General features: G+C 37.0%; 61 protein-coding genes and 1 riboswitch (1 of these 62 running past the window's edge). Of the genes, 18 read left to right on the forward strand and 43 right to left on the reverse strand.

Annotated elements, in window-relative coordinates; translation table 11 throughout:
- Window positions 1-413 precede the first annotated feature (413 nt).
- Both AC6F8J_RS05760 and AC6F8J_RS05765 read left to right on the forward strand, forming a co-directional pair.
- The gene (locus AC6F8J_RS05760) at window positions 414-1,784 is read left to right on the forward strand and encodes an anti-sigma-I factor RsgI family protein (RefSeq protein WP_500721697.1); all 1,371 of its coding nucleotides are present in this window, start codon (window positions 414-416) and stop codon (window positions 1,782-1,784) included.
- Between the two features lie 184 nt (window positions 1,785-1,968).
- Entirely contained in the window at window positions 1,969-4,794 is a 2,826-nt protein-coding gene (locus AC6F8J_RS05765; protein ID WP_500721699.1) for an EAL domain-containing protein, read from the forward strand.
- A gap of 30 nt (window positions 4,795-4,824) precedes the next feature.
- Here AC6F8J_RS05765 and AC6F8J_RS05770 read toward each other — a convergent pair whose 3' ends face one another.
- Window positions 4,825-6,396: a diguanylate cyclase domain-containing protein gene (locus AC6F8J_RS05770; RefSeq protein WP_500721700.1), complete on the reverse strand. Its 1,572-nt coding sequence runs from the start codon at window positions 6,394-6,396 to the stop codon at window positions 4,825-4,827.
- 361 nt (window positions 6,397-6,757) lie between these two features.
- Between AC6F8J_RS05770 and AC6F8J_RS05775 the strand changes: the two genes are divergently transcribed.
- From AC6F8J_RS05775 to AC6F8J_RS05800, 6 genes are read left to right on the forward strand one after another with little or no spacing between them, the layout of a single operon-like run.
- Window positions 6,758-6,916 (forward strand): chemotaxis protein CheB, encoded by a 159-nt coding sequence (locus tag AC6F8J_RS05775; protein ID WP_500721702.1) that lies wholly within the window; start codon window positions 6,758-6,760, stop codon window positions 6,914-6,916.
- Window positions 6,864-7,901 (forward strand): CheR family methyltransferase, encoded by a 1,038-nt coding sequence (locus AC6F8J_RS05780; protein WP_500721704.1) that lies wholly within the window; start codon window positions 6,864-6,866, stop codon window positions 7,899-7,901. Before AC6F8J_RS05775 ends, AC6F8J_RS05780 begins: the two co-directional genes overlap by 53 nt.
- Window positions 7,902-7,943: 42 nt before the next feature.
- Window positions 7,944-8,162, forward strand: a complete 219-nt coding sequence (locus AC6F8J_RS05785; RefSeq protein WP_500721705.1) for a hypothetical protein — start codon at window positions 7,944-7,946, stop codon at window positions 8,160-8,162.
- A gap of 44 nt (window positions 8,163-8,206) precedes the next feature.
- A complete protein-coding gene (locus tag AC6F8J_RS05790) occupies window positions 8,207-8,377 on the forward strand; it encodes a hypothetical protein (RefSeq protein WP_500721706.1) in 171 nt (56 codons plus the stop codon).
- Between the two features lie 46 nt (window positions 8,378-8,423).
- Window positions 8,424-8,642, forward strand: a complete 219-nt coding sequence (locus tag AC6F8J_RS05795; RefSeq protein WP_500721708.1) for a hypothetical protein — start codon at window positions 8,424-8,426, stop codon at window positions 8,640-8,642.
- Window positions 8,626-8,883, forward strand: coding sequence for an HD domain-containing phosphohydrolase (locus tag AC6F8J_RS05800; protein ID WP_500721710.1), 258 nt, complete (start codon window positions 8,626-8,628; stop codon window positions 8,881-8,883). Before AC6F8J_RS05795 ends, AC6F8J_RS05800 begins: the two co-directional genes overlap by 17 nt.
- On the opposite strand, the gene AC6F8J_RS05805 is transcribed toward AC6F8J_RS05800, so the two are convergent.
- The 9 genes from AC6F8J_RS05805 to AC6F8J_RS05845 all read right to left on the reverse strand — a co-directional run bounded on the left by AC6F8J_RS05805 (window position 8,770) and on the right by AC6F8J_RS05845 (window position 17,111).
- The gene (locus AC6F8J_RS05805; RefSeq protein ID WP_500721711.1) at window positions 8,770-9,357 is read right to left on the reverse strand and encodes a VTT domain-containing protein; all 588 of its coding nucleotides are present in this window, start codon (window positions 9,355-9,357) and stop codon (window positions 8,770-8,772) included. The two genes, AC6F8J_RS05800 and AC6F8J_RS05805, sit on opposite strands and share 114 nt — an antisense overlap.
- Before the next feature lie 199 nt (window positions 9,358-9,556).
- On the reverse strand, window positions 9,557-9,691 hold the full coding sequence (locus tag AC6F8J_RS05810) for an LDCC motif putative metal-binding protein (RefSeq protein ID WP_500721712.1): 135 nt from the start codon (window positions 9,689-9,691) through the stop codon (window positions 9,557-9,559).
- 55 nt (window positions 9,692-9,746) lie between these two features.
- Window positions 9,747-10,580 carry a hypothetical protein gene (locus AC6F8J_RS05815; RefSeq protein ID WP_500721714.1) on the reverse strand — a complete coding sequence of 278 codons (834 nt, stop codon included), beginning with the start codon at window positions 10,578-10,580 and terminating at the stop codon, window positions 9,747-9,749.
- Between the two features lie 6 nt (window positions 10,581-10,586).
- On the reverse strand, window positions 10,587-10,835 hold the full coding sequence (locus tag AC6F8J_RS05820) for an SHOCT domain-containing protein (RefSeq protein ID WP_500721715.1): 249 nt from the start codon (window positions 10,833-10,835) through the stop codon (window positions 10,587-10,589).
- A 164-nt stretch (window positions 10,836-10,999) separates the two neighbouring features.
- A complete protein-coding gene (locus AC6F8J_RS05825; protein WP_500721717.1) occupies window positions 11,000-11,473 on the reverse strand; it encodes a hypothetical protein in 474 nt (157 codons plus the stop codon).
- 121 nt (window positions 11,474-11,594) lie between these two features.
- Window positions 11,595-13,301: an MCP four helix bundle domain-containing protein gene (locus AC6F8J_RS05830; RefSeq protein WP_500721718.1), complete on the reverse strand. Its 1,707-nt coding sequence runs from the start codon at window positions 13,299-13,301 to the stop codon at window positions 11,595-11,597.
- Between the two features lie 22 nt (window positions 13,302-13,323).
- Complete coding sequence (locus AC6F8J_RS05835) at window positions 13,324-14,244, reverse strand: HD domain-containing phosphohydrolase (protein ID WP_500721720.1); 921 nt, start codon at window positions 14,242-14,244, stop codon at window positions 13,324-13,326.
- Between the two features lie 35 nt (window positions 14,245-14,279).
- Complete coding sequence (locus AC6F8J_RS05840; RefSeq protein WP_500721722.1) at window positions 14,280-16,754, reverse strand: heavy metal translocating P-type ATPase; 2,475 nt, start codon at window positions 16,752-16,754, stop codon at window positions 14,280-14,282.
- 54 nt (window positions 16,755-16,808) lie between these two features.
- Window positions 16,809-17,111 (reverse strand): metal-sensing transcriptional repressor, encoded by a 303-nt coding sequence (locus tag AC6F8J_RS05845; RefSeq protein ID WP_500721724.1) that lies wholly within the window; start codon window positions 17,109-17,111, stop codon window positions 16,809-16,811.
- Window positions 17,112-17,268: 157 nt separating this feature from the next.
- Between AC6F8J_RS05845 and AC6F8J_RS05850 the strand changes: the two genes are divergently transcribed.
- From AC6F8J_RS05850 to AC6F8J_RS05865, 4 genes are read left to right on the forward strand one after another with little or no spacing between them, the layout of a single operon-like run.
- The gene (locus tag AC6F8J_RS05850) at window positions 17,269-17,772 is read left to right on the forward strand and encodes a Fe-S-containing protein (protein WP_500721725.1); all 504 of its coding nucleotides are present in this window, start codon (window positions 17,269-17,271) and stop codon (window positions 17,770-17,772) included.
- Between the two features lie 2 nt (window positions 17,773-17,774).
- Window positions 17,775-19,052 (forward strand): urease accessory protein UreH domain-containing protein, encoded by a 1,278-nt coding sequence (locus tag AC6F8J_RS05855; protein WP_500721727.1) that lies wholly within the window; start codon window positions 17,775-17,777, stop codon window positions 19,050-19,052.
- A 37-nt stretch (window positions 19,053-19,089) separates the two neighbouring features.
- Window positions 19,090-19,782, forward strand: a complete 693-nt coding sequence (locus AC6F8J_RS05860; protein ID WP_500721729.1) for a response regulator — start codon at window positions 19,090-19,092, stop codon at window positions 19,780-19,782.
- The gene (locus AC6F8J_RS05865) at window positions 19,783-21,222 is read left to right on the forward strand and encodes an ATP-binding protein (protein WP_500721731.1); all 1,440 of its coding nucleotides are present in this window, start codon (window positions 19,783-19,785) and stop codon (window positions 21,220-21,222) included. It abuts the gene before it with no gap.
- Window positions 21,223-21,338: 116 nt separating this feature from the next.
- Here AC6F8J_RS05865 and AC6F8J_RS05870 read toward each other — a convergent pair whose 3' ends face one another.
- Window positions 21,339-22,313, reverse strand: a complete 975-nt coding sequence (locus AC6F8J_RS05870) for an AEC family transporter (RefSeq protein WP_500721732.1) — start codon at window positions 22,311-22,313, stop codon at window positions 21,339-21,341.
- Window positions 22,314-22,464: 151 nt separating this feature from the next.
- Between AC6F8J_RS05870 and AC6F8J_RS05875 the strand changes: the two genes are divergently transcribed.
- From AC6F8J_RS05875 to AC6F8J_RS05895, 5 genes are all read left to right on the forward strand, one after another.
- On the forward strand, window positions 22,465-22,911 hold the full coding sequence (locus AC6F8J_RS05875; protein WP_500721733.1) for a MarR family transcriptional regulator: 447 nt from the start codon (window positions 22,465-22,467) through the stop codon (window positions 22,909-22,911).
- Window positions 22,911-23,666, forward strand: a complete 756-nt coding sequence (locus AC6F8J_RS05880) for an EFR1 family ferrodoxin (protein WP_500721735.1) — start codon at window positions 22,911-22,913, stop codon at window positions 23,664-23,666. The genes AC6F8J_RS05875 and AC6F8J_RS05880 overlap by 1 nt, the downstream gene beginning before the upstream one ends.
- Before the next feature lie 17 nt (window positions 23,667-23,683).
- Window positions 23,684-24,022, forward strand: coding sequence for a hypothetical protein (locus AC6F8J_RS05885; protein WP_500721736.1), 339 nt, complete (start codon window positions 23,684-23,686; stop codon window positions 24,020-24,022).
- 225 nt (window positions 24,023-24,247) lie between these two features.
- Complete coding sequence (locus tag AC6F8J_RS05890) at window positions 24,248-24,685, forward strand: MarR family transcriptional regulator (RefSeq protein ID WP_500721738.1); 438 nt, start codon at window positions 24,248-24,250, stop codon at window positions 24,683-24,685.
- A gap of 22 nt (window positions 24,686-24,707) precedes the next feature.
- On the forward strand, window positions 24,708-26,054 hold the full coding sequence (locus AC6F8J_RS05895; protein ID WP_500721739.1) for an MATE family efflux transporter: 1,347 nt from the start codon (window positions 24,708-24,710) through the stop codon (window positions 26,052-26,054).
- On the opposite strand, the gene AC6F8J_RS05900 is transcribed toward AC6F8J_RS05895, so the two are convergent.
- The 3 genes from AC6F8J_RS05900 to AC6F8J_RS05910 form a co-directional block, all read right to left on the reverse strand.
- Entirely contained in the window at window positions 26,029-26,151 is a 123-nt protein-coding gene (locus AC6F8J_RS05900; protein WP_500721741.1) for a hypothetical protein, read from the reverse strand. The two genes, AC6F8J_RS05895 and AC6F8J_RS05900, sit on opposite strands and share 26 nt — an antisense overlap.
- A gap of 117 nt (window positions 26,152-26,268) precedes the next feature.
- On the reverse strand, window positions 26,269-26,397 hold the full coding sequence (locus tag AC6F8J_RS05905; RefSeq protein WP_500721742.1) for a hypothetical protein: 129 nt from the start codon (window positions 26,395-26,397) through the stop codon (window positions 26,269-26,271).
- Window positions 26,388-26,516 (reverse strand): MerR family transcriptional regulator, encoded by a 129-nt coding sequence (locus AC6F8J_RS05910; RefSeq protein WP_500721744.1) that lies wholly within the window; start codon window positions 26,514-26,516, stop codon window positions 26,388-26,390. Before AC6F8J_RS05910 ends, AC6F8J_RS05905 begins: the two co-directional genes overlap by 10 nt.
- A 34-nt stretch (window positions 26,517-26,550) precedes the next feature.
- On the opposite strand from AC6F8J_RS05910, the gene AC6F8J_RS05915 reads away from it, so the two are divergent.
- Entirely contained in the window at window positions 26,551-28,194 is a 1,644-nt protein-coding gene (locus AC6F8J_RS05915; protein ID WP_500721745.1) for an EAL domain-containing protein, read from the forward strand.
- A gap of 216 nt (window positions 28,195-28,410) precedes the next feature.
- Here the strand turns inward: AC6F8J_RS05915 and AC6F8J_RS05920 are convergent, their stop codons facing one another.
- The 29 genes from AC6F8J_RS05920 to rhaB form a co-directional block, all read right to left on the reverse strand.
- Complete coding sequence (locus AC6F8J_RS05920; protein ID WP_500721747.1) at window positions 28,411-29,382, reverse strand: stalk domain-containing protein; 972 nt, start codon at window positions 29,380-29,382, stop codon at window positions 28,411-28,413.
- Window positions 29,383-29,488: 106 nt separating this feature from the next.
- A riboswitch (cyclic di-GMP riboswitch) is annotated at window positions 29,489-29,575 on the reverse strand.
- A gap of 85 nt (window positions 29,576-29,660) precedes the next feature.
- On the reverse strand, window positions 29,661-31,052 hold the full coding sequence (locus AC6F8J_RS05925) for an FGGY family carbohydrate kinase (protein WP_500721749.1): 1,392 nt from the start codon (window positions 31,050-31,052) through the stop codon (window positions 29,661-29,663).
- 18 nt (window positions 31,053-31,070) lie between these two features.
- Window positions 31,071-32,858 carry an L-fucose isomerase gene (locus AC6F8J_RS05930; protein ID WP_500721751.1) on the reverse strand — a complete coding sequence of 596 codons (1,788 nt, stop codon included), beginning with the start codon at window positions 32,856-32,858 and terminating at the stop codon, window positions 31,071-31,073.
- An 89-nt stretch (window positions 32,859-32,947) separates the two neighbouring features.
- Window positions 32,948-33,979: a substrate-binding domain-containing protein gene (locus AC6F8J_RS05935; RefSeq protein WP_500721752.1), complete on the reverse strand. Its 1,032-nt coding sequence runs from the start codon at window positions 33,977-33,979 to the stop codon at window positions 32,948-32,950.
- 68 nt (window positions 33,980-34,047) lie between these two features.
- A complete protein-coding gene (locus tag AC6F8J_RS05940; RefSeq protein WP_500721754.1) occupies window positions 34,048-35,037 on the reverse strand; it encodes an ABC transporter permease subunit in 990 nt (329 codons plus the stop codon).
- Window positions 35,038-35,050: 13 nt separating this feature from the next.
- The gene (locus AC6F8J_RS05945; protein ID WP_500721755.1) at window positions 35,051-36,553 is read right to left on the reverse strand and encodes an ATP-binding cassette domain-containing protein; all 1,503 of its coding nucleotides are present in this window, start codon (window positions 36,551-36,553) and stop codon (window positions 35,051-35,053) included.
- A gap of 141 nt (window positions 36,554-36,694) precedes the next feature.
- The gene (locus AC6F8J_RS05950) at window positions 36,695-37,684 is read right to left on the reverse strand and encodes a substrate-binding domain-containing protein (protein ID WP_500721756.1); all 990 of its coding nucleotides are present in this window, start codon (window positions 37,682-37,684) and stop codon (window positions 36,695-36,697) included.
- Window positions 37,665-39,458 (reverse strand): histidine kinase, encoded by a 1,794-nt coding sequence (locus AC6F8J_RS05955; protein ID WP_500721758.1) that lies wholly within the window; start codon window positions 39,456-39,458, stop codon window positions 37,665-37,667. Before AC6F8J_RS05955 ends, AC6F8J_RS05950 begins: the two co-directional genes overlap by 20 nt.
- Before the next feature lie 2 nt (window positions 39,459-39,460).
- Window positions 39,461-41,065, reverse strand: a complete 1,605-nt coding sequence (locus tag AC6F8J_RS05960) for a response regulator (protein WP_500721759.1) — start codon at window positions 41,063-41,065, stop codon at window positions 39,461-39,463.
- A 165-nt stretch (window positions 41,066-41,230) separates the two neighbouring features.
- Window positions 41,231-41,659 carry an L-fucose mutarotase gene (gene fucU, locus AC6F8J_RS05965; protein WP_500721761.1) on the reverse strand — a complete coding sequence of 143 codons (429 nt, stop codon included), beginning with the start codon at window positions 41,657-41,659 and terminating at the stop codon, window positions 41,231-41,233.
- A 30-nt stretch (window positions 41,660-41,689) separates the two neighbouring features.
- Entirely contained in the window at window positions 41,690-42,250 is a 561-nt protein-coding gene (locus tag AC6F8J_RS05970; RefSeq protein WP_500721762.1) for a BMC domain-containing protein, read from the reverse strand.
- Window positions 42,251-42,252: 2 nt separating this feature from the next.
- Window positions 42,253-43,575, reverse strand: coding sequence for a 4Fe-4S dicluster domain-containing protein (locus AC6F8J_RS05975; protein WP_500721763.1), 1,323 nt, complete (start codon window positions 43,573-43,575; stop codon window positions 42,253-42,255).
- 16 nt (window positions 43,576-43,591) lie between these two features.
- A complete protein-coding gene (locus AC6F8J_RS05980) occupies window positions 43,592-43,861 on the reverse strand; it encodes a EutN/CcmL family microcompartment protein (protein ID WP_500721765.1) in 270 nt (89 codons plus the stop codon).
- Between the two features lie 82 nt (window positions 43,862-43,943).
- Window positions 43,944-44,624, reverse strand: a complete 681-nt coding sequence (gene pduL / locus AC6F8J_RS05985) for a phosphate propanoyltransferase (RefSeq protein WP_500721766.1) — start codon at window positions 44,622-44,624, stop codon at window positions 43,944-43,946.
- A gap of 20 nt (window positions 44,625-44,644) precedes the next feature.
- Window positions 44,645-44,920, reverse strand: a complete 276-nt coding sequence (locus tag AC6F8J_RS05990; protein ID WP_500721829.1) for a BMC domain-containing protein — start codon at window positions 44,918-44,920, stop codon at window positions 44,645-44,647.
- A gap of 112 nt (window positions 44,921-45,032) precedes the next feature.
- The gene (locus AC6F8J_RS05995) at window positions 45,033-45,329 is read right to left on the reverse strand and encodes a BMC domain-containing protein (protein WP_500721767.1); all 297 of its coding nucleotides are present in this window, start codon (window positions 45,327-45,329) and stop codon (window positions 45,033-45,035) included.
- A gap of 21 nt (window positions 45,330-45,350) precedes the next feature.
- Window positions 45,351-45,629 (reverse strand): BMC domain-containing protein, encoded by a 279-nt coding sequence (locus tag AC6F8J_RS06000; protein ID WP_500721832.1) that lies wholly within the window; start codon window positions 45,627-45,629, stop codon window positions 45,351-45,353.
- A 32-nt stretch (window positions 45,630-45,661) separates the two neighbouring features.
- Entirely contained in the window at window positions 45,662-45,967 is a 306-nt protein-coding gene (locus AC6F8J_RS06005) for a BMC domain-containing protein (RefSeq protein WP_500721769.1), read from the reverse strand.
- Between the two features lie 22 nt (window positions 45,968-45,989).
- On the reverse strand, window positions 45,990-47,186 hold the full coding sequence (locus AC6F8J_RS06010; protein WP_500721770.1) for a zinc-binding dehydrogenase: 1,197 nt from the start codon (window positions 47,184-47,186) through the stop codon (window positions 45,990-45,992).
- Window positions 47,187-47,199: 13 nt separating this feature from the next.
- Complete coding sequence (locus AC6F8J_RS06015) at window positions 47,200-48,648, reverse strand: aldehyde dehydrogenase (RefSeq protein WP_500721772.1); 1,449 nt, start codon at window positions 48,646-48,648, stop codon at window positions 47,200-47,202.
- Window positions 48,645-49,601: a cob(I)yrinic acid a,c-diamide adenosyltransferase gene (locus AC6F8J_RS06020; RefSeq protein ID WP_500721774.1), complete on the reverse strand. Its 957-nt coding sequence runs from the start codon at window positions 49,599-49,601 to the stop codon at window positions 48,645-48,647. Before AC6F8J_RS06020 ends, AC6F8J_RS06015 begins: the two co-directional genes overlap by 4 nt.
- Before the next feature lie 12 nt (window positions 49,602-49,613).
- On the reverse strand, window positions 49,614-49,934 hold the full coding sequence (locus AC6F8J_RS06025) for a glycerol dehydratase reactivase beta/small subunit family protein (RefSeq protein ID WP_500721776.1): 321 nt from the start codon (window positions 49,932-49,934) through the stop codon (window positions 49,614-49,616).
- Entirely contained in the window at window positions 49,934-51,748 is a 1,815-nt protein-coding gene (locus AC6F8J_RS06030; protein ID WP_500721778.1) for a diol dehydratase reactivase subunit alpha, read from the reverse strand. Before AC6F8J_RS06030 ends, AC6F8J_RS06025 begins: the two co-directional genes overlap by 1 nt.
- Before the next feature lie 4 nt (window positions 51,749-51,752).
- Complete coding sequence (locus AC6F8J_RS06035) at window positions 51,753-52,163, reverse strand: diol dehydratase small subunit (RefSeq protein WP_500721780.1); 411 nt, start codon at window positions 52,161-52,163, stop codon at window positions 51,753-51,755.
- 9 nt (window positions 52,164-52,172) lie between these two features.
- Window positions 52,173-52,820, reverse strand: a complete 648-nt coding sequence (locus AC6F8J_RS06040) for a propanediol/glycerol family dehydratase medium subunit (RefSeq protein ID WP_500721781.1) — start codon at window positions 52,818-52,820, stop codon at window positions 52,173-52,175.
- A gap of 13 nt (window positions 52,821-52,833) precedes the next feature.
- Window positions 52,834-54,498, reverse strand: coding sequence for a propanediol/glycerol family dehydratase large subunit (locus tag AC6F8J_RS06045; RefSeq protein ID WP_500721783.1), 1,665 nt, complete (start codon window positions 54,496-54,498; stop codon window positions 52,834-52,836).
- A 10-nt stretch (window positions 54,499-54,508) separates the two neighbouring features.
- A complete protein-coding gene (locus tag AC6F8J_RS06050) occupies window positions 54,509-55,282 on the reverse strand; it encodes a class II aldolase/adducin family protein (protein ID WP_500721785.1) in 774 nt (257 codons plus the stop codon).
- A gap of 378 nt (window positions 55,283-55,660) precedes the next feature.
- Window positions 55,661-56,929 (reverse strand): L-rhamnose isomerase, encoded by a 1,269-nt coding sequence (rhaA, locus tag AC6F8J_RS06055; RefSeq protein WP_500721787.1) that lies wholly within the window; start codon window positions 56,927-56,929, stop codon window positions 55,661-55,663.
- Window positions 56,919-57,671, reverse strand: the 3' portion of a protein-coding gene (gene rhaB, locus AC6F8J_RS06060) for a rhamnulokinase (protein WP_500721788.1). 714 nt of this gene lie beyond the right edge of the window; the window shows 753 of its 1,467 coding nt (coding positions 715-1,467); its start codon lies off the right edge, out of view; it ends in the stop codon at window positions 56,919-56,921. The genes rhaA and rhaB overlap by 11 nt, the downstream gene beginning before the upstream one ends.

Genomic DNA, 57,671 nt, shown 5'->3' on the forward strand with positions numbered 1-57,671 from the left:
AAATCAGCAATACCATACCCTTTCAAAGGGATGTTATTACCACTGGTGAAAATTGTTTTATGTAATTGTTATCATTTATTGGATTCATTTTGAATCCCCTCTGTTCATACACATTCATATAGGTTCATGAATGTTTTCCCTACTGACATATTACCCTTAATCCTATTATATTACAAGGAAATTCTTTACAATTATGGGGATTATTGGCATTTTATTGATACAACTTAAGAAAAATACCTCTAACTGTCACACAATATTCCATTTAAAGCATAATATCTAACATTCGTCCAAAAACAAGTTTTTGTTCACGATTCATTCATAACTCTGGTGTATAAACGTGATATAATAAAATTAAATAGTTCAATAGCAGTATATCATAGGTATTTATACTTATGTAGAGAGTGGGTATTATAATGGCGCATGGATTAATTACAAGGATTGAAGACAACTTCATGATTGTTATGACCGATCAAATGACAATCGACAAGCTCAAACCTAGGACTAATGTAAAAGTAGGCCAGCGTATAGAATTCACTAAACGAGATATCTATCGAGGCTTCCTATTGTTTAATTATAAAAGAGCCAGCTCCATGCTTGCTCTTATTCTTGTGCTTATACTTACCAGCATTGTGGCCTTGGGCCAAAATAACACGCGTGAGATCTATGCCGTTGTCTCTATTGATATTAATCCAAGTATAGAGCTTAATCTTGACCAATCCGGTATTGTTATTGGTTATAAGTCTTATAATGAAGATGGTCGGCAAATCCTTAACCGTTCTCTGCTTAATAAAGACTTAGAGGACGCATTGTCACAAATTATACTTTTGGCACAAGACAAAGCCTATTTGGTTGACCGTGATATGATTCTCCTATCTTCAACTGTTCTAAAACGTAGTGATACCAAACTTAATACAACTCAAGATCTTGTACTCGAAGAACAGATTGAATCTTATATGGTTGCAAATAGGGCAAAATACCAATTTGTCTATATCGAAGGTGTTGAACGTGCTGAAGATACAAAGTCTACTCGCTCTCTAGGTCGAGAAACACTAGATCCTCAGGCAAAAGACCATAATGACATTAACTTAAGTCGTGTTGAAGCTATTGTTGGTGATGCATTACCAAATGCAGATATGAACAATGAAAACCCTGTTAAAATCATCCTTCGTGATGATTCGACGACATATGACATCCTAACCCAGACAAGACCTCTTATAGTGTCCACAAGGCCAACGCCCAATGATATCCTTACTTTAGCACAAGGTTCTTTGATTTTTACCCGTTCAAATCATGATAATTTTTTCCTTGAAGAAATCAATTATATGAAGCGTTTGCCGCCTCAAGCCTCCAATAGAGCTTATGAAAACATCAATATGGAATCAGATTCAGATTCTGATTCAGAGGATAAAGCCGCTCCTAAACAAGAACAAGACAATAATGATCCTACTTCTTTACCAAGTCATGCAAATGATCAAGTTCAAGTTTCAAAGCCCGAGAGCACTGAACCTCCAGAGCAGGCAACTGAAAATGATCAATCTGCCTTACCACGTCAAGCAATTGACCAAGCTCAAGTCACAAGGCCTGAAAGCACCGAGCCTCCAGAGCAGGCGCCTGAAAAAGACCAATCTGCCTTGCCAAGTCAAGCAAGTGATGAAGCTCAAGTCGTAAGGCCCGAAAACAATAATGTTTCAAAGTCGGCACTGCCTGCTAGCAATACCTCCTCACCGCCAACACCACCAACTAATAAGCCTTCAACATCACCAAATCCAAATTCTAAGAGATAATAAGAACAACCATCATGTTTTTACGATAAGAGGATAAGGCTGTCTGCTTTATCCTTTTTCCTTCACAATATTATGACTTCTTAGTCTTGTTTTGTTTATTTTCTATGTTACAATAAGTTTATCGTTACGGCGTCAAGATAATTTTGACCCTATAACCCATTTTTCTTAAGATGGAGGCAAGCGGATGAATACAAAACAAAAGTACTTTCTAGGCATCACTGGTTCTATCGCGATTATCCTCTATATTCTTATATTGGTTCTTCATCAACCGCCTTTACTGGATCTTAGTGATGCTGAGATTCAATGGATTGAAGACCATTTGGCGGATGAACTCTACTTCTATGTGGATGACATCCGAAGTTTTGATGACAAAAAATTTATACAATCGTTTTCTAACCTTACAGATTTAAATTTGCTTTATTCAAAAGCCGATGTGGATTTTGTTATATCAGATAAGCCTTCTACCCTCTATTTCAAAGACCAAACCCAACTTGTTTTATCAAAACAACGTTTTTCCTACTATGCCAAAGAAAAGTCTTATCACCGCTTAGATGAGCTATCTCGTAAAAACATTGGTCTTATTTCTTCTGATTTACCTGTATTTTCATATGACCTAGAAGCCATGGGTCATATTGTAAGCATCTATGACGACTTAGAAAGTCTTCATGCTGCCTTAAATGATGGTCTCATTGATGGTTTTTTCCTTCAGTCCGACCATCCTCTACTGCTACTAGATAATCAGATTCATGCTGTTAATAACTTCATCTTAAAGCAAGCCATTGAAGATATTTTTATAGCAATCCCCAGTGAAGAGACGCCTCTTCCTAATATTCTTAGGAAAGCAATTCACCATCTAGAACGTACAGGTGATCTTGATGCCATTCTTAAAAATGATCTTTACGCTACTAGAAAATCACTCTTTAAGGCCATACTAAAAAAAGATGAGCTCGACTTTCTCTCAAGTAACCCTTCTATCTCCATTGGCATTAGCCTTGATAAGCCTTATGCCCTTCAAAAGGATGATAAACTATATGGTTCAACTGTTGGTATCATACAAGAGATTGAGCGCATTACAGGTCTAGAACTTCATCTTGTACTTGGTGAAAAAGATACTCTTGCAAAAGACTATTCAGTGCATGATGTTACTATGTTAACTTTTACCCACAAAGACATAGAAGATTTTTTTCCTTCACTGGCCTATATGGAGACGCCTTATGTCGTCGTAGGCTTGCCTGGTCGTTTAGACATTGATGATCTATATGGCCTAAGAGCCTATACCCTTGGTTTGTTGTTCGATAATGAATTGGATAGCGCATTGATGAAGGCTCTTAATAAAGGCCATATTAAATATGAAACAAGCTATGATAACTTGATCCAGCGTTTGCAAAATAGTAATGTTGATTACATCCTTCTTCCAAAGCATGTCCTTGATTATTATAGGCTCACAGAAAGTGAAGAAGCCTTATCGGCGATACATACCCTTGATGAGATGGCAACCCAGCATCTATATATCAACAATGCCTCTCCCCTACTTATGTCCATCATCAACAAAGCTATTCTCATCACTGATATAGATCATATTAATCGAATAAGCCTTCATTCTATCCCTAAAAAAGCGCAAAAGAATTATTATGGCTTGATGCTCTTAAGCGGGTTTATTATCCTTAATCTCATCTTTTTTGGAGGTTATTACATTCGCTATCTCATCAATAAATCAGAAAATGAAAGACTTACTTTCCTTTTTGCCAATGATCAACTCACCTACTTACCTAACAAATATGGCCTCACTTCCAAAACGGACAGTCTGATTGCTAAAGGTTATGAAGGCCAAATGTATTATATCAATATTGACAACTTCAAAGACATCAACGACCGACTAGGACAACAAATGGGTGATCAGGTAATTCTTGAATATGCTCAAGAATTGATGGCTATTCTTGACGAACATTTAATACTAGGCCGTATGACTGGCGCATCCTTTGTCTTAATTGCTTATGATAAAGCCTCTACGTCTGTGGAAGAACGTATTCGTCAGATTCGAAATATCACTGAAACTTATTGTGATTCCAACGTTGTCTTGCAACATTTCACAGCAAGTATTGCCGTCACAAAGTTTCCGGACCACGGCAATAGCTTTGAAGAACTCTATAAATATGCTGAACATACCATGGATTACATCCACAACTTCTTAAGTATCGATCAATTTTTAGTTTTTGAATTTGACATTTACAATGCTTATGTCAGAGAAAGAGAGTTGATAGAAGAGATTAAAAGAGGCTTGGTAAATGAAGAATTCATAGTATACGTACAACCTCAACTCATCCTCCCTGAAGAAAAGGTGGTTGGTGGTGAGGTCTTAGTAAGATGGCAACACCCTACAAGAGGGCTTGTCTTACCCAATGATTTTCTACCGGTTGCTGAAAGAAATGGTTTGATGAAGGAACTTGACCTCTTCATGATAAAGCGTACCTGTTCTGAGATTAAAAAATGGCAGGCACTTTACACCCATTTGGAAATATCTGTCAACATGACTTCCACAACTTTTACTGACAAAGCCATGATTCCGGCTCTACAACATATTCTAGAACGCTCAGGGATTGATCCCACATGGTTAACCATTGAAGTCACTGAGGATATGGGCTTTGAAAATCTGGAGCGCGCAAACGAAATCTTCCAAAGCCTTAAGGCACTTCAAGTAAAAATAGCACTTGATGATTTTGGTAAAGGCTATTCTTCTCTTGCTTACCTTGATAAGTTATCCTTCGATATTCTTAAGATTGATAAGACATTTATTGACAACATCCATATTCAAAAGAAATCCTATGAAATCTATAAGTTGATCACTCATTTAGCCGATGTCATGGGTATTAGTATCATAGCAGAAGGTGTTGAACACAAAGAACAAGCCGACTTATTAAACCAAACTGCTGGCACCATTGCCCAAGGGTATTATTTCAGTCGCCCCATTGATTTACAAGCCTTTAATCAATACCTTCTAGATTATAGTTAGTGCCTTATATCTTTACATGTAGTATAAAAGTCACTCTGGACTTTCTTCCATAGTGGCTCTTAACTTCTTCTTAAGTGACTCTAAGATACCTCTATAGGTACTTTCGCTTTCTTGCATCTTGTTATCATACATTTGGTCTTCTGCTTTTTTAAACACAGATTGCAAACTCTGATCTAAGTCAACTCTTTCTGAATGCCCAAGTGCCACTGACAGCTTAATCGGGTCCATCTCTGCTTCTTCACAAGCGATTTTTATCTTTTTACAAAGAGATTGTGCCATTTGTTCTGTACGATCTGGCATCAAGACAACAAACTCGTCCCCACCTATGCGGGCAACAATATCTTTCTCATCACAACTTGCTTTTAGTATTTCAGCTATTTTAATGAGCAGTCGATCCCCCATCTCGTGACCCAAGGTATCATTTGTAATTTTTAACCCATTTAGATCGGCTAATACCATAGATAATGGTATTTTTTTGATTTTTTCAAGATGAGCTAACTGCTCATTATAATATGCACGGTTAAACAAACCCGTCAACTCATCATGATAGGATTTGAATTTGATACGGGCTTCTGATTTTTTTCGTTCTTCTATTTCTTCTAAAAGTTGCTTTTTCGTTCTATATAGCTGCTCGTTTTTATTAATGAGTTCTTCAGTTTTTTCAAGAACGGCCTTTTTTAGTAGACGATTCCAGATTACAACTGTAATGATGATTATACCCAGTCCAATCAAGATGGTCCCAAGGACAATCCAAAAATATGGATTTTCTACAATGCTTTTTCTTTGAAGAGGCACCCATTTATTTAAGATGTCTTGTTTTTCATTTTCTGTGATTTGTGCAAGCCCTTTATTTAATATAGCGCTGAGCATGGGCCAATCGTTTCGCGTTGCAATGGATAGATTAGAGTCATAAGGGATTTCTGTATTGATTATTAGATTGGTCATCTTATCTTGTTCAATGCCTGCTGATGCGCTCATAACTTCTACAATAAATGCATCTGCTTCTCCAAATGCTACGAGCCTTAATCCATCTGATGTATTTGCCACCGTACGAAATTCAAGCTTAGGATGGTTCTTTTCTAGGTCTTCAACAATTGAGTATTCTTCGATGACCAATACATCCATACTTGAATTCGAAAGCTTTTCAAAAGTTAACTTTTCTGAGAAATTTTTACGCGTGATAATCACGTTTGGGTTCATAATATAAGGCACTGTAAAGTCTAAATACTTGCTCCGTTCAGGGGTTTTTGTAGCCGCTGTTATACCTGACACTTCTTTTAACCGTGCCGCTTCAATCAAGTCGCTCCACTGATCAAATTCAACCATTTCAAATTTTGTATTTAGCTTTACTTCTAATAGCTTGAAATAATCTGCTGAGATACCGACATAATCACTTGCTATCAAAAACTCAACTGGCGGATAATCCGTCGTATACCCTATACTGATCTGGCCTTCATGCTGGTCCAACCAAGCTTGTTCTTCTTCTGTCAAAAAAATAATGTCACTTTCTTTTTGACATGCAGACAATACCCCCATTAATCCTACTAAAAAAAATAGGAAAATTATTTTTTTCTGTTTTTTAATACGCCATTCCCCCTTCATAACTTCTTATCTATTCATCAAAGCCAAACCACTAAAGGCACTACTATTATATCAAGAACTTTATATACCTGAATATTCTATCATTTAAAACCGCATCTTTCAACGAAATCCATCACTTTCCTAAATTTATCTTTTTCATAATGTTTATTCTATCAATAATCTATGCTTCCTATTTTTTAGATTTTTATGCCAATAAGGATTAAAAGTCTGTGAATCGGCTTATTTTTAGTGCATTCTGTGGTAAAATAATTTTATAGATAAGCCTGTAATGATTATTATAAAATAGTTTGTGTTGTTGAGTCAGGTGCAAAATGTATACCGTTTTTATACTCTTAATTTAACGAAAGCCCTAGGTGAGCTTATGGTAGATGGTCGTCTCCTGTTAAAGCCCCAAGTTTTTGAGAAACATCAGTTAATTCTGCCTATTGACATTTTTTTCAAATCCTTAGCAAAAGACCAAGAAAAACATGCCATTGCTATCGTATTGTCCGGAACCGCTCGTCCTTGCCAAATACTTTAACCGTACCGAAGAAGGTTGTCAGATTAATGAGAAAATAAGAAAGCTTGTTATTTTTGCTAAGCATAACATTCTTAAGGACCCACCTTTTAGCAAACTAGATCTACTTGTTTGTCGGAACCTTTTCATCTACATAAAAAGTGAATATCAACAAAAAATCCTTAATAATTTCTATTATGCGTTTAATCGAGGTGGCTATCTTTTTCTTGGTAGCAATGAATCCTTAGGTGACATGAACGATGCTTTTGAGAAAATTGATACAAAATGGAAAATCTATCGTTTTCGAGATAGCTATCGTCCACAACTCGGCCTTGAAATGAATACCCATATTGAAACCAACTTATCATTACGTGGCAGTGATCAAGACAGTTACTCCATAAAAAGCCGGAAAAATCTATGGTTTGAACAGATGTTGGTTGAAGTCCTACGCCTAAATCTCCCGCCCTCTGTCATCGTAGATAACAAAGTGAATATACTCCATATCATTGAGGATGTTTCAGCCTTTTTCAGCTTACAAACCGGACGCTTCTCCAACAAGCTGTTGACCCTTATCAATAAGGAGCTAAGTCTCTATATCAATGATTTGCTTAGAAGATTGAAAAACGACCGTAAAACTGTCCGAATAGACAATATTCAATATGGTCAAAACGAAAAAAAACTAACTATTCAGGGTTTTCTTATCGAAATGCATGAAGAGGATTATTTGTTGATTAGTTTTAAATATGCGCAAGTCGAAAAAAACATCAAGTCAGTCACCATCAATATGAATCAGGAGAGTCAGGAACGGGTCAAGCAGTTGGAGCTAGAACGAGAAATTCATGATGACAAAGGCAATACTTATATCGCAAAGATGCGTCCTTTTCGAACAAGCAATTATGCCATAGATGGTATTATCCTGACGTTGGTTGATATCACGCAGCTTAAGCAGAGCCAAAATAAATTAGCTGCCTTTCAGGAGCGTCACAACAAGACCCAAACTATAAAATAGCTTAAGTCAATAACCAAAGTATTACGAATGTGAGGTGATTTTATGGACAGAATGAGAGAAAGGATTCTTGAGTATAATCATCTGTGCAAGAAATACATGCCTACCATAAACAAAGGCAGTAAGCTTCAAGATATGATTCACCACGAAAGTCAAGATACCCTCTATTTTCATATGCGAAAGTTAGAGAAAAAAGATTCTGAATTGGTGGACCAGATTATCTACCAGTTGGTGGACACAAGCGCTATTATCAGTGTACCTTAGCAGATATTACCGATGAAATCATTCAGAAAAAACGCATTGAATATATGAGTTTCCATGATACATTGACCGGACTTTATAAGCGACGTTATTTCAACGAGGAATTAAACCGAGTGGATCATAAAAAGCATCTTCCTGTGGCCAGATATGGCGGGGATGAATTCGCGGTCATCTTGAACAAGGTCGATAAAACCACGGTAGAAAGAGCCGATTCTTGATGTGTTAAAGCTGTCAGAAGACCGAATGTATCAGAAAAATTTACTTATGAATAAGAATCATCATCAGAATATAATTAAAGGGATCTTGTCTACTTTACATGAAAAACATACAAGGGAAGAACAACACGTTAAACGGGTTCGAGAACATATTATTGGTTTCACTTCTTTTCTGGATTATGACCACAGTCAACGGATTGCTTATGAAACAGCCGGACTTGTTCATGATATTGGGGAAATAGCCATCGAATATGCTATATTGGAATGAGCGTTATGACGGATTGGGTTACCCCCGTGGCATCGTCGGTGAAGCCATTCCTCTAGGGGCCCGCATCTTGAACTTATGTGATAGCTATGATGCTTTGATTGGCGATCGTCCCTACAAAGAGGCAATTCTACTTGATGAAGCCATCGCCGAAATAAGACGTTGTACCGGGTATCATACCTATTGCTGTGGCGAGAAAAAATCGCCATGGTTTCATGGTGCTAAGCCCTGCTGCATAACTTAAAAAGTCAAAGGATATAAAGGGTAATAACCTACCGATAAAGACAACCTTTGTACCGTGCTTTTGGCTGATTTCATCTACCTTTTCCATAAGGCTATTGCTTTGAACAAATTTCTTCACAAATTTTTCACCCAGCTGTCGCGCCAGATAAAAAGTGCCCATAGCACCCAGCATACCACCAATCCAAGATATGATAATTCCCCAAATGGTGCCAAAGACCAGTCCATTAGCTCCTGCAATTAAGAACGAGGGAATTGGCGCTATATAGGCCTGCAAAACCATCATCAATATACTTACAATGGGTGCCCCGATACCCCAGCTTTGAATCAATGTTACCAAATCGTCCACAGTACCATTGAATAAAATTTCAAAGATATTTTGAAGGCCATTTTTATAGCCATACGCTAAACTTGCTATGATGCCAACAATTCCTAGAGATATAATGACTTTCTTATGGTTTTTAATATATTCAATCATATTTAACACTCCTAATATCAGAATTCTATTTCTTCTTATATTAGATTATACCGACCAAATTTGTTTAAAATATGACCGAATAGGACCTTCATAAAATTTTTTGATAAAAGCACTCAGCAATTTCAATCACTCGATTGGCTTGTGTAATAGCCTTTTCATGATTATGAGTAACCATCATGGACTCAACACATTTAAGTATTTACCGTTTGATTTTATTTTCTGTATTATTTTTCAATTCACAGCAATTAATTCCGCCTTCACCATAGTTTGCTTTGTTTTGTTCAGCAATCTTATCTATAAATTTTTTCAAACTTCTCTTGATTTTATTTAACATACGATCACTCCATTTCTAATTCATATGGATTTTATTATAATGGGTTTTCTATAAGTTACTGTACTTCATTTTCATGTCCTTCAATAATCTCAATTAATTCACCATGCCAATCATGATACCAAACTTGACCGGTAAATCCATTAATACTCATCATGCCTACTGGTTTCTCATCTTTTTCAACATGGAAGGTGTAATAACCATAAAACGCATGATATGCTTCACCGAGCGTAAATTCATTATTGTTTTTCATAAGATAGGCCTCACCTATCGTATAGGCCTCTTCACTATTAATTTCATTGTCTTCTATAAAGTTGCTATTAATATAATCATCATCGTATGAATTGTCAAAGATTCCACGACCAGACATCATACCCAACCTATTACCAAATCTTTGGTTACCCATCATACTTCTTCCCATCATACCACCGTTATTATGCATACCATATTTTAAATTCCACATCATATTCGGTCCGTATTCAGGGAAAACTTCTTTCGTAAAAGGATTCACCAGCAACTCCATAGCACCTCTACCTGTACTTTCTTCAACAATAGAAAAATAATACTCACTATCTTCATAAATAAATATATCCGCTATAGCAAGACCATTATCATATCTATCAATATAATCTTCTACTTCTCCTTTTAACAGATCTAATTCAAACTTCTCACCATTGTTAACATCTTGATTGAAATCATTGACGCCACGCATCCTATAACCATTACTGAAGAAATCATCCCCGAAACTGATAGATTCTCCCACAATTGGGTCTATTCTACTATAATTACGTCCTTGAACATTGTCACTGTCTCTAGTTAGTACGTAGCCACCTATACCAATACTTAAAAACGTTATTCCGATAATTACTAATAATATATTCGTTTTTTTCATAATAACCTACTTTCTCTCAATTACATTTTTACGTTTTAAAAATTCTTCTTCTGTGATTTCACCATTAACGTATAATACTTTCAGTTTGTCAATTGCATCACTGCTTAAAGTCGTTTTAGACTTTTTTGATCCTACAATTGAAAAGATGATAATGATTATTCCAATTATGATTAAAAAATACCAAATACTAAAATAACCACCACCAAATCCAAAAGCACATCCGCCATTTCCTGACCATCCATTTCCATACATCATAATTATGACCTCCTTTTCTAAAGTTCTTTATAACTCTATTATCAAGGATAACTATGGCAGAAATATGATTATTGATTAAAATAGATGTTGGAAGTAGAAAGTAATAAAATACCGCCAAAGGTTTGAATACAATTGGCGGCATTCTATAACAAAAGACATTGATACTAATCGGACTTTAGCTTTTTTGAGAGCTGAATATATAATCTACGACTTACCATAAATATAATTGGAAAAAGTATAAGTAACTGAATAACAGGCAACCATCCGATAGGTGTTCCAGGTATTATAGGCATGGTATCCGAATTGTATCCCCATCGGCCTGTATGCAATGCATGAATTTCAAAATAAAAACTTAAAAATAATGCGTAAAAACCCATAATCATATAGTCATGTCTATGCCATCTTCCTATTAACCAATTCACATCCTTATTTATGAACATCAGCATCCAAAGCAGTAATATACTCATATTCATATCTCCAATTATGGCACTGATCATGAGTCTTGTATGGCCAGTCAGATCATCCGCAATATAAAAAAGTCCGCACTGACTATATTCCCAAATTAGTTGTATTATAAAGGCTACTAAGGCTACTACGAATGTTTGAATTATTAAATTTCTTATTGATTGTTTCATCATCTATCAAACTTCCTTTCCCTTATTGGATACAAGCATAATGCCACATGCTTTTTACTAGCCACTTATTCAATTGTACCATTCTTATATATAAACTTCATAATACTATAGTTTTCTTCCCACATTAAAATCTAAATTTATTAACTAGTTGATTTAGTTTTTCCGCATGAGTAAATTGTTCCCTAGCCGATTCAGATACACCTTTAATTGATGCTGTTGTAACTTCTATATTTTCGAGAATACCGTCTGTACTAATTGCTGATTGTTGTGCAGTTAATGCCACCGTCTCAATTGCTAAACTTGTTTGTTCTATTTCACTTAATATTGACCTGCTTCCATTTGAAATTTCTTCTGACATTGTCATTATAAATGCTGCATCTTCTTGATATTTCAATGCTGTCTCTAAGAAAAGTTCATAGTCAGGGTTAACATTTTTTTCGATAAAATTTAAAATGTCTTGTGCATTTATCGAAAGATTATAAAAAGCCTCATTAACTTGGGAAATCACAACCCTTATACTTGACACATTTTTTGATGACTGTTCTGCCAATTTTCTGATTTCATCTGCAACCACTGCAAATCCCTTGCCCATTTCCCCTGCTCTAGCAGATTCAATGGCTGCATTAAGTGCTAACAAATTGGTTTGACTAGATATATCTGCAATCGAATCAGCCATAATTCTAATGTTTTCAACAACTTTTCCAGATTCGATAGCTTCTAAAATATTTTTTTGTTTCTCACTAAACACTTTTTTTGTTACATCTATTGCATTGATACTTCTTTCTTTTATTTGTTTTGCTCGAATTTGTATTGTTTTTGATGCAGCATCCCCTTCTTTAGCTTTATCTGAAAGTTCTGTGGTATTAGAATTAATTTCTTCGACTGAAGCATTTACCTCTTCAGTGCTTGCACTTAATTCTTCATTACCCAAAGAGATTTCTTTTGTAGAACTCTGAATACTTAAGACTTTTTCAGATATTTCATCTATAGTATATGTTAATGACATACTAGAATCTTTAATATTAGAGGAACTCTTACTAATTGCTTCTATTAACTCCTTAGTGTTTTCACTTGCATTATTTAAAGCTTTAGCAAGCATACCTATTTCGTCATTTGTATCGATATTTATTTTTTTACTCAGATCGCCAACGCTCAGTGCATCTGCAAAATATAATATATTTTTTAGATTTTTTAATATATTTTTAGAAATTAAATAACCAAATAATACTGCCAAAAAAAAGCCAAAGGCAACAATTGTTACCATCAATTGAACAGAAATTCTAAATATTTTTTGATTTGTCTCACTTGCATTTTTAGCTTCTTCCATGTTTGACTCAATTAACATATTGATGCTATCAAATGTTTGTTGTCGTGCTTTCTCAACTTCTAATAATGCTATTTGAACCTCATCTGTTTTGTTTGCTTCCATTAACAGGATGAGTTTGCTTCTAGATATCATGTAATTTTTATGATACTTACTAAATGTAGTTAATAATTCACTTTCTTCATTTTCCATGTTAATCGTTTCAAAACTCTCAATCAACATCATATTCTTGTTACTTAATGATTCAATTTCTTTCTTTAATACTTCTTTCTTTTCTACTTCTGAATAACTCATCAGCAATATCAGATCCGAATGGATTTGCAAAAAATTTTCTTTTATTTTTCCAATTTCTCTTATATGCACAAGATTATCTTTATACATCGCTATCGAATTCATATTGACTTTATTAATCTGAATTAAGCTAATGAGACCAATTATTATTAATAGTATTGCTGATAAAGCAAACCCCATCATAAGTTTATGTGTGATTTTCATCTTTTTAAGCATCTTTTTTCCTCCATTAATTATATTAAGTCACTACATGTTTTATCCCAGTATAATTTTCATCACTTGACTTAACGTCAGAAAATATACTTAAAAAGGTATCTACTATTTTAGAATCAAATTGAGTATCCTTATTTCGTATCATCTCTTCAATTGCTCTTTCATGGCTAAGTCCCTGACGATATGGCCTATTTGAAGTCATTGCATCATAAGCATCGCTAACAGCAATGATTCTTGAATTAAGAGGAATATTTTCGCCTTTCAATCCATTAGGATATCCGAATCCATCGACTCGTTCATGATGATGTAAAATAGATGGTAAATCTTCTTTGATGAAATCTATAGTTTTTAGAATATTTACCGCAATTTCTGGATGATATTTAATTTGATTGTATTCAAAAGTATTGAGCTTTTCAACTTTATTAAGTATAGAATCAGGTACACCTAGTTTACCTACATCATGTAAAAGTGCAGCTATTTCTAATTCATAAAGTTTCTTTTCTGGTAGTTTCATCACCTTTCCAATAGCTTTTGAAATATACGAAACCCTTTCAGAATGACCAGCAGTATAAGGATCTCTTGCATCAATGGCTTTAGATAAAGCATTGATTGTATTCTTATATGACATGCTTAATTTTTTATACGCATGGTCTAATTCCTCATTTTGTTTTTCCAGCTTCATCTTTTGCTCGTCCATTTTTTTTGAGGTTTGACTTATAACTTTATATAATAATCCAAATAGAATAAATAATCCGAAAAATATTGATATTAAAATCAACTTATTTAGTTCAATTATGTGTGATTTTAACTCGACTTCGCTATAAAATGTGCTGAATAATTTATTCACATGTTGTATCAAAAAATATGAAAGCGTAATACCCATTATCAAAAACGCTATACTACTATAAAAAGTAAATGTTTTCATTAATGATTTTTTCTTCTTCATAAGCCACCAACCTGTTTTTTACTTTTTTAATATAATTAGGCTACATAACCTGGGCTAATATCTACTTTTCTGAGTCTTAAAGAGTTGTATACCACATTCAATGAACTTATAGCCATGGCAGCAGCGCCTAGCATTGGATGTAATAATCCAAGTGCGGCTACAGGGATAAACAATGCATTATAAAACCATGCCCAGAAATAGTTTTGCTTAATTTTTGTAAATATCGCTCTGGATAGTTTGATTGCTGATATTATGCCGCTAAGTTCTCCTCTAACCAGAGTGACATCTGCCGCTTCAATGGCAATATCTGTTCCGGTTCCAATAGCTATTCCAACATTAGCCTGTTTGAGGGCTGGCGCATCATTAATACCATCTCCTACCATTGCAACTGTTTTATACAGCTTTTGCAATTTAATTACTTCTTCAACCTTACCATCCGGTAAAACCTCAGCAATAACTTGGCTAATTCCCAACTTTTTCCCGATTGCTGCAGCTGTTCTTTTGTTATCTCCTGTAATCATAGCTGTCTTGATACCCATAGCTTCAAGAGCTCTTATAGCCTCTGCTGAATCTTCCTTTATTGGATCTGCTACCGCTATAATACCCAATAGTTGATTCCCTTTTGCAAGTAACATAGCCGTTTTTGCTTCTTCTTCCAATCTTATTAATGCTTGTTCATACTGATCATAAGAAATGTTGTTCTCAGACATCAGTTTTCTATTGCCTACAAGTATATTCTCACCATCTATTGTACCTTTTACACCCATACCAACGATTGCATTAAAATCAATGACATCACCTAATTTGATTTGATCTTTTTTTGCTTTTTCAACAATCGCATGGGCTAAAGGATGTTCAGAGCCATTTTCTATTGTTCCAGCATAGTATAATAATTCTTTTTCATCGACGTCATTTACGGTAATCAGGTCTGTTACTTCTGGTTTTCCTTTTGTAAGCGTTCCTGTCTTATCAAAGGCTATGGCTTTTATTTCTTTAAATGTTTGAATGGCTTCACCATTTCTAATAAGTATGCCATTTTCTGCACCCATTCCACTTCCTACCATTAATGCTGTAGGTGTTCCCAATCCTAAAGCACATGGGCAAGAGATTACCAATACGGCAGTCGATGTTATAAATGCTAAAGTAAGTGGTGAAAGATCAGGATTAACCCATGGCAGGAATGATGCGCCCCAATTAATAATACCTAAGTGAAACTCAGGGAAAAGGTTAAAGGAAGTAAAAGTACCAAAAGTAATGATAATGATCGCCGGAACAAAATAGCCTGTAATACGATCTGCAAATTCTTGAATCGGAACTTTTGATCCTTGACATTCTTCCATCATTTTGACAACTTGAGATAAAAATGTATCTTTTCCAACTTTAGTTACTTCCACTTTTAATAAGCCTTGCTTGTTTATTGTTGCACCTATGACTTCATCATTTTTTTGACGTTTTACAGGCATGGATTCTCCTGTAGCCATTGATTCATCCAGCAAACCATGACCATCAACAATAATACCATCCGTAGGAACCTTTTCACCAGGACGTATCACCATAAGATCCCCTACTTGCAAGTCTCTAGTTGGAATTTCAATTTCTTCACCGTCAACAATGATTTTTGCAGTCTTGGCACCCATTTGTAGTAATTTTTTTATAGCTTGAGAAGCTCTACCTTTAGCACGTGCCTCCAAATATTTACCTACTAAATGAAATGTCATAATGGTTGTTGCCATTTCTATAAACGCTTGTATAGGAAAAAATAGTCCAAGCAAACCTATCAGATACGGTGGAAGTGAACCTAATGTTACTAAAACATCCATATTTGGACTTTTATTTCTTAGTGCCTTCCAGCTTCCAACATGAACATGTAAACCGGTTCCAAATATAATCGGAAGCCCTAAGACGGCAATAATCGGCAAGTAACCCGGAATAGGATATACAAACATATGAATCATCATAAGGCCCATAATAGCACCTGTGAAAATACTTGATATCATCATAGTTTTTTTTGCTTGATTCATTTTTAATTCATCTTCATCAATACCATCATTTTCTTCTTCATCAAGATTGAGTTCATACCCAAGTGAAGCCACCTTCTTCTGAAGATCTATAAGCCTTACTTTTATAGGTTCATATTCAATGGTTAACTTTTCAACTGCAAAGTTAACATTAGCACTTATAACACCGTCTACAATATTTAACGATTTTTCTATACTACTTGCACAAGCTGTACAACTCATACCTTTGACTCTTAATGATATTTTTTGTGTGTCTTTTTCCTCCTCTAATATTGCTTTATATCCCAGATTATCTACTGTTGTTAGAATCGTCTTAATGTCGACTATTTGATCATCATACTCTACATGACCTTTTTCAGTAGCAATACTTATATTCGCACTTACTATGCCTTTTAAAGCATTTAATTTTTTTTCAATATTGTTCGAGCAACTACTGCAAGACATGCCATCCACTTTGAATCCAACTTGTTTTGTATTATTTATTTTTGACATTTTGGGTCTCCTTTCGAATTGTGTTGTTAACATCATAGTTGTAATTATTTTTATTTATTTCGTTAGTTTCTTAATCGTTTTTAATATTTCATCTACAGCACCAGAATCACCCTGTTGTAACTGATCAATAACACAATTTTTAATATGGCTCTCTAATAAAATAATTTGAACAGAATGAAGTGCAGATCGTGAAGCTTCTATTTGGTTAATAATATCATCGCAATATGCTTCTTGCTCAATCATATTTTTTATGCCACGTATCTGACCCTCTATTTTACTTAACCTGTCCATAACAGACTTTTGACTTTTTATTGATTTTTCTGTTGGTACCTTTTGATTGATGTGGGACTGTTCCATAACAACACCTCCTTTAATTCAATATACCATACCCCTGTAGGGTATGTAAAGTCGATGTTTTTATTCGGTATTTACTAACTCTTTATTTTTCAAAAATCCATTAAAAATCCACACAAGATATGTATGATGGAATAAAACATTAACTTTGGAGGTTATGATGAAAAAAACAAACAAGCAATCGAACAAAAGAAATTGGCTATATCTGAGTTCTGGACTAATTGCAATCCTATTGGTTGTAGCACTCACTTTGGCAACTGGCAAAGATCCAGTACCTGAAGTCTTAGTATCAAACACTGCAGGCGAACTCATTATTGACAAAGCAGACATCACGAAAACCGCTTCTTTTTACCCTTACGAATCCAATGGTACTTATATGGAAATCATCGCAGTAAGAGCTAATGATGATAGTGTACGTACAGCACTTAATACTTGTCAAGTTTGTTATAACTCTGGTAGAGGGTATTATGAACAACTTGGCAATGTTCTTATCTGTAACAATTGTGGAAATCAATTTACAATCGACCAAATTGAGCTCATAAAAGGTGGTTGTAACCCGGTTCCTATCGTTGAAAATATGAAGACGGAAAATGATACCACCATCGCTATTAACCCTGAATCCCTAGCAGCTTTTGAACCTCTTTTTGCAAACTGGAAGAGATAATTATGAAAAAAAAGTTACATATAGAAGGTATGACATGTACCCAATGTGAAAAGAAAATTACTGAAGCGATTTACCAAAACTCAGGAATAATTGATATAAAAGCAAAGGCTTCAAAAAATCTGGTTCATCTAGAATATGACGATTCAATCATAAACTTAGAAAAGATCATTACAGATATTGAAAGTTCGGGTTATTATGTATCGGCCAATCGTGTTGATTCAAAAAGAACTAATTTACTAATCATTATTGTCCTTACTGTCTTAGGTTTTCTGGTTCTCAAATATGGTAATAACATTTCATTTGACTTTTTGCCTAATATTCGTCAACATATGGGCTATGGTGCTCTATTTATTGTAGGGCTCTTAACATCTGTTCATTGTATCGCTATGTGCGGTGGCATCAATATCAGTCAGTGTAATAAATATCGAGAAGCTGGCACTTTTGAACCAAGCCTCTTATATAACCTTGGACGTATCACTTCATACACAATCATCGGTGGTGTTATCGGAGGTGTAGGGTCTGTTTTAAGCTTTAGCGGACAAGCTAGAGGTTATGTGACTTTATTTGTTAGTTTCATAATGGTATTAATGGCAATACGCATGCTCAAGCTTTTTGATCTTCAATTACCGAAACTTAAGCTCCCAAAATCATTACAAAAGGCTTTATTTAAGATGTCTAAAAAAGGTCCTTTTTTTGTTGGACTGGCTAATGGCTTCATGCCCTGTGGTCCTTTACAATCTATGCAATTATATGCCCTTGGAACTGGTAGTATTGTAAGAGGCGCTTTATCTATGTTTTATTTTAGCCTTGGCACCTTCCCGTTAATGTTCAGTCTAGGCTTTATAAGTTCACTACTGAATCACAAATTCTCAAAAAACATTATGAAGTACAGTGGTGTTTTAATCTTTGTACTAGGCTTTACTATGTTTACTCGAGGTGCTGCGCTTGCTGGTATACTATTGCCTTTTCAATACAATGGTAATCAAGTCTTATCAACGGTTATTAATAAGGACCTTCAGGAGGTACGCGTCAATCTTACAAGAAACAGTTATGCACCTATCCAGGTAATAAAAGATATTCCTGTACGTTTTATAATCTATGCTGATGCAGATACTATTAACGGTTGTAATAATCCAATCACCATTCCATCGCTCGGCACAGAATATACTTTGGCGCCCGGAGAAAACATCATCTATTTCACACCCAGAGAAACCGGCAAGATGGCTTATACTTGTTGGATGGGTATGATATCCAGTTATATCGAGGTTATTGAAGAGTAAGGCAAGATAAACTATAATATGTTTAAGGAGGTGGCTTATGCATACAAAGAATATACTCGTGGTTGAAGATGAACCTAAGATTTTAGAGTTTATCAGTTCTTATATCAGAAACTCAGGATATAATCCTATCATTGCGGAAAATGGTCAGAAAGCGCTCCACCTTTTTAGCAATGGTTCTATCGACTTAATCCTCCTTGATTTGATGCTTCCTGACTTATCCGGCGAAGAAATCTGTAAAGCTATCCGAGAGAAATCTAGTGTTCCAATCATTATGATTACCGCAAAGACAGATGAAGATAGTATTATTGTCGGTCTTAATATGGGCGCTGATGATTATATCACCAAACCTTTTAGCCCAAGACAGCTTGTAGCACGCATCAACGCATTGTTTCGAAGGTCCGATTTGATTAATAACTCAGAACCACAAACAACCGGACCTTTTAAAGTTAATGATATTGATTACACCGTGTTGCTCAATGGTCAAAATCTATTATTAACCGCAACAGAATATCAGTTATTCACAGTCTTACTTGGGAGACCAACTAAGGTATTTACAAGAGATGAACTCGCATCCATAGCCTTTACAAAATATTATGAAGGCTATAATAGAAGTATTGATTCACATATTAAAAATATCAGAAGTAAAATATCCAATTATACAACAGGCAACTATATAAGGACCATACGAGGTATAGGTTATCAGTATTGTGACCAAGAAGGTTGTGAATAGATGAATCTCAAATTACGTAATAAACTTATTCTTTCCTATGTACTGTTAGCTATGATGATAATTGGCATCATTAGCCTACTTATTAATTTTAGTGTGCGGAAAAATTTTGAAAATTACATAATAGATGAACATGAGCAACGCGTAACGGATATTAGAAATAATATCCGTTATTCCTATATCCAAAATAATGGCTTTAATATTAAGGATATTGAACACATCGGTATTAAAGCCATTGAAAAAGGTCTGATTATTACTGTTAATAATGCCGACTTATCACCTCTATGGTCCGCCATGGAACACAATGCCGGTCTATGTGAAGCTATGATTTCTAATGTACGGAAAAATATGTTTAACTATTATAGTCGCTGGGAAGGCAATTACACGGAGGATTCATTTGATATTATTGCCAACGATACTATTGTTGGCACACTAAATGTGGGCTACTTAGGCCCTTTCTATTTTAATGATGAAGCTTTATATTTTCTTACATCCATAAATCGTGTTTTTATTTATGTGAGCATCTTTTCAATGTTCTTTGCTATTTCAATAGGCACAATCATAGCAAATGGTGTGACAAAACCAATTGAGACCGTCATTCATCATCTTAATAATATGCATGATACTACCATCTCTGAAGCACCCAATAACTTTATTAAAACCCTTGAGCTAAAAGCATTATATGATAGTGCCCAAACTTTACAAAAGCGCATCGATGAACAAGAAAAACTTCGTAAACAATTAACGCAGGACATGGCTCATGAATTAAAAACGCCCCTTACATCTATACAGGGTCAAATGGAAGCCATGATTGACGGAATATTTCCGATGGATACAGAACGCATAGGAAGCTGTTTTGAAGAAATTATTCGAATTAAGACATTGATCAGTGAAATTGAGTCACTTTCCTTATTAGAAAACAGTTATACCGAATTGAACTTAGATTATTTCGATTTTTTTAAGCTTATTACAGTCGTTGCACAAAACTTTGAAACCGATTTGATCGAACATCAGATGACCATGAATATTACTCTAGGCGATCATTACAATCCTAAAAGTTATGAACATTTCTATGGTGATGCCGATAAAATAAAACAGGTTTTTATTAACCTCTTATCGAACTCTATCAAATATGCAGGTGATGGCACACAAATAAGTATTATATTAAACAACTATAATCATGGTGATTATCTTATTCAGTTTAAAGACAATGGTCGAGGCATACAAGAAAAAGATGCGCCTTTTATATTCGAACGCTTTTATAGAGCTGATCCATCACGTTCGGGAAATAATGGCATTGGTATTGGATTAACTTTAACTCAGTCCATCATCCAAAAACACATGGGCAAAATAGAGCTTGTTAATACAGAAGGTGTTGGTACTGAATTTAACATCACGTTCCCACGAACTCTATCGCAGAAACAAAATACCAATAGAAAGTAGTTATTAGCTATATATCCATAATCTCTACATCCATGCTTTTATAAGATTATTTATTCGTACCTTAAGTAAATATAAGCAATACAGAGGCATATTATATATGCTTATTTTATATATGCTTATATCATGTTTACTATATAGTATAAGATCGGCACAACTATTATTAATAAGCCTGTAGAAAATAACCAACTTGAATTCGCCAGATCCACATCCAGCCCATAAATCTGTGGTGGGATGAGGGAATTAAAAGCCGGTGGCATGGCCGATAGTACGATTACCACTTTAAACAATAAGCCGTCATTAATATCTCTAAGTCCCATAAGATAAGCTATCGATACGATGACGATGGGCATGATGATGAATTTTATTGAAGCGATTGCCATGCATTCTTTTAGATAGCTGCCTATGGCGCGTATTTTCATATAAAAACCAACAGAAGTTATTAAAAAGATAGAAGATAAAGGAATTAAGATCTCATTAATATTCTGGTAGATGGCGGGTCTTACATAGCCGGATACATTTAGTAGCAAGCCTACTGTAATGCTAATAAAATACACATAGATAAAAGGATCTGTAATGATTCTAAGAAACGGGTTTTTGGTTTTGATATTTAAGTCCTGTTCGCCATGTAGCTTTGCTATGGGGTAACCTACCATAAAATACAAAATCTCTTCAAACATCTTATACATGGAAACAAAGGCATAACTGAGTTCGCCAAAAAAAGTGAAACAAATAAGTCCACCAAAGTTACCGAGGTTGGTAAAGGAGCTTGAAACAAACATAGAACCTGTTTGCTTTCTTCCATGTTTCATCTGTTTGGATACCACAAATCCTAGTATCCCACCTATAGTTATGGCAATTACACCTAATATGGGAAGGGCTATAAATCGAATGTTGGTGATCTGAACACCCCAAAAGGCGCCAAGGGTGATAATTGGGTTAATGCCCAGGATTGCGAATTTTTGAATGAATCTAATATATTGTTCAACCGGTACGGAGGCTTTTATAGATTCTGTGTCCACTCTTTTTCTAATACCTTGTCCTAATAATAGGCCACAGAATATCAGACCTATTGAATAAATGAATTTCATCATGTCTTTTCTCCTATGTGTTTTGTTTCTTATATAATGTCACAGACTTCGTAATAAGGCAATACTACTGAATCAAAATGAAAAATATGAATTTATAGTTGTGCACACAACGCTTAAGTGATATAATATAACTTGCAAGTTGTATGCACAACTCATGATGAAAGAAAGAGGCGATTATATGACTCATTCACCTGAACAAGTTGGAGATTTAGTTGTGGCAATTTACAAAGAGATAAAAGCAAAGACAGAAAAAGACCTCAAACTCTATGGAATCGGAATGGGACAACTGCAAATTTTGATGATTTTCTATGGATATCCCAGTAGCAGTTTCTCACAAAACGATCTTGTTAAATTATTAAACATAGATAAAGGAAACGTCAGTAGAAATGTTAAGAAGTTAATGGACAAAGATTATTTGGAACAAGTTGTGAAGCACCCCAAAATATATCAGTTATCTACTCAAGGAAAAATTATCAAGAGTGAAATCATGACTTCTTTTATTTCGCTTCATAAATCTATGACGGAAGGTATAGAGCAGCATGAACTAAAGCAAACAGTTCAAGTCTTGTCAAGAATTTCTAGAAATTTGGTGGAGATCTAATGAAAATTTCAATTTTGTATTTTAGTGGAACGGGCAACACTAAAAGCATTGCTAATGGTTACAGTCGAGCTTTAGAAAAATTGGGAAACATTGTATCTGTTTCATCAATAGAAAATATATCTACTCTTGAAGAACACGATGTTCTCATTATTGGCGGTCCTATTTATGCAGGTAATATGCCACATGAGCTTATCCATTGGGTAAGAAAAAATATACCCAAAGTTATAGGTAATAAAAAAGCAATAGTTTACTCAACTTCTGCAGGACTTAAAAATGCTCATGGGGTCAAATCTATTGGTAAGAAGTTGGCTCATAGGGGCTATTCCATTATAGATTTAACGACTTATGAAATGCCAAGAAATTTCTACATAGAAAAATATGATCCAACGCCTGAATCCATTCAAAAACAACAGTTTAAGGATGCCGCCCAGAAAATTATCAATTCAGTTAGGAATATTCATAATACTACGCCACACATCTTGAAGGATTCTGTTTTCAAGATTGACATATTGGCAGATCTATTCAGTATCATGGCTAAGTCAATGGGGAAAAATTTCATGATTGATGAAATCTGTATATCATGTGGTATATGTGAGAGGGATTGTCCAAAACAAAATATATCATATAAAGACAAAAAGTACCACAAGCGTTGCATTCTTTGTACACGTTGCATCCACAATTGTCCAGTCAATGCAATAATGTATAAGGGTAAAAAAATCGAACCTTATAGGGTTCATCATGAAATAACACTTTGATATCAGGAGGTAATAAAATGGTAAAAAAAATAATTACAGCTATCATCATCGGTCTGATTGCAGGGCTTATTGACTTAATTCCGTTGGTCATAGTTAGGGTTCCACTACTTAATATGGTTTCAATTCTGATGTTTTGGATCATAACTAGTTATTTCATTTCTAATGTGACCCTGATCAAAAACTCACTGCTCAACGGTTTGGTTTTGTCAAGCTTAAACATGCTACCATTGGTCGTGGTCATTTATACTATTAATGCTAAGGATTTTTTGCCCATGCTCTCAATGGCTCTGATTCTTGGACCTTTAGTCGGATATTTGAACGGTCGTTTTAATCAATCTCATAAAGATATCAGGTGAGGGATTGAACCACAGGTGAACCACAGGGACGGTTCTTCCGGTTTAATGTAAGATTAAAGTCCTGCAAATAGATTCCAAGTACAAGTGCTACTGCTAGATTTTACTGCAGTGGCATTTTTATTTTTCAAAGCGTAGTTGAGTATTAAAAAATAGTTGCAATAACATCCTATAGATGTTAGACTGTTATTAGTTGCAATAACATTCTATTAAGATAAGGAGATCATTATGTCTGAAATTAGCTTTGGAAGATATACAAGTGTGTTATATAGATACAATCAAATCATCATCAATCATTTGCTCAAGCCATATGGCTTTGGTAGCGGTCAATATTTATTTCTATTAGCCATCTCCAATCACAAGGGTGTGAGTCAAAAAGATCTAACGGACCATATGAATATTGATAAAGCTACGACAGCAAAAGCTTTGTCCAAACTAGAAAAGCTTGGTCTTATCATCCGTACTAAAGATGAAAATGACCGAAGATTCTATAAAATATACTTAAGTGAAAAAGGTATTAGGTTCATGCCGACCCTTAGATCCCATTTGCACCAAGTATCTGAGATTATAACAAAAGGCATGAATGAGAAACAATTACATCAAACCAAAGAACTGTTTGAACTCATGATCCAAAATGCAATCCAAGAAGTTGAACACTTAAAATAGACATCCATCGAAAGGATTTAGAATGAAAAAGAATAAAATGAACCTCACTCAAGATCCGGTGACCGGTCTGATTATAAAAATGACCTTTCCAATGATTTTTGGCATGTTGGGTATCGTTGCTTTTAATATGGTTGACACCTATTATGTCAGTAAGCTTGGCCTTATACCTATGGCCGCTATGACCCTAACCTTCCCAGTGGTTATGGTTATCGGTGCTCTGGCACAAGGTATCGGTATCGGTGCTGCTGCCTTAATATCAAAAGCTGTTGGTGAACAACAACATACTAAGATTATAAGGTATACAACCGATAGTCTAACCCTTGGATTGATACTGGTGTTCGTGTTTGTGATTGCCGGTTTATTAACCATTAAACCCTTGTTCACCTTATTGGGTGCCGATCAGGAAACAATGCCATATGTGGTTGACTATATGACCATCTGGTATGGCGGTGTCATGTTCCTTATTATCCCGATGATTGGTAATTCAGCTATACGCGCTCTAGGCGATACGAAAACCCCTGCCTTAATTATGACGGTTGCCGCCTTGGTTAATATGCTTTTTGATCCGATCTTTATTTTCGGGTATGGACCTATTCCTGCTTTTGGAATCAAAGGTGCTGCCATAGCAACGGTCATTTCAAGAGCTATAACACTCATCGTCTCTTTGTATGTCCTTATTTATAGACAAGAGATTGTCTCATTTCAAAAGGCACTTTTTTCAGATATTGTTAAGTCCTTCAAAGATCTTATATATATTGGTATACCCAATGCGCTGACCAGAATAATTACGCCTCTAGCCATAGGTGTTATTACCGGTCTTGTTACCACCTTCGGAAAAGAGGCGACAGCAGGCTTTGGTATCGCAACCCGTATTGAAATGTTTGCGATGCTCGTTATCAATGCCCTGGCTTCTGTTTTTGTCCCTCTCTTAGGGCAGAATATAGGTGCAAAAAAAGACCTTCGTGTCATGGAGGTCATCAAAAAATCAGAACGGTTCTCTGTAATGTATGGGCTTGTAGTAATGCTGATATTAATACTCTTTGGTCGCCCTCTGGCTCAAATTTTTACTGACAATTCCGTCGTTATCGAGACGGTTCGTATGTATCTTATCATCATACCGATTGGCTATGGTTTGCAAGGCTTATTCTTAATTCATACAAGTATACTAAATGTCATCAATAAGCCTTTGCATTCTGCCATGATTTCTTTGATTCGTATGTTTCTTCTATATGTCCCATTGGCCATCGTTTTATCCGGTCTTATGGGTTTAAATGGCATCTGGATTGCTTTAAATGCTTCATTTGTTATCTCTGTTTTAATCAGCAAATATATGGTGAGGAAGCTTATGCCCATGCATCAAAATCATTAATATGATCTTTTGCAAAGGCCATAAAGGTTCTGGGTTTCTTCCCTGTAAGTTTATAGAAGTCATCTGTAACCACTTTGGCTGTGCCCAATCTCGTCATAAAATATAGCACAACCGTAACATTCACATAAGAGGGGTCGAGACCTCTTTCTTTTATATAGTAATAGCGGTATCGCAGAAAGCCCAGCTTCTTATATTGAATCTTTCTCCCCGTTACTTAACTTAGAATCTCTGCAATCTGATAGTAATCTATTGCTTCAGGTCCTGTAATGGTATAGGCTGTATTTTTGTGTTGTTCAGATTCATGTAGAACGGTTGCAATTGCAAGTCCTATGTCTAGGTACATTTTTCATCAAACTCTTGCTGAGTTTTTCTTTTTTCCGGAATTAACACTCTCATCGACATATAGTGCCGAATCGTATCGATGCTGGTATGGTTTAAAACTGCAAATCGGCCTATTCTCATATATTTCTCCATAGTAATCGTGTTCATTCATGGGATGAATGGTATCCCTACTTACATTACAATTATAAAGAAAGTATCTCTTAAACATAAGCCTAATGGTATCTTTATTACAGACGATAACTACCGCATTTTATATACGAATAAAACCTTTCACAGCATCACTGGTTATCAAGAGCAAAACCTTGACTCCGATTTATTAACAGCCGGCATACACCTAACAGACAAACAAAAACATATACTATCCACTAAAGGCCTATTGCAAGGAGAATTCGAGCAAAAACGTTTAGGTGACATGCCCTACCCTATGCAACTGTACATCACCAGGATTGTCGATGAGGCCACTTACTATCTGGGCCTTTTTAAAGATATTTCCGAGCAAAAAATTAAGGACCAGCACCTGAACTACCTTCGTTTCTATGACTTTGCCACTCAGTTACCAAATAAGGTCCTGTTTCAAGAAAAAATAGACGCTCTCTTACAAACCAATAGCGAATCATCCTATGTCTGTCTCTTAATTAATATTGACAACTTTAGAATTCTTAATGGGCTTATCGGTACTGAAGCTTGTGATCAACTCATCAAGCAGTTTTCCGACCGTTTGTTGCAATATGAACCCCCACATGACCTGATTGCTAGAACAGAAGGGGATGAATTTGGTGTTTTTTATCAACTTAATCTTGATGAGATTATCCTTAACCATTTGACTTCTCTCAAAAGACACCTTACTAAGCCCTATTTGCTTAATGATGAACTTCACCATATCACTGTAAGTTTCGGCTTTTCTTGCTCGCCCGAAAACGGTGCCACCGCTGAAAAACTGCTTAAAAATGCAAGTATTGCCCTGAATCATGCAAAGAACAACGGCAAAAATCAGATTGTTAAATACGAGGATGCCTTTGAATCTATATCTGCTGAAAACTATGAACTCCTAAAACATATGCGTTTTGCGCTTGAACAAAATGAAATGTTTTTGCATTTTCAACCTCAAATTAATGTACACACCAAACATGTTGTTGGTGTTGAAGCCTTATTGCGTTGGAAACACGATGATCATTATATCTCACCAAATCAGTTCATCCCCCTTGCAGAGCAGACTAGACTCATCATTCCTATTGGCGAGTTTGTACTTAAAGAGGCTTTTAAGCTTGCTGAAGATTTCTACAAATCTAATACATCTATTGTTGTTGCCGTCAATATTTCTGCCGTGCAACTCAAATGGGATTTTTTATTCGCTCAGGTTATGCGTTTGAAGCAAATCTATGCCTTTCCTAATGAAAACATTGAATTTGAAGTGACTGAAAGTCTTCTCATAACGAATGAAGATGAAGCTATTGATGTGATTATTGAATTAAAACACATGGGCTTTCTCATTACCATAGATGACTTTGGCACAGGCTATGCTTCACTTAGCTACTTAAAACGATTTCCCTTTGAACGTATTAAGATTGACCGAAACTTTATTAAAGATTATCCTAAAACGGATGATGGTAGCATAGCAAAGCTGATCATTAATCTAGCAAAAAACATGAATATCGAAATCGTTGCAGAAGGCATTAAAACCTTAGAACAATTAGAATTTCTAAAACAACATGATTGTCATATCATACAAGGTTATTATTTCTCCAAACCTTTACCCAAAGATGGCTTAATGAAATATATTCATGAGATGAATGATTGAAATATGTAATCTTGGCAAGAAAAGAAGCTTGGCTTCGTTATGATCCCTGCTCATATTTCTGAATGGTTCGACAGGAAAGGTCTTTGACGTATTCTGCCACGCTTTTTGGCTGAATACTAAAGTATGACTTTCCTTGAGAACAATAAAAAGGAGTTGAACGTTTCGATTCAACTCCTTTTTTCCTATGCTACTGTATAGTATCTACTATTGTATCTACTATATTGTATCTTCACTATCGACCACTACTGAATCTTCTTCTGTTGGATCCACGACAACTTCATTTTCTTCATCTGTGATTTCTTCAACGACTTCATCTGCTATAATCTCTTCATCTACTTCAATGGTTTGAGCTTCTTCATCCCAAGTAACCTTTAGCCCTAGGTTCTCAGCAATAAATCTTAATGGCACCATGGTTCTATTGTTCATGACATCGGCAGGTACATCTATTGTCGCTTCAACATCGTTGACATAGGTCATATTGTTTAATAAGTCAAAGACGATTGTTGTACCATCTTTAACAATTGTTACAAGTTTTTCTTCACTGTTCCACGTTACGGTCGCTCCCATTGCTTCTGTAATAGCTCTAACCGGAATAAGGGTTCTACCTTCTTTTATAACCGGCGGAGTATCAAACTTGACATCTCTGTTTTTAAAAAACACATTTTCAACTGGAATCGTTCTCATATTTTTTAGATTATTAAAGCTTTTATAGACTTCTTGTAGCTGGCTTAGTTCTTCTTCTGTGTACTTACTTCTTGCAATCTGCTTCATTAGCGCAAGCTTATTCTTCAAATCCGTTTTGTAGGTGTCTTTTTCAAGCTTCAATGCTTCAAGTTCAGCTCTTAGGCTTTCTATTAATGCTGTATCACCCGCTTCTTCTGCAGCTTCAAGTTCTTCTTCTAAAGCATCTAGTTGCTCTTCTAGACTATCTTTTAGCTCTTCTAGCTGGTCCTTTTCTTGTTCTAAAAGTTGCTTTTCAAGCTTCCAAGCATTTTTCATTTCCTTACTCTTACCTTTTCCCTTATTACCCTCTTCTTCTACTTCTGCATCATCATCGGTTGTTACTTCTTCATCAGCTTCACTTACTGGTGATGTCAGATCCACCTCTTCTGCAAATGATACCGCTGAAAATGCAAATGTCAGTACAAAAATCATAAGTAATGCTAATACTTTGTTGAATTTTTTCATCTTAGTTCCTCCTTAATGAATGATTGTTTTTTAATCCTCAAAGCACAAAAAAAGCTCTGGTTGGATTGCCAAACAGAGCTAATACATTATTCCTGTATTTTCAGTATTTGGTAACCCGGCTACCTTGGTCATAATCACCTTAAGGCCCGTGGCTTTGCGTCCCCAAATTTCCTTGGGTTTGCCTTTATCGTTTACTTGATAACTTTATTACTTGTACTACAAAGTATAGTCTTATAGAACCGTTTTGTCAATGATTCAAAGAATGCAGGTCACTGTTTTCATACCCTAATCTTGATGGCATTAAAAGATTCTTGAAAAACTTTTATGCGGTCTTCTTCAGTAAACGCTTCTAAAGCTATGAGCTGTTCGGTAATGTTCCCTAGAGCTGTCGCTTCTTTTACGCCATAAACAAGTTGTTTTTTGCTGTATTTTTTGATCAACTGACATAGTAACTGATCTTGGACGCCACCACCAAAAATACAAACACGATCATATTTTTTTCCTATGGCTGTTTCAATTTCAGATAGTGTTTTTGTAATCTGTTTTGCAAGACTTTCTTCAATAACACGTACAATCTCGCCTATACTCTTTGGCACTTGTTGCTTTGTTTCTTTACAATAATCTTGAACCTTAATCGGCATATCTCCGGGTTCAAAAAACCGAGGGTCATTAATATCGATTTCACTTCTAATGACTGTGCCCTTTGCTAATTCAACCATTTCACCAAAGTCAATATTCATACCATTGTTTTCCCAGTATTTTTTGGATTCTTGTAAAATCCAGAGTCCGACATGATTTTTCAGAAGATTCACCGACGGATAGGATCCACCTTCATTGGCCAGGCCATATTCAATCACCTTTTCATTCATGGTCATCTGCTCTTGCTTGGCACCGACAATAATCCATGTTCCGGTAGCAATAAACAGATAGTCGTCTTCCATCGGTAAGCTTTGTAAAGCCAGTGACGTATCGTGACTTGTCACCGAGATAACATCTAATGACTCAATACCTAGTTCATTTATGATCTCATTCTTCACAGATCCTAGGTTTGTGCCTGATTGTATAATCGGCATAAATAATGATTTTTTGAATCCAAGATCTTGAATCAATGATGTGTTCCAATTCATGGTTTTATAGTCAAAAAGTTGTGTTGTCGTTGCCATACTGTATTCCGATAGCTTTTTACCTGTTAAAAAGTAATTGAATAGATCCGGAATATTAAGAATAACATCCGCATGATCCCATCGTATATAACGATCTACCATTAATTGATTAATCGTATTATAGCTCACACAGTCCATACCCGTTTCACTTTTTAATGATGCCTCATTTTTCTTTTCTAAAAGTAGGGCTAAACCTTGGTTACATCGTTCATCTCTATAATGTATTGGGTTTGCCATCAATTCACCTTCTACATCCAATACACCATAATCCACACCCCAAGAATCTATCCCAATACTTTGAATTTTGCAACCTAGATTTTTGGATTTTATCAATGCTGTTTTTAATTCAAAAAGTAAGCGTGGAAAGTCCCAATAGAGATGGTTATTCATTTTTACCGGGCTATTGGAGAACCGATGGACTTCATGTAAGACAATCTTCCCTCGGTTGTATTCTCCAATGATAGCACGTCCGTTACTTGCACCTAAATCAAAGGCTAAAACTTGCATCTAAGAACCTCCTTTTGCTTATTTTTTATAAAGAGCTCCATAGGTTTGACATGCTCTAAAATCTGCGCCTTCTAAATCTTTGCTTCCAAATCCACGCCATGCTTTCGGTCTGAATATACGATGAGAATCAACATTATGCATACTTACCGGTATTCTTAACATAGATGCCAGTGTAATGAGTTGATCACCTATATGTCCATAGCTAATAGCGCCATGATTAGCACCCCATGTATCCATAACCGAATAGACATCTTCAAATGCACCTTCACCTGTTAAAATCGGTACAAACCAAGTTGTCGGCCAAGCTGGATCTGTTCTTTGGTCCAAGGTTTGATGCACTTCATCCTCTAACTCTACCGTGTAGCCTTCTGCAATCTGTAAAACCGGACCAAGGCCTTTAATAATATTAATTCTAGACATGGTCACCGGCATATTCCCTCTTGTAACAAAACGTGTTGAGAACCCACCACCACAGAAATACTCGCTATTTGCCGGGCAGAATCTTGTGGCATCAAGACAGCGTTTTACCTCATCTTCTTGAATCTCCCAATAAGGTTTCATCATTGGTTGTCCATCTATATCACTTTGCTGCCCAGTTCCATCAAGGGTTGTTGAACCACTATTTATTAAATGAATGATACCATTTTTGGCAAGACCTGTAAGTTCATGTCCCGTTACGCGTTTAACAGCCTCTGGACTCCAATAGGTTCTTACATCTGAGAATATTTGGGCTGTCCCAGTTAATAGATGACCAAATAGCATTGGTGCCCCATTTAGGCTATCATTCTCTGTGGCAACTATAAATGCTTCACGAATACCATTCCAATCAAAGGATGAATTTAAGATTGTTTCTAAAAAATCACCATTTGGCAAATAGTCCGTCCACTGTCTTTGGCCTTGAAATCCTGCGGCTATGGCATGGTGTCCATCCGCTTCTTCTAGGAATCCAAGCTCTTTGAGCTTCGGATTACCAACCATTAGGTCTCTAAATATAATGGTCATCTTGACCACATACTCCCAATAGTTATCAAGATCTTTGCGGTCCCAAGGATTTTTGTTATAATCAGGACCTTCTTTACAGTTGTCTTTTACCCAAGCTAATGCTTTTATATATTCCTCTTCATCATATATTTTTTCTTGTATACGTCGCGTAATCTCACACATATCCACGTATTCATTTCGCATGCCTAAATAGTCATTAAAAAAATTAACATCCACGACTGATCCTGCTATACCCATTGATACGGTACCCACGGACAAATATGCTTTATCTTTCATTGTTGCAACAGCTATGCCTGATTTTACAAAAAGCAATATTTTACGCTTTACATCTTCAGGAATCGTTTCATCCTTTCCATCTTGAACATCTTGACCATAGATGGTAAATACCGGTAGACCCAATTGATCATGGCCTGCGGCTGCGGCTGCTAAATATACCGCTCCGGGACGTTCTGTTCCGTTAAACCCCCATATTGCTTTTGGACGCACCCCATTCATATCAATTGTTTCCATGCCATAACACCAACTCGGAGTTATCGTTATAGAAAGGCCAACACCTTCCCGTTGGAATTTCTCTTCACAAGCTGCTGCTTCAGCCACACCACCGATGGTTGTATCTGCAATAACACATTCTACCGGCTCACCACTAGCATGTCTTATATTTTCTTCGATAAATTTTACAGCATTTTTAGCCATGGTTATTGTTTGGTCTTCTAAGGATTCTCGAACACCTCGGCGACGTCCATCAATGGTTGGACGAATACCTACTTTTGGTAAGCTAACATTTAATCTGAATTCATTTTTCATTTTATTTGCCTCCTTCTTATGCTCTAAGCACAACACACGCTTGACTTGCAAGTGGGTGTTGTGCTTGATTTTACTGTATCTAGTAGCGTTTATTCATAAAGAACTGGAAATACATCTTCGTCATTAATATTGCTTGCATCATACCAAACAAAACCTGTGTCAATGTTTTTTTCTAGTGTTTCTCCTCTAGCCGCTTTAACCGCAGCTTCAACCGCTTTATATCCAATCCCTATTGGATCTTGAGATATTGAGCCACTTATAATGCCTTCACGTACTGCATCCATTTGTGCTTTTCCTGAGTCATAACCCACAGCAATTATTCTGCCTTCTAATCCAACCTCACGAATAGCGTTTAGTACTCCAATTATTGAACCTTCATTGGATCCAAAAAAACCATCTAGCTCAGGGTGTGCTGTTAACATTGCTTTTGCAATTTCTGTGGATTTTAATTGATCACCATCTCCGTATTGAATATCTACAACTTCAATATTGGGATACTTATCTTCGATTCGGTCTTTAAAACCATCTCGGCGATCAACGCCCGTTTTTGATGTTTGATCATGAACAATCATTCCTACTTTGCCTTCTTCACCGATTAATTCTGCCATTTTATCTGCTGCATACATAGATGCTGCATAATTATCTGTTGCTGCTGTTGCTACAATAAGTTCACTATCAACGCCTGAGTCAAAGCCAATAACCGGAATACCTGCCGCTGTCGCTCTTTCGATCAAAGGTATAAGCGCTTTTGAATCTAATGCTGCAAGGCATATTGCACTCGGATTTTTGCTTAATGCTGCCTCGACCATTTCAATTTGTTTATCCACCATCGCTTCGGTTTCAGGGCCTTCAAAAGTAATCGTTACCCCATATTCATAGGCTGCTTGTTCTGCTCCATTTTTTACCGCTTGCCAAAACTGATGTTGAAAACCTTTTGAGATAATTGGAATATAAAGTGGTTCGTCTGTGTCTGATGTCGTATCATCTGTAGTCCCCCCTGTTTGTTCTTCATTCCCACCGTTTGCAGCTCCTGCACTTGTTGCTTGCTCTTCTTTACCACAACCTGTAAAAAGTGCTATTACAAACAACATTACCATAATCATGCTTATTACTTTTTTCATACCTTTTTTCCTCCTCTTATTCTTCGTGTTGAAATTGTTTTATTTGAACAAGTTTTACTTGTCACAAATCATATTGATTGTTTGTTACGTCGATATATATCAACAAAAACTGCAACGATTACAATAATGCCAGTTAACACTGTTTGCCACTCTTGGGGCACCGACATGATTCTTAATCCATTTAGCAAAACACTCATTATAAATGCTCCAATGACGGTTCCTGATATTGTCCCTTTTCCACCACTCAGTGACGTTCCTCCAATGACAACAGCCGCAATAGCATCAAGTTCATAACCTTGTCCAAGTGCTGGTTGTGCCGAGTTTAACCTTGCCGCCATAAGGACGCCTGCTAGACCAACAAAGGCGCCGGTTAAACTATGAATACTAATGAGCCATCTTTCTGTATTGATGCCTGATAAGCGTGTCGCTTGTAGATTACTGCCTATTGCAAAATTAAACCGTCCAATAATCGTCTTGTTTAATAAAATATGTGCGAGAAGTGCTGCAAGAAAGAAGATGATAACGCCTGATGGTATGCCAAAAAATGTTGCTTTTGAAATATTGGCAAACTCAGGTGTGTCCATAAAATAAATGGGTTTTGCGCCTGAGATGACAAGGGATAAACCTTTTGTAATCATCATCATTCCAAGTGTTGCAATGAATGCAGGAATCTTAAGCTTAGCCACATTGATGCCATTTATGAAGCCAATAAAAGCGCCGGTAAGTATGCCGACGATAACACCAACGAAAATCGGTAGACCTAGAAAAGTAATGGCTACCCCTGTCATCACCGACGCAAAGGTCATCCCTGTACCAATAGAAAGATCAATGCCGCCAGTGATAATTACAAAGGTTACACCTACAGCTAAGACACCATTAACCGCCGTGGCCAATAAGATACTAATAAGATTTGAACTTGTCATAAAAACCGGTGAAGCCAGTGTAAAAAACAAAATAAGTAATACTAATGCTCCAAGAGCTAATAGCTTTTGTGCTGCTCCTGATTTAAACACATTATTCTTTTTTGTGGTGTTTATATCCGCTATGATATTCTCCATTTTATCCTCCATTTTATGCAGTACGATCCGTTGCATATGTCATAATACGTTCTTGTGTTGCTATATTACGCGATAGTTCCCCCGTAATCTTCCCTTCACACATCACCATAATGCGATGGCTCATACGAAGGACTTCCGGTAATTCTGAAGAAATCATAATAATTGACTTGCCTTGATCGGCCAATTCATTTAGAAGTTTATAGATTTCACTCTTGGCACCAACATCAATGCCTCGTGTCGGCTCATCAAAAATTAAAATATCACAGTTTCTTGTCAACCATTTTCCAATAACCACTTTTTGCTGATTTCCGCCGGAAAGATTTTGCACCAACTGTTTTCCACTTGGGGTCTTAATCGATAATGCATCGATGTACTTTGTTGCGTTCACTTTTTCTTGGTCTTCTTTCAAAAAGCCAAGTCGATTGCAAAATCTTGGCATCGTTGCCATGGCAATATTCGTATCCACATCTAATCCTAAAACAAGTCCATAGCGTTTCCTATCTTCTGACAAGTATCCGATTCCACTGGCAACTGCATCCTTTGGTGATCGAATATTAACTTTCTGTCCGTTGATAAAAATCTCGCCACTGTCTTTTGGGTCTGCTCCAAAAAGGCATCTGGCGACTTCAGTACGACCTGCTCCCATTAGACCTGCAAAGCCAAGAATTTCTCCTTTTCTTAACTGGAAGCTCACATTTTTAACTTTTTTACCGCTTGTTAGATGCTTGACTTCAAGAATAACTTCATGATCTTGATTACGTTCTAAATCATGTACTTCTTCAAAAATCTCCCGTCCAACCATCATTTTAATGATTTCATCAATCGTCACTTCATTCATATGCTTCAATCCGACATACTCACCATCTCGCATTACTGTTACACGATCACAGATTTTCTTCAATTCTTCCATACGATGAGAAATATAGACGATTCCGACACCTTTAGCTTTTAACGCCTGAATAATTCTAAAAAGTTCATCAATCTCTGATTCGGTTAACGCAGCAGTTGGTTCGTCCATGATTAGAACTTCCGAATTAAAAGACAGTGCTTTTGCGATTTCTATCATTTGCTGTTGTGCTACTGTTAATTGCTCAACTTTCACTGTCGGTTCAATCTTGACATTCATGCTGTCCAATAATTCTTTAGCCATCTTATTTTGCAAAGCACTGTCACAAAATATGCCTTTGAATCTCATAGGTTCGCGTCCGATAAAAATATTCTCCGCCACTGTTAGATCTGGCATGAGATTTAATTCTTGATGAATAATACTGATACCCAGTTCTTGGGCCGCTTTAGGTGAATTAATTACAACTTCTTTCCCCTTATAATAAATGGCACCGCCATTTTTATCATAAACACCGGTCAGTATCTTCATAAGTGTTGATTTTCCTGCACCATTTTCTCCTATAAGTGCATGTACTTCCCCTTTGTTAAGTTCGAATGAACAACTTTTTAAAGCATGTACACCTGGAAATCGTTTATCAATGTCAACCATCTTTATTACGTTTTCATCCATTTGCTTCACCTCCACTTACTTTCTAAACCTATTATAACGAGGGATTGGCTTGAAAAAGTTGAAATTCTAGCACAAAAAGGGTAAAAAAAGAACTGATTTCTCAGTTCTCTTCTTACCCTTTTTCATCACTTTCCGTTTTAGTCATCGATTTGAAAATGGAACGATGAGCTTTTGGTTCTCTGGTAAGAACATATTCTTTTTATTAATAAGAACAGCGCTTACATCGACTTGTCGTGTTTCTCTGGTCTTTTGAACTTCTAAAGCTTCCTTCACAGCCAAATAGCCCATATTAAAAGGTCGCTGTGCCATCGTCGCTTTAATAACATCGATTTCGATAAAATAGGCGATACGCGTATTGATATCAAACCCCGCAACATAAATCTCATTCTTAACACCCAAGTCATTGACCGCTTCCGCTATACCTTGCAGCGATACCTCATTGGATCCATAAATCGCAACCAGATCAGGATAGGTTTTAATTATTTCTACTGCATAATCATAGGCTGTTTGTAATTCATCATTGCTGTAATAAAGCGTTTCTTCAATAATTAAATTTTCAAATGCTTTCATACCTTTTTTAAAACCTTCTTCACGTTCATATGCAGAAAAACTACCTTTAACATGGGATAATATGACTACTCGACCATCTCCATCAATAGAGGTGCCTAACTCATGTGCCAGACGTTGAGAAGCCAATAAATTATTAGTTGCAATGTAGCTATGCTCTACCTCAAAAAGTGCATCAGAGTCATAGGTGACCACAACAATACCTTCCTCAACTGCTTTTTGACAAACTTTACCAACACGCTCATAATCTGTTGCTGCTACCGCTATCGCTGCTGGCTTCTTACGAATTGCTTCTTCAATAATGGCAATTTGTTCCTCTACTTCTGTTTCATTACGAGGTCCCTCAACAATGACTTGTACACCAAGTTCTATAGCAGCAACCTTTGCCCCTTCAGCAACGCTCGTCCAAAAATCAATACCTCCGGATGTTTTTGTGATTAAGTATATGGTTTGTTGCTTTTGCACTTTATTATCTAAGCGTTTCATTGAACCGATACTAATACCTAAAAGTAGCATTAATACTAGAATGAGATAATATATCATTCTATTCTGATGTTTTTTCATCTTGGTCACCTCCAGTCAGATAAGGTAATCGAATTGTTACACATGTTCCTTCAAACATCTCACTGTGAATCTGAATGCCAAATTCTTCACCATAGTATAGCTTAATTCTTTGATCTACATTATATACGCCGACACCACCATTTTTTTTCTCCGATTGAATTTGTCCTGAGAGTAATTGCTCAATGGTTGCATCCTCCATACCAATACCATCATCTGTTACATCAATGCACAGGTAATCTTCTTCCTCCAAAGACGCCTTGTAAACATGTACGGAAATATTGCCCTTACCCGGCATCTTTTTCAAACCGTGATAAATAGCGTTTTCGACAATAGGTTGAATTATGATTTTTATAATTCTGAAGGAAAGAAGGTTCTCTTCTGCTTTTATGGTGTAATCCAGCTTGTCTCCATAACGCATTTTCTGAATCGTCAGGTAGCTTTCTACATGTTCAAGCTCTTGCTTTACCGTGATATACTCTTGTCCTTTACTAATACTAATGCGAAACAGTTTAGATAGTGCCGAGGTCATTTTTACCACTTCCGCCGACTTGCCCGCTTCACCCATCCAAACAATAGAATCTAGAGTATTATACAAAAAATGTGGATTTATTTGAGCCTGTAGCGCCTCCAAATCGGATTTTCTTTTTAAACGTTCTACTTCTTTATTTGTATCAATAAGCATTTTTATTCGACGTGTCATCGTATTAAAAGTATTCGTTAATATGCCAAGTTCATTTTGACTCTCTACTGCAACTTGTACATCTAAGTCACCAGCTTGAAATGCTGACATTCCTCGAAGTAAAGACTTAACAGGACGTAAAATATTTCCGGCAATCATGACGGCAAGAACAAGAGATATCATTAATGTGACAAGAATAATCATAATGAAAAATTCTCTTAGTACATCACTATAACTGTTTAAGTCTTGGTTATATATTTTACCTATGACTTTCCAGCCTGTATACTTCGAATTGGTAATGATAAAATTTACAGCTTGTTCTTCATCAAGTTTTTCTATTGTTGTTGTTTTGCTTGTTAAAAGTTCTTCGATTGGTTCCGTTTTTATCCCACTATATATAAGTTCTAGCTTAGGATGATAAATCAAATTACCACTATCATCAATGATAAATAAGTACCCTTGGTCCCCAATACTGATCCGACTAACCATATCTTCAATCAAGCTAAAATTAAGATCAATAAGTATGACGCCAAGAAGTACGTCTCCATCATATACAGCCTTAGAACATGTTATTACCCATGGGTATTCACCTAATGCGATATTTTGTATATGAGACTCGGAAATCACGAAGTCACCTGTTTCTACTGATTTCTGATAATAGGGTTGTTCTAAAGGGTTTGCTGTCTCTTTTATAATCGCCTTAGCATCATTGGATAAGATCTCACCTATTGTTGTAATGAGATATATATTCACCAGGTCTTCACGAGTGTCCAAGAGCGTATTCAAATAGTTACGGGTATTTTCTGCTTGATTTTCTTGTGGTGTATTTAAATATTCTAACACATTGTCAGAAATACGAAGGCCTTCTATTGTTGTTTCAACATTTCTTAGATAATAATCCATATCATAGTTCACTTGGTTAATCATCTTTAGTGTTGATTCAGAAGTATTTTCTAGTATGACGCGATTTGTCGCAATATATGATAATATGCCAATGCTGGCAATAACCGTCACAATAAGAATACCTATACCAACAGCTAAGGTCATCTGTATACTATTTATGAAACGTATTTCTTTATAATTTTTCGACCACATAGCTACTCCTTTCTATAATGTGAGGGTGTCATGCCTACATTTTTTCGAAAATTATAACTAAAGTAATGAGGATCATCGTACCCCACTTTTACAGAAATTTCAAAAACTTTCATGGTGGTGCTTTTTAGGAGTTCTTTTGCTTTTTTCATCCGAAACATGGTCAAATATTCAAGGAAAGTCTGATTTTTATATAGCTTAAATATGCGTGCAAAATAGCTGCTACTTACATGTAATGCATCACATATCATACCAAGATCCAGATTTGAATCGTCATAATGACTTTCTATGTATTTTATTGCTTGAGATACGAGTATTGCTTTATCGTCTTCTCTTTTTTGCTCAAGCTGCTTAATAAGGTCTTCACATTTTTGTATGATTTTCTCTTGTATTACGTTCAAATCATTTATTTTCAATAATGTTTCTATGAGATAAAAATCCAAAACAATGTTTTCTTTTTTATCAACAATAAGTTGATTGAATGTAGCAAAAATTCGAGTAATCAACGTTAAAACAAGGTTTTTAAATTCTTCCATCTGAACTTTGTAAAACTTTAATGTATCAAAGTACAAATGAATATATTTACTTAAGTTATCAATATTGTTAACACGAATGGCCACTTCAATTTGTTCTAAAAATTCATTGGATTGACGATGTCCTTTTCCAGAATTCCTCTCGACATCTGTTTTTACAATAATCTGATTTGCACCTTCAATTACTTTATATTCTAATGCCGTTAATGCATCTTGAAAAGAATACTTGAGATCCGAAAGCTCCTTATAGCATTCTCCCATGCCTGCAACAACATCTATATTATAGATATGTCGAATACTTATCAACATTTCTCCTAAGATATCGTATGCTTTTGTACAGGTTTTTATCTTTTCTTCAGAAATAAAGCACACAATGATTTTACCATGATCACCCATTAATAAATAGTGACTCGGATAATCTGCAATAATCTCTTTGCAAATATTGAACAAGGCAAAATGCAAAAGAGAATAGTCTTCACCCCATACCCTTTCTCCGACTTCTTTTTTGTTCATAATCTCAATAACACCGACAACATAAGCGGACCCTACAATATTGAATCCTAAATCCTGACAGGATTCTTTTACACGATTTTGAGGAATAAAGCCCAAGAGTATATCATAGAGTAACTTATCCTGAAGGTATTCCAATCGCTTCTCATATTCTAGCTTTAGGCGACTCATATTATTTCTTTCTGTTTTTTCACAACTTATATGTTCACTAATTTCTTCTAAAACAGTCGTTAACTCATTTTTTGTGATGGGTTTAAGCAAATACTTGTCTGCATTCAAACTAATGGCCTCTTTAGCATATTCAAACTCATTGTAACCTGTCAAAAAAACGACCTTACAATACTTATCATTTTTTCGTACACGTCGAACCAACTCCAAACCATCAATAAATGGCATGTAAATATCTGTAATCATTAAATCAATCTCATGATCTTCTAAGTAGTTTAGTGCATCTTGACCATCCTCTGCAGCATATACAACTTCAAAGCCCAAGCTCTCCCAATTCATAATTGTGATTATAGCATCTCGAACCGGCAATTCATCTTCAACAATTAGAACTCTATACATCGTATTGTGTCCCCCATTTTTTGATAAGGCATCAAAACTACATTGTATACATCGAGAAAAACTTAGTTTTGACCTTTTAACCATAGTTTGTTATTACCATAATATCAAAAAAAAGAATATCACACCACGATATTCTTACACTTTTGAAGTCACTAACAAATAAACTTAATGCTTTACAACACCTTTTTTAAGTATGATATTGGCATATAATGCCTGCTCGCCTGTTGCAACGATCGCATATGCCTTCTTTGAACGCTCATAAAAAGCATAACGTTCAATAATCTCAAGTTGATGTTTACCTTCTTTGTCCTCTATAATCCGCTTATAGTCCTCCCAAATAATCGGCTTGTAATCATCGCCTGACATCACTTCCATAAGTGCGACAGGCGCAGGAACATAAGTGTCTAGTGGCATAAGTTCAAGTATTGCTTCAAGTATTTTGGGCACACCATGTCCATCTAAACGAATTAATCGTTTGGCCATAGAGGCAGATGGAAAGTTCCCATCAGATATTACAATCTCATCACTGTGTCCCATCTCCATAAGCACTTTTAACAGTTCCGGTGATAAAATAGCCGGTATCTTCTTTAGCATTGTTTTCCCTCCTTAAGTCGTTTCCATTACTTAAATAAATTCTTGCCATAATCTTGGATCCGGTCTTGGTATAACCGATGTCTGTAGTAATAATCCTTTTTCAATAACACTTTTCTTCGCTTTTTCAATAGAAGCGTACACGCTAGAAAGTTCTCCTGAGAAAATAACGTAAGCTTTTCCACTGATGCCTTTGGCAATACGTATTTCCAAGATGTTAACCGGTGTTGTTTTTACAATGTCATCGGCCACTTCAAATATCGAGGCCACGGAATAGGTTTCCATGATACCGATTGCTTCAATATTGTTAATATCGCCACTACAGTTTAAGCCTTCAAATATAGCCGGATGTGGATTCCCAAGTGTACATTGATCCACAAGGGTTGCCTCATGTTCTTGAGATGTTCCCCTTTCCATAGCAGCTCTTACAGCACTCAGATCGCCTCTTATCAGAACAACATACTTACCTGGGCAGACTGGTTTTGCGAAAACCAAATCAACGTCTGCGGTTTTTAGGACATCATCTGCTGCTTTCATCCCTGTTGCTATAGAACGATATTCTAATACACCTAATGATTTTTTTGAGTCTACCATAATTATATCCTCTCAATACAAATGTATCCATCACTAATTTCAGTAACGCTTCCACTAATGCTTGCATGTATATGGGCACTTAGGCCACCTTCAACCGCTTTGGCTATGCGTGAGTTTTCCTTTATTTCTTGGCCGACTGTAACGATTACTTTTGCCGGTTGACCGATATGTTGATTCAATGGAATCTTTACTTTTGACACTTGTATCGGCTCCGGATAGAAGGGAACAGTCTCATCATATCGACTTAATCCTAAGCGCATCACGAGGCGCCCAGATGGAACTCTTCTATAGTCACGGTCAACATGCATACTTGTCGTGTTTTCAGATGAAGGTCGTACACCATTTTGGGCAAACTCTTGTTTAACCATCATCATCATTTTGCGTGGTGACAGATCATGATGACATGCGTAGAGTTCACAAACCCCACAATCCACACAACCCAGTGCGGTTTCTAAAACGCTGCTGTTATTAAGTACACCATTGGCCATTGCATTCATAAGCTTATGAGGCTCTACATGATGTCCCAGTAATTGCCGAGGACACATATCTGTACACGCTCTACACTGAGAACAAGATGCCATGATACGTGTTAGATGATTTATGTTCACATCCTCCATTTGTCGTATTAGAGCATGATCTTTATCAAGTACGATTAAAGCTTTGGAATTCTTCTTAACAACGTCATGAATGGTTGTTAAACTTCCAGTCATCGGACCTCCGATGATGATTTTGTGGTTTTTATTTTTTCTTTTTCCTACTGTATCTACTAAATACCCTATAGATGTTCCAATCGGTGCATAATACGTTCCTGGTGCGTCTACTTCACCAATAACCGTTACAAAGGTGTGGGTGACGTTTTTCTCTTCAAATAGTTTATTATATATATTGAATAATGTCTCTGTATTTATAACCATGACTTCGTATTGCATCGGCAATTCACCTTTTTTCAAAACAATACCTGTTACTTCTTCAATTAGTATAACCTCATCTCCTATTGGATATAGATTCGGAAGGGGGTATATTTCGATATTCGTATAGTTTTTTCCATGATCTTCTAGTTGCTCAATAATCTCTGCATATTTATTCTTAATCCCTATAATACTTTTCTCAATGGACAATGCTTCCATCATTTGGTGCAGGGCTTTTAGCAACTCTTTTGTATAGGATTTTGTCAGATTTTTATCAACCTGTAAAAGCGGCTCACATTCAGCATTGTTAATAATCAATGTTTTTATTTTACTTTTTAGCTTAACATGTGTCGGAAATCCAGCGCCACCTGCACCTACAATACCTGCGTCACCTATTTTCTCAATGATGTTTTCCATAGTCATTCACCTCTCGCTAATTAAAGATCTCAAGATCATTTTCTTCATCAACGATTCCGATAATTGAAGCATCCACAGGTGTTTCGTTATTATTCATACTCTCTCTGGCGCTACTACCGAGTGTTATAAGTACATTTTCGCCGATGCCCGCTCCGACTGTATCTACCGCAACGATGATATCCTTCATTTCCATTTTTTTGACTTCGCAGACCAAAAACCTATTACCGACCAATCTTTCATGTTTTCGCGTCGAAACGATTCGACCAATCACTTTTCCAATAATCATGATCATTCTCCGTTCTTATAACATTACCAGTAAGCATCGGCAATTGCCTATTACTAGCGCATTTTTGGCAATTGCCATCTTCTTACTGAATGATCTTCACTTGATCGCTTTGCATAATACCAAAAGCATTTGCTTCATCTGTGTCAATGTGCATCTCAAGTCTATAGCTATCGTGGACCCTTACTAAAACATTACTGAGTATCCCTTTTCTCACACCGTCTTGTGTTTTAACGCAGACGATTTGTTTATCTTTTACACCAAAACGTTTTGCATCCTCATAGTTCATGTGTATGTGCCTCTGGGCTACGATACAACCTTGATTTAATCGTATTGCACCCGCCGGTCCAACGATTGTTATGGGCATTGAACCCTCAATGTCACCGCTCTCACGAATTGGCGCATTTAACCCCAATTGTCTTGCATCTGTTTTCGACACTTCAACTTGAGTTGCAATTCGTTCCGGACCTAAGATTCTTACATTCTCAATTACCCGCAAATTAATCCCTACAATGGTCACCCGTTCTTCTGCTGCAAATTGTCCACCCATCAACTCTTTTTTTACATGAAGTTGATGGTCTTTTCCAAACAAAATATCCAAATGTTCACGAGTCACATGTAAATGTCGTGCTGATACGCCGACCGGAATAGTCAATGCAAGTTGAGATTGTGTTAAAGCTTTCGAAGTTGTTTTCTTTTGGATTTCTTGCAAAACAGCTTCTTTTACAAGCGCTTCTAATACATTCGCTGTGACTGCCATATGCATCTCAACCTTTCAGACTTTTCTTATAGTTTAGGTAATATCTTTATGACATCTGTATGAGGACGTGGAATAACATGTGTCGCTACAACCTCACCAAGTCTTGATGCAACAGCCGTGCCAGCTTCTACAGCCGCTTTAACCGCACCTACATCCCCACTCACCAATACTGTCACAAGACCTGACCCGATTTTTTCTGTTCCTACAAGTTCTACATTCGCTGCCTTTAACATTGCATCCGCCGCTTCTGTTGCCGCTACCAAACCTCTTGTTTCTATCATTCCCAATGATTTTTGTGTCATGATTAATTCCTCCTTGAATTCTTTAGTTTGATTTTTTGTTGTTTCTGATACGATTTCTTTTGTTACTGCTACTTTTTTTTCCATAGTATGACCACCTTCGCCTAATACTTGTTTACTTAATAAATGCATATTTTGATGCACTTTCATTAATAATCCTTAAAACTTCATAATGTGGATTATTAATATATGCTGTTGCTACCGTTTTTGTGATTCCATTTGCAATTGTTTCTCCTTGTTTGATGGCCGCATGTACAGAAGATATGTCCCCCTGTACAACAATGCTCACCAAACGTCCACCAAGCTTTTTTTCCCAAGTAAGAACGGTTACATCCGCCGCTTTTACCATTGCGTCAATAGCCTCATAGGCTGCAACCATACCACTCACTTCAATAATTCCTAGTGCATTCATCACATTCACCTACTGTTTGACTTATTTTATTATTGGAAGTGTTTTTTCCACATCCATATGAGGTCGTGGAATAACATGTACCGCTACAAGTTCACCTAAGTTAGATGCAGCCTTTGCACCAACCTCTGTCGCAGCTTTGACTGCACCTACATCACCACGCACCATAACCGTTACAAGTCCTGAACCGATTCTTTCTGTACCAATGAGTGTAACATCTGCTGCTTTTACCATTGCGTCTGCCGCTTCAATTGAAGCTACTAAGCCTCTTGTTTCTACCATTCCTAATGATTCTTGCATAATGAACCTCCTATGATTAATCTTCATTTTTTAGTTTATAAACAGCTGATTTTCAAAATCTTTTCCATATCATCCGACGGATTAGCGATTATGTATTTAGCATGAACACCAGCAATTTCCTCTGCTGCTCGTACTGCGGCTTCAACCCCTGCTTCAACGTCTGCCACAGCACCTCTTATCTTAATCATGATTAATAATGGTACAGGCAAATCGTCTGCATTCGGTGGCTTATTTTTATCGAACGCTTCAATGGTCACATCTCCTGCTTTACAAGCCGCATCTGCTGCGTAATAGGCTGTCGCCATCCCAAATACCTCGATCAATCCTACAGCTTTATTCATCGTACACCTCATTTATTCATCTTTATTTATTGACAAAAGCAACTTTGATGCCTTCAAGGCGCATGTTAACCTGCATGGCTTCATTCAATTCTTCTAGCGCAAATTCATGGGTAACCAACGCTTCAATCGGAAGATTGATGCCTTTTGCGCGTCGAATGAAGTCTAATGTTGTTGCGTAGTCTGCAAAGGTATAAACCCATGAACCAACAACCGTTATTTCTTTTTGACATAAATCTAAATGGGGATTAATGATTGCATCACCATTGTCTACGAAGAACCCGACTTCACACAAGCCTCCACCACGACGTACCATCTTATAGATTGAGCTTGCTGCACTTGGGACACCTGTACATTGGAATGCAAAATCAACGCCACCGCTTGTCCTCTCGTGTATTTCCCCTAGCATATCCTCAAACTTTTTAAATTCTTTGAAATTAAAGGTGTATTTGGCACCTAAGCGTTTGGCCATTTGTAATCGTTGCTCATCACCATCAACGGCTAGAATGTTTTCTATGCCCATGGTCCGAAGTACAGATAATAACATAAGGCCGATTGGACCACATCCTTGAACAAGAACCATACTGTTAAACTTTAATAAGCCTGTTGTTTTTGCACGTTCAACTGCATGTATGGTTACGGCTGCCGGTTCTATGAGCAAGCGCTCTTTTAAACTCATGTCGTTCACCTTGAAAATTGAAGAATCCTTACGAAGAATAATATATTCTCCAAACCAACCATTAAAACGGTAACTATCATCCGGTAGTAAGCCATACACTTCCATATGGTCACTTAGGTTGGCTTTTTCTGGGTGCATTTTGGAAAAAGTATCTTCTTTCGTGATGGTTACACTGGTTACAATCTTGTCTCCAACTTTTAGAGGTTGGGACATAATGTCTTGCTTAACATTTTTTCCAATTTTTACGATGGTACCTGTTCCTTCATGACCCAAAACGACAGGGATCAGATTAAAGGGGTCGTTTTTGTACTCATGTACATCCGTACCACAAACCCCACAACCTTCGACTTTAACAAGTACTTCGTCATCATTGATTTCAGGTATCTCAAATTCTTTTATTTCTATTTTCTCTTTTTGAGTTAGTACGGCTACTTTTGCTCTTTTGGGAATCACTGCTACGCTACTTTGTGTTTTTGAGTTTTCCTTTAATGTTGCCATGACCTTTGATACTATTGTCTGTATATCAACTTGATTGACATCCATATGTGCCTCCTTCTTATCTTATGTATAAAAACTCTGACATAACGCATCGACGCGCTTTTGTAAAAGTATTTGCATTTGTTAAGCCTTCACCTGTTTTACTTGCTATCGTAAATGTTGTGAATCCTTCTCCACCAAATCCGATGCCTGCGTAAGACGGTGCGTTCTTAACAAATATTGCAGTGTCTATTGCACGAGCAAATTTGGTTAGATTCTCAATGTTCATTGAATGCATATGTGCTGAATGCCGATTGCCACCTTCAAGTTCTATGCTTACAGCTATACCTTCATCTACATCTTTCACACGTACGATGCCAAGAATCGGCATCATCAACTCTTCAACAATCAAAGGATGGTCTTTTGATCCTTCGAAGATGATACATCTTACGTTCTCACTAGCCTTGATGTTAATAGCTTCAAGAATCTTATCTGCATCTTTGCCGACCCACTTACGATTAACGATAAGATGTCCTTCATGCTCTACAAGCACTTCTTTCGCTAACTGATCGACCAAATCATTGGATAAGAAGTAACAATCATTGTTATGAATCATCTCTGATATAAGTTGATCCGCAACTTGATCTACGACGATAATTTCTTTTTCTGCTATACAAGGAAGATTGTTATCAAAAGTTGCACCATTAATAATGTCTTCTGCTGCCTTAACAATATTCGCTGTTTCATCCACAAACACCGGTGGATTACCTGCGCCAGCTGCGATGCCTCTTTTCCCTGAACTTAAGATGACTTTTACAATGCCTGGACCTCCTGTTGCAACTAGCAATGCTGTATCCGGATGCTTAAACATAAGATTCCCACTCTCTAGTGTAGGGTGTCTCACTGATACAGCTAAGTTCAAAAAAGCACCACATTCAACTGCCGCTTCATTCACCAGTTGTACTGCATAGTTTGATGTATTTGCCGCTCCAGGATGGGGGTTAAATACGACAGTATTGCCGGATGCAATCATACCGATCGCATTACATAAAATTGTTTCACTGGGATTTGTCGAGGGTGTTACAGCACCAATAACCCCCCATGGGCCACGTTCTACTAAAGTTAATCCTTGATCACCTGTAAAGACTTCAGGGGAGATGCACGCTGTTCCCGGTGTTTTATCCGCTACGAGTTGGTGCTTTAAGACTTTATGGCCAACCCGTCCCATGCCCGTTTCTTCAACACCCATTTTTGCTAAAGTATCCACATTCTCCCGAATTTTCTCACGAATACGGGTTATAATTTGTTCTCTGAATTCATTCGGCATCATGCGTAATTTTCGTTGTGCCTCTTTGGCTGCTGCTATGGCATCTTCCATGTTTTCAAAGACACCTTTTCCAACTGTGATCACAGGTAGTGACCCTCCTACCTTACTGTTACATGCAGGTTTTTTTTGATTGTTTTTTGTTGTTTCTGATAGTTCACAAATCACTTTTGATACAATAGACTGAATATCTAATTCGTTCATATACGCTTCCTTTCTATCTTATTTACTGCATATGATGCTAAGTATATGTCATCCTCAACACTTCCACCGCTGATACCAACCGCACCATAAGTAACTTTATTATTCTTAAGAGGATAGCCGCCACCTAGTGTTATGATTTTCTCTTCCACCATGGCCTCTAAACCTTCAAGGGATGCACCTTTTTGTGTCAGTTCTTTTAACGCATGTGTCGGCATTTGGAGCACCGCTGAAGTATATGCTTTTTTCTCTGCCAATTCTTTACTGATTATATAGGCTTCATCCATGATGTGTGTTAGAACACAGATGCCATTTTTGTTGGCAATACTGATGACGATATGAATACCCATACGTTTGGCTTCATTCTCAATATGCTCCGCCAACGCTTTCGCAAAATCTAATGACATTACTTTTTCTGATTGTTGATCGACTGTATTTTCTAACGCTTTTTTAATGAGGTCTTTGAATTCAAGCATGCGCGCTAATGCAAAAAGGTAATCTGATAGTCTATTCAAGTAACTGCTTATGCTTTTGTATGTGTTTTTATCTGATACTAAAGCGGCAAATCTGCGTTCAGCTCTTCTGGCGATTGTTCGTGTTAAGTCGATTTGTGCTGATATGCTTAAGTCACCGGGATATACAAATTCTTTTAAGGGTGGAAACAGCAACTGGTACCGATCAATGGCTTGCTCTAAAGATTTTATGTCTTCTAATATCTCTACTTCATCCTCAAAATCCGTTGCAATCACTGACATAATAGCTTTCAGCTTTTTTTGTATCCCTAGTAACGCATCTGAAAGCTCTTGGTCTTCTGACATAGAACGCATCAACCCTATTGAACTAGTTAGTTCATCTATGTTTCCAAGGACTTCAATGTGCAAATCCGTTTTATTGACACGCTGCCCATTTAATAAATCTGTCATGCCCTCGTCGCCTTTTTTGGTGTATACACTCACTTAGTCACCTCCTTAAATAAAAGGTCTGTTCTTTGTATAGCGTGTTGCATTTTGCCCTATTTGTCTGGGCGTCATTTGCTCAAACTCTATATTCGCCAAACCTATCTGGGTATTAAATGCTATGGCCACTTGCTCTTTATAGATGCCAATCCCTGTACCAAGACTTGATTTTTTAGCGGCCTTCCTGGCTAAGGCATTCTCTAAACTCTTAAAAATCTCCAGTACAGTCTCAAACAAACCGCCTTCCTCCTCAATTCCAGCCAAAACTTCCTCTAATGTCACTGAATCCGGTTCATAACACGCAATCATAATACTATTTTTTTGACCATTCATTATACGTCCTCACTTAAATAACTCATAACCAAGCCCGTTGCCACTGCGTTTCTAGGCCCCATAATACCACGTATATCACCACGTCCGGCGACAATATTATGGTTTGCTAATTCTTGTAAAATCAGTTCAGGAATTTCTAAGTCCAGTGCTGAGCCGCCTAAAATAACCACATTAGGAATATGTCTCATATGACCATCAGGTGCTACTTTTTTTAGTGCGCGTAAGGCATTGGTCACAAAAACTCTACGCTTAATCTCTTGACGTGTTGTTACAATACGTTCTAATGACAGATCAGTTACTATAGGGATGAGTTCTTCACCCTTAACGACAACAACTCTCGCATACAGCTTGGGTGGTAATGGCTTATGATGAAATATCACTTCTCCATTTTCCATGGTCATCTGAAAGAGTGAATTAACTTTGGCTAAGGGATAGCGCTTGATGTTTTCTGCCATTACAACACTGTCTAATCGAAGTTCTTTATTAATGAGCATTGTGGCGAAACTACCGGCTCCCGCCAAATGAACCGAGCGCACTTCACCTTTTCCATCCAGTAAAGCCGCATCTGTTGATCCGCCACCTAGATCAAGTATGGCTAAGGGCAACTGTGTTCCTTTTGTTGTCATAGCACCAATAGCTGCCATAACTGCTTCAACCCCTGCTACTTTCACCGGAATATTAAGCTGTTCTTCTAATTGCTTTGCTAATCGGTTCATTGGTAATTTGTCCGCTTGAACCATGGCAGCAAGGGCAACTGCTTTTTCCATGGCCACGTCTCCTGCCAAAGCGCCTTTTACTTTTACAGGTACAAATGTGTCAATGGCCAACAAGTCACTAATAGCCAAATGTTTCATAGATGCTTCTGATAATCCAGATAACTCTTTTTTCATATCACGAAGCATATCTCCAATATAAGAGTTTCTTTCACCTTCAATATCTTGTATGTCCTGAATCGAATGCACCACTTCCATAATAGCCTCAGCACCTGCATCTATTGAGACTGTCGTCAACTGATCCTCTTGGCTCTTAAAGGTTATTTTTCCTGCTTTTATCTTTCTTTCACGCATACCACCATCGGCATTTTTGACGACAACTGCCGACTTTTTTCCAATCAAACTCTTCGAAATTGGTATCACCGCCGCTGTTTCAGATGGGGATAAATCAAACAACTTTGCTATACCATAAGGGTTCGACAATGTCTTGATTGTCATACCCAGCCCTGCAACTTCAATGGCCGCTATTTTACCAATTGGGAGTTGTTCAATTCCTTCTACTTCATCAACAATCGGTATCTTTTTATCAAGACGATTATAGACTAAAACCGCTTCATCTTTTTGTAAAATTAGTCCCACGATTTTTTCATTCGATGCGTTAATGGTCTTTGCACAAGCTTCATAATCCATTGTTTTGGGTACCATGACGATGATCGATTCGTTGATGTAAGTCTCTTTTAACTTATGAATAGGGACGGTTCTTCCTACAACAACCCCTTGCCCTGCCGGGGTGTCCGGATTATGACCTACCATAGTAGAATCCGTAATGATAGTTTCCGTAATCGTTTCCATAGCCGTACCGCCAATAACCGGTGCTGCTTCATTTAATCGTATTAGATTTAAGTCACATATGTGCAACCCTTCTTTTAGCATTGCTTTTTTCAAGCCTTCTTTGATGCCTTTGATATTCTGGAGTGTGCCTTTCGTGCCTGTTGTTGTCACTTCAGCCGAAGAGAGAAAGTGCATATAACCTTGTTCATCCATTCTTCCTATACATACTTCCGTTGTTGAATTTCCAATATCTACACCGGCTATAATCACATCATCACCCTTTTCTCTGCTGCTTTAGTAAATCACGCTTCTTATATACATTTAGCGTTTCTTCTATAAAATCAGCACATACTTGAGCATCATATTGCTTCTTTAATTCTGTACTTAACGCCTTTAGTTCCTCTTCTGTAGATCGATATGGTCGTAACATATTATATATTTCTAGGATTCTAGTGTCCGGAATGTTAATGAGCTCTGCTGAACGAATAAAGTTCTGTGCCAGTTGTATTTTTCCTTCTTGTCTGGCCACTTCTGCCTGTAAAACAAGCACTTCTTTTGAAATCTTAATATCTTCTGAAGTGACTTCACCTGAAACAATGGCTTCTAGTGTGATTTCGCTCAAGCTTTTATTACTTTTGCTTTTTATGATGTTCGGATGCTTCTCTTTTAACGGATATAAGTCCATACTTACCTCCTATACAGGTACTTCTATTTCAATATATGGTCCTCTTTTAACAACATATTCCGTTTCTTTGGTATGCATCAAAGCGGCTTTTACTTGGTATTTGGGCCTTGAGGTGATATCGTTGATGACCTTCACCGGTTTGACTTGTTCACCTTTGGCATACTTTGCGGCATTTTTTCCAATCTGACGATACATACCCAGTGTAATAATCGGTGCCTGTGGAAAAAGCTCAAGATTGGTCAATGGGTATAGATCTTTTTGATGTATGACGGTTGTTCCTTTTGATTGTATGCCAACGGCTATACCTGATCCAACCAGTTTTGCTACGTCATTGGCAATAAACGCCACATCGGATGTTCGCGTGCCTCGAATCACCCTTGGAATCATGCCTTCTTCCTCAATGCCTGCTAAGATTTCTTTTAGAACCGTCATATGATCAAGTCCAATAATGGTTTTATGAATATGTAGTCCATAAGCCGGTCCGATTGCAATACCAACTTCTTTAACATCTTCACTTGCCTTAACCGGTCCTATTGCTTTTAAACTACCTATTTTTCCTTCTGATATACTATCCGAAGGTATTGTCATAGTTCTAATTACTTTATTCACCGCTTCAACAATCTCATTAACGGTAATTTCTCTTCCTAGTTCATTCATCTATGACACCTCTTTAAAGATCATCCAATTTAATAATATGTGGTATTTTCTTGATTTCTTCCCAACGCTCTTCGCTCATCACATAGCCCGTTCCCGGACCTTTATAACTATTGGGATAATTGACTGTGCTCATAACATCATAGGCTTCATTAAGAATTGCAGCTGTTTGCAGATAATCACCAGAAAGTCTTTGCTTTAACATGTTCAAAACCATTTCTGCTTCTTCTTTAAATCCGGATTTATGCAATGCCTTAATAATATCAATGCCGGTTATTTTATCTTGCATCATCCGATCAATAGCCTGTAAGTCTGATACAATGTCACGGTCGGGTACGTCTTTACTGCCATGGGCATAAGTAATGGCTTCAACTTCTTCTTCTGTCACTTGTCCAAGATTAAGAGTCTCTATTATTGCTTTCATCGCTTTTGCTGCTCTATTTCTAACGCGTATAACATCTTCTTCTTTAACCGGCCTAAGTCCTCCGTCCACTTTTAGATCACGTTGCAATACATTGTAGTCATCAAAGTCTTCAGCATCAAAGTTGGAACCTGCAAACATGTTGTCTTCATTCGGAACACCACTATAGCCACTAAAAATGAAATCCGTTCCAGGTAAGAATTGCATCATGGTTCTTGCCGTTCGACGTATGTCCGAATGACTAAAATTCTGGTCATTGGATGAAGCACATTCCAGATCAAGAGATGAAGCGATTAGGTTCTCAGCTAATACAGCGCGTATACCTGAAGGCACCGCTGAGGTTACACCGATACAGCTTACAGAACCGTTTTGAATACCTTGTACTCCGGCGCCTTTTGTCACCATAAGACATCTTGTTTCCAGATAAAGCATGGACTTACCGTCCGCACTTCCCATCAATACTTCTGAACCGGTTCCGGACGTGAATCGGGTTTTTAATCCCCTCGATGCATAAGCTGAAGCAAGAAAAGCTTTTGAATAAGGTGTATCGTCACCATCCATAAATACAGCTTCAGTACCATATACACTCATAGTTTCAGCATAAGTCGTAAAACCTCGCATGCCTAATTCCAACTCAACGGCTTCTTCTACTGCACATTGTGTTAGGACGCCTTTTGAACCAATCTGTGAACCGACCAAAAGTCCAACCGCTGCCAAGGGCGCATATCTTGCAATACCCACTGTTGTTTCTTCCTCACGAAAACCGCGAAGCGCGCCTTCAGCAGCATCCGCAGCAATCAAAATAGGATTGTCTTTGGCATTGGTAATATGTGCCTGGTTGGCTGGAAACAAACGTCCACGCATCTTTTGCATGGCCATCATCATCTCCACCACATTCATTTCATTCAATACTTCTGTTACTCTTTTAGGTGTAAGCCCTTTAAAAATGTTTATTATTTTTTGTCGATTCACGTTGATATCCACCATGAATCTTGCTATTTCAATCGGTGATAATGACATGTTTTCTTCCGTCGTTGTCACGTCGATATAATGATCTGCTATAAACTCATCAATAAAGTCAAATGCTTCACGTGACTTTCCATCCATCTCCATGACGCGATTGTTTTCTATGACAATACTCGCTTTGGGATCATACGGACTTGCCATGGCTATAAAACCTTTCTCTGGCCATTCATCGATGAAACCGTCTTGATTAACAGGACGTTGGTCGAGTATCTCCATTCTTCGTGAGCGTTTCACATTGCCACCTCTATTTCATTTGCTGGATTACCCGTTTTATGATTTCTTCTATGGCTGTTTCACTAATACTTGCTTGAGCCAATGGACTGCTCGTATTTGTTGGTAATGCATCGTTCTTACATTCAGCCGGATGTCTTCCCGGTACTGCAAACTGTCTTCTAAGTTCATATAACCTTGCCACTTCAGAAGAAGGTAGTTCTTTTGCACCGCCTAGTGCTTTGGCCTTGTATGCCAGTGATGCATAAAATTCTAAGCCTTCCATTTTGAAGTAGGCAGACATTAAATCTTCTCCCCACGATAATGCACCATGGTTTTCAAGAAGTACTGCATCATAACATTCTAAGAAAGGTTCTACCGCATCTGGAATCTCCATCGTTGAAGGCAAACCGTATTTTGCAATCGGTACTTCGCCTAAGAAGATGACCGCTTCAGGCATAATTTTCTCTGTCAAGGGAATACCTGCTATAGCATACGCTGTTGCAAATTGAGGATGGGCATGAACAACTGCATTTACATCTGGTCTTTGTTTGTATATGCGCATATGCATCTTAATCTCAGATGACGGCTTCCACTGACCATTTTGTTGTTTCAAATTTCCTTCCTGATCGACTTTACAGATCATATCTGGTGTCATAAAGCCTTTTGATACACCTGTTGGCGTACATAAAAAAGTATTCTCATCTACCTTTACTGAAAAATTACCATCATTGGCTGCTACCATTTCCCGTTGATAAATACGTTGCCCAATGTCACACATTTGCTTTTTAATTTCAAATTCATTCATTATTTTACCTCCAAAGTGTTCTTTATTTATGTTGTCTTATGTTGTTTTATCTTTATTTCATTTTAATAGTACCACTTATTCAAAGCTATGTCAATTGATTTATGCGTTTTTCTGTAGTTTTATGTGGAATTATGTTGTTTTACGATTGTCTTGTTTTTTTGACAGCAACAATAAAAATAAGAAGCAGTCTATTTCTTAGACTCCTTCTTATTTTTATTGTTGGTTAAAGGGTCAAAACTAAGTTTCACTACATTCACATACAATATATAGATTACGTTGATGCATTCATAACTATATATTGTATGCAAAAGTTCAACTATATAGTTTTGACACCTTAACCATTGTTATTACTTAATAGAGGATTATGAGGTCTAAATACTACACTCTCTTTAACAATACTTCTTTTTCATATTCTTTTACTTCACTTAACCAGTCCAAGCCAACCGGAACTTTCTGTTGCATACAGTAGTAATCCCATACCGCTTGCCATGGCATTGATTTTAACTCTTCTAACATAGCTAATCGGGTCGTAAAATCAAAATCAACTTCTGCTGCTTTCATCAGATCAAAAGGCTCGACAAGGGCTATTAATAATGCTCTAAACATATTCCGAGTTCCGATGGTCCATGCCGCTACACGGTTAATGCTTGCATCAAAGAAGTCTAGTCCGATGTGTACGCGGTCTAATAAATCGCCACGGATGATTTCTTGAGCAATGGCCATCAATTCATCATCCAGCACGATCACGTGATCACTATCCCAACGTACCGGTCGGCTTACATGCAACAGCATCTCATTTACAAACAGACTCATTGCTGACAATTTATTAGAAATCACTTCCGTCGGATGAAAATGCCCCGCATCTAGGCAAACAAGAACATCATTTTTCACGCCATAACCCATGTAGAATTCATGCGAACCAACCACATAGCTTTCTGACCCTATACCAAAGACCTTAGATTCTACAGCATCCAAGTGGTATTGCTTGTCGATTTTTTCTGTCAGAATCTCATCTAAAGCTTCTTTCAAACGTCGCCTAGGTCCTAGTCTATCTGCCGGAATGTCTTTGAAACCATCAGGTATCCATATGTTCATTACAGATGGTGTTCCTAATACTTTACCAAAATATTCACTGATTTTCCTGGAGCGCTTCACATGTTCAATCCAAAATTTACGAACGGCCTCATCCGGATGGCTTAATGTTAGGCCATCATCTGCTTTAGGATGAGAGAATAAGGAGGGGTTGAAGTCCAATCCCAGATCATGCTCTTTTGCCCAGTTCACCCAGTTTTTAAAATGCTTTGGTTCGATTTGATCACGATCTATCTTTTCATTTTTCGTCTCTAGATAGAGTGCATGCAGATTTACTCGTTTTTTGCCTGGAATCAATGAAAAGGCTTTTTCCATATCTTTCCGTAACTCTTGGGGTGTTCTTGCTTTACCTGGATAATTTCCTGTGGCTTGAATACCGCCGGATAATGCACCATCCGGATTTTCAAAACCGCTTACATCATCACCTTGCCAACAATGAACTGATACAGGTATTGTTGCCAGTTTTTTTATGGCCGCGTCCGTATCGACCCCTAATTCTTTGTACATTTCTTTTGCAACCTTATAGCTTTCTTCAATTCTATTTTTATTTTGCATGACCTAACCTCCTGAATTTATCCCATTGTGCATTGATTTCAACCAATTTTGTGGGTTCAAACTTTTTAATGTCAAATGATGTCATCACCAATTGTCTAGCAACTCTTAGAGAATCAAGTGTCCCGTTTGAAATAAACTGCATCAAAAGATTCCCGATAGCTGTCGCTTCATCCGGTCCTGCATACACATCACATTCAGTAAAGTCTGCACACAGTTGATTCAAGAATAAGTTTTTGGATCCGCCACCAATAATATGAATACGTTTAATCGGCACATCATACACCGCTCTTAATTGCATGAGCACTTCCTTGTATTGAAATGCCAGACTTTCAAAAATACATCGGGAAATCTGTCCTGGCGTCGTCGGAACCGTCTGATCTGTTTCCACGCAAAACTTCTGAATCTCTTCAATCATATTCTTAGGATTCAAAAAACGTTCATGGTTTGGATAAATCAAACAAGCAAAGGCTTCAGATGCTTCCGCTTGTTCTACCAATTCTGCAAAGCTATGCTTATACTCATACATACGCTGTACTTCTTGTATAAGCCATAAGCCCATGATGTTTTTGAGTACACGGTAAGTATTGCAGACGCCGCCCTCATTTGCGAAATTGTATTGACCTGCCAGTTCACTGGCAATCGGCACAAGACTTTCAACGCCCATTAAGCTCCAGGTTCCCGAACTAATATAGGCAAACTCTTTATCTACTGCCGGAACTGCCGCAACCGCCGATCCTGTATC

It is taken from the genome of Petrocella sp., assembly GCF_059865615.1.

Bases quoted from the DNA above. Each gene is read 5' to 3' on its own strand.
- AC6F8J_RS05760 (WP_500721697.1), top strand. From the start codon at position 414: ATGGCGCATGGATTAATTACAAGGATTGAAGACAACTTCATGATTGTT.
- AC6F8J_RS05765 (WP_500721699.1), top strand. From the start codon at position 1,969: ATGAATACAAAACAAAAGTACTTTCTAGGCATCACTGGTTCTATCGCG.
- AC6F8J_RS05770 (WP_500721700.1), bottom strand. From the start codon at position 6,396: ATGAAGGGGGAATGGCGTATTAAAAAACAGAAAAAAATAATTTTCCTA.
- AC6F8J_RS05775 (WP_500721702.1), top strand. From the start codon at position 6,758: ATGGTAGATGGTCGTCTCCTGTTAAAGCCCCAAGTTTTTGAGAAACAT.
- AC6F8J_RS05780 (WP_500721704.1), top strand. From the start codon at position 6,864: ATGCCATTGCTATCGTATTGTCCGGAACCGCTCGTCCTTGCCAAATAC.
- AC6F8J_RS05785 (WP_500721705.1), top strand. From the start codon at position 7,944: ATGGACAGAATGAGAGAAAGGATTCTTGAGTATAATCATCTGTGCAAG.
- AC6F8J_RS05790 (WP_500721706.1), top strand. From the start codon at position 8,207: ATGAGTTTCCATGATACATTGACCGGACTTTATAAGCGACGTTATTTC.
- AC6F8J_RS05795 (WP_500721708.1), top strand. From the start codon at position 8,424: ATGAATAAGAATCATCATCAGAATATAATTAAAGGGATCTTGTCTACT.
- AC6F8J_RS05800 (WP_500721710.1), top strand. From the start codon at position 8,626: ATGCTATATTGGAATGAGCGTTATGACGGATTGGGTTACCCCCGTGGC.
- AC6F8J_RS05805 (WP_500721711.1), bottom strand. From the start codon at position 9,357: ATGATTGAATATATTAAAAACCATAAGAAAGTCATTATATCTCTAGGA.
- AC6F8J_RS05810 (WP_500721712.1), bottom strand. From the start codon at position 9,691: ATGTTAAATAAAATCAAGAGAAGTTTGAAAAAATTTATAGATAAGATT.
- AC6F8J_RS05815 (WP_500721714.1), bottom strand. From the start codon at position 10,580: ATGAAAAAAACGAATATATTATTAGTAATTATCGGAATAACGTTTTTA.
- AC6F8J_RS05820 (WP_500721715.1), bottom strand. From the start codon at position 10,835: ATGATGTATGGAAATGGATGGTCAGGAAATGGCGGATGTGCTTTTGGA.
- AC6F8J_RS05825 (WP_500721717.1), bottom strand. From the start codon at position 11,473: ATGATGAAACAATCAATAAGAAATTTAATAATTCAAACATTCGTAGTA.
- AC6F8J_RS05830 (WP_500721718.1), bottom strand. From the start codon at position 13,301: ATGCTTAAAAAGATGAAAATCACACATAAACTTATGATGGGGTTTGCT.
- AC6F8J_RS05835 (WP_500721720.1), bottom strand. From the start codon at position 14,244: ATGAAGAAGAAAAAATCATTAATGAAAACATTTACTTTTTATAGTAGT.
- AC6F8J_RS05840 (WP_500721722.1), bottom strand. From the start codon at position 16,754: ATGTCAAAAATAAATAATACAAAACAAGTTGGATTCAAAGTGGATGGC.
- AC6F8J_RS05845 (WP_500721724.1), bottom strand. From the start codon at position 17,111: ATGGAACAGTCCCACATCAATCAAAAGGTACCAACAGAAAAATCAATA.
- AC6F8J_RS05850 (WP_500721725.1), top strand. From the start codon at position 17,269: ATGAAAAAAACAAACAAGCAATCGAACAAAAGAAATTGGCTATATCTG.
- AC6F8J_RS05855 (WP_500721727.1), top strand. From the start codon at position 17,775: ATGAAAAAAAAGTTACATATAGAAGGTATGACATGTACCCAATGTGAA.
- AC6F8J_RS05860 (WP_500721729.1), top strand. From the start codon at position 19,090: ATGCATACAAAGAATATACTCGTGGTTGAAGATGAACCTAAGATTTTA.
- AC6F8J_RS05865 (WP_500721731.1), top strand. From the start codon at position 19,783: ATGAATCTCAAATTACGTAATAAACTTATTCTTTCCTATGTACTGTTA.
- AC6F8J_RS05870 (WP_500721732.1), bottom strand. From the start codon at position 22,313: ATGATGAAATTCATTTATTCAATAGGTCTGATATTCTGTGGCCTATTA.
- AC6F8J_RS05875 (WP_500721733.1), top strand. From the start codon at position 22,465: ATGATGAAAGAAAGAGGCGATTATATGACTCATTCACCTGAACAAGTT.
- AC6F8J_RS05880 (WP_500721735.1), top strand. From the start codon at position 22,911: ATGAAAATTTCAATTTTGTATTTTAGTGGAACGGGCAACACTAAAAGC.
- AC6F8J_RS05885 (WP_500721736.1), top strand. From the start codon at position 23,684: ATGGTAAAAAAAATAATTACAGCTATCATCATCGGTCTGATTGCAGGG.
- AC6F8J_RS05890 (WP_500721738.1), top strand. From the start codon at position 24,248: ATGTCTGAAATTAGCTTTGGAAGATATACAAGTGTGTTATATAGATAC.
- AC6F8J_RS05895 (WP_500721739.1), top strand. From the start codon at position 24,708: ATGAAAAAGAATAAAATGAACCTCACTCAAGATCCGGTGACCGGTCTG.
- AC6F8J_RS05900 (WP_500721741.1), bottom strand. From the start codon at position 26,151: ATGACGAGATTGGGCACAGCCAAAGTGGTTACAGATGACTTCTATAAA.
- AC6F8J_RS05905 (WP_500721742.1), bottom strand. From the start codon at position 26,397: ATGTACCTAGACATAGGACTTGCAATTGCAACCGTTCTACATGAATCT.
- AC6F8J_RS05910 (WP_500721744.1), bottom strand. From the start codon at position 26,516: ATGAGAATAGGCCGATTTGCAGTTTTAAACCATACCAGCATCGATACG.
- AC6F8J_RS05915 (WP_500721745.1), top strand. From the start codon at position 26,551: ATGAATGGTATCCCTACTTACATTACAATTATAAAGAAAGTATCTCTT.
- AC6F8J_RS05920 (WP_500721747.1), bottom strand. From the start codon at position 29,382: ATGAAAAAATTCAACAAAGTATTAGCATTACTTATGATTTTTGTACTG.
- AC6F8J_RS05925 (WP_500721749.1), bottom strand. From the start codon at position 31,052: ATGCAAGTTTTAGCCTTTGATTTAGGTGCAAGTAACGGACGTGCTATC.
- AC6F8J_RS05930 (WP_500721751.1), bottom strand. From the start codon at position 32,858: ATGAAAAATGAATTCAGATTAAATGTTAGCTTACCAAAAGTAGGTATT.
- AC6F8J_RS05935 (WP_500721752.1), bottom strand. From the start codon at position 33,979: ATGAAAAAAGTAATAAGCATGATTATGGTAATGTTGTTTGTAATAGCA.
- AC6F8J_RS05940 (WP_500721754.1), bottom strand. From the start codon at position 35,037: ATGGAGAATATCATAGCGGATATAAACACCACAAAAAAGAATAATGTG.
- AC6F8J_RS05945 (WP_500721755.1), bottom strand. From the start codon at position 36,553: ATGGATGAAAACGTAATAAAGATGGTTGACATTGATAAACGATTTCCA.
- AC6F8J_RS05950 (WP_500721756.1), bottom strand. From the start codon at position 37,684: ATGAAAAAACATCAGAATAGAATGATATATTATCTCATTCTAGTATTA.
- AC6F8J_RS05955 (WP_500721758.1), bottom strand. From the start codon at position 39,458: ATGTGGTCGAAAAATTATAAAGAAATACGTTTCATAAATAGTATACAG.
- AC6F8J_RS05960 (WP_500721759.1), bottom strand. From the start codon at position 41,065: ATGTATAGAGTTCTAATTGTTGAAGATGAATTGCCGGTTCGAGATGCT.
- fucU (WP_500721761.1), bottom strand. From the start codon at position 41,659: ATGCTAAAGAAGATACCGGCTATTTTATCACCGGAACTGTTAAAAGTG.
- AC6F8J_RS05970 (WP_500721762.1), bottom strand. From the start codon at position 42,250: ATGGTAGACTCAAAAAAATCATTAGGTGTATTAGAATATCGTTCTATA.
- AC6F8J_RS05975 (WP_500721763.1), bottom strand. From the start codon at position 43,575: ATGGAAAACATCATTGAGAAAATAGGTGACGCAGGTATTGTAGGTGCA.
- AC6F8J_RS05980 (WP_500721765.1), bottom strand. From the start codon at position 43,861: ATGATTATTGGAAAAGTGATTGGTCGAATCGTTTCGACGCGAAAACAT.
- pduL (WP_500721766.1), bottom strand. From the start codon at position 44,624: ATGCATATGGCAGTCACAGCGAATGTATTAGAAGCGCTTGTAAAAGAA.
- AC6F8J_RS05990 (WP_500721829.1), bottom strand. From the start codon at position 44,920: ATGACACAAAAATCATTGGGAATGATAGAAACAAGAGGTTTGGTAGCG.
- AC6F8J_RS05995 (WP_500721767.1), bottom strand. From the start codon at position 45,329: ATGAATGCACTAGGAATTATTGAAGTGAGTGGTATGGTTGCAGCCTAT.
- AC6F8J_RS06005 (WP_500721769.1), bottom strand. From the start codon at position 45,967: ATGAATAAAGCTGTAGGATTGATCGAGGTATTTGGGATGGCGACAGCC.
- AC6F8J_RS06010 (WP_500721770.1), bottom strand. From the start codon at position 47,186: ATGGATGTCAATCAAGTTGATATACAGACAATAGTATCAAAGGTCATG.
- AC6F8J_RS06015 (WP_500721772.1), bottom strand. From the start codon at position 48,648: ATGAACGAATTAGATATTCAGTCTATTGTATCAAAAGTGATTTGTGAA.
- AC6F8J_RS06025 (WP_500721776.1), bottom strand. From the start codon at position 49,934: ATGAATGGTCAAAAAAATAGTATTATGATTGCGTGTTATGAACCGGAT.
- AC6F8J_RS06035 (WP_500721780.1), bottom strand. From the start codon at position 52,163: ATGGACTTATATCCGTTAAAAGAGAAGCATCCGAACATCATAAAAAGC.
- AC6F8J_RS06040 (WP_500721781.1), bottom strand. From the start codon at position 52,820: ATGAATGAACTAGGAAGAGAAATTACCGTTAATGAGATTGTTGAAGCG.
- AC6F8J_RS06050 (WP_500721785.1), bottom strand. From the start codon at position 55,282: ATGAATGAATTTGAAATTAAAAAGCAAATGTGTGACATTGGGCAACGT.
- rhaA (WP_500721787.1), bottom strand. From the start codon at position 56,929: ATGCAAAATAAAAATAGAATTGAAGAAAGCTATAAGGTTGCAAAAGAA.